46 protein-coding genes (1 of these 46 only partly in view) are annotated in these 50493 nt (G+C 62.8%); 31 read left to right on the forward strand and 15 right to left on the reverse strand.

The window, feature by feature from the left end; genetic code table 11:
• From KAJ83_RS17375 to KAJ83_RS17395, 5 genes are all read left to right on the forward strand, one after another.
• Positions 1 to 3133 carry the 3' portion of a 2-oxoglutarate dehydrogenase E1 component gene (locus tag KAJ83_RS17375; protein ID WP_210683381.1) on the forward strand. It extends 110 nt beyond the left edge of the window, so only the last 3133 of its 3243 coding nucleotides appear in the window; its start codon lies off the left edge, out of view; its stop codon occupies positions 3131 to 3133.
• 66 nt (positions 3134 to 3199) lie between these two features.
• Positions 3200 to 4549 (forward strand): 2-oxoglutarate dehydrogenase complex dihydrolipoyllysine-residue succinyltransferase, encoded by a 1350-nt coding sequence (gene odhB, locus KAJ83_RS17380; protein ID WP_210683382.1) that lies wholly within the window; start codon positions 3200 to 3202, stop codon positions 4547 to 4549.
• Positions 4550 to 4835: 286 nt separating this feature from the next.
• Positions 4836 to 5609 (forward strand): AzlC family ABC transporter permease, encoded by a 774-nt coding sequence (locus KAJ83_RS17385; RefSeq protein WP_210683383.1) that lies wholly within the window; start codon positions 4836 to 4838, stop codon positions 5607 to 5609.
• Positions 5602 to 5934, forward strand: a complete 333-nt coding sequence (locus KAJ83_RS17390; protein ID WP_210683384.1) for an AzlD domain-containing protein — start codon at positions 5602 to 5604, stop codon at positions 5932 to 5934. The genes KAJ83_RS17385 and KAJ83_RS17390 overlap by 8 nt, the downstream gene beginning before the upstream one ends.
• A gap of 271 nt (positions 5935 to 6205) precedes the next feature.
• On the forward strand, positions 6206 to 6646 hold the full coding sequence (locus tag KAJ83_RS17395) for an SRPBCC family protein (protein WP_210683385.1): 441 nt from the start codon (positions 6206 to 6208) through the stop codon (positions 6644 to 6646).
• Positions 6647 to 6913: 267 nt separating this feature from the next.
• Here KAJ83_RS17395 and KAJ83_RS17400 read toward each other — a convergent pair whose 3' ends face one another.
• Positions 6914 to 7210: a hypothetical protein gene (locus KAJ83_RS17400; protein ID WP_210683386.1), complete on the reverse strand. Its 297-nt coding sequence runs from the start codon at positions 7208 to 7210 to the stop codon at positions 6914 to 6916.
• Between the two features lie 180 nt (positions 7211 to 7390).
• Between KAJ83_RS17400 and lpdA the strand changes: the two genes are divergently transcribed.
• The 4 genes from lpdA (at position 7391) to KAJ83_RS17420 (ending at position 12288) form a co-directional block, all read left to right on the forward strand.
• A complete protein-coding gene (gene lpdA / locus KAJ83_RS17405) occupies positions 7391 to 8794 on the forward strand; it encodes a dihydrolipoyl dehydrogenase (protein ID WP_210683387.1) in 1404 nt (467 codons plus the stop codon).
• Positions 8795 to 8877: 83 nt separating this feature from the next.
• Positions 8878 to 9816, forward strand: coding sequence for a DMT family transporter (locus tag KAJ83_RS17410; RefSeq protein ID WP_210683388.1), 939 nt, complete (start codon positions 8878 to 8880; stop codon positions 9814 to 9816).
• 178 nt (positions 9817 to 9994) lie between these two features.
• Positions 9995 to 10552 (forward strand): hypothetical protein, encoded by a 558-nt coding sequence (locus KAJ83_RS17415; protein ID WP_246484832.1) that lies wholly within the window; start codon positions 9995 to 9997, stop codon positions 10550 to 10552.
• A 32-nt stretch (positions 10553 to 10584) separates the two neighbouring features.
• Positions 10585 to 12288: a methyl-accepting chemotaxis protein gene (locus KAJ83_RS17420; protein WP_210683390.1), complete on the forward strand. Its 1704-nt coding sequence runs from the start codon at positions 10585 to 10587 to the stop codon at positions 12286 to 12288.
• Between the two features lie 29 nt (positions 12289 to 12317).
• On the opposite strand, the gene KAJ83_RS17425 is transcribed toward KAJ83_RS17420, so the two are convergent.
• From KAJ83_RS17425 to KAJ83_RS17445, 5 genes are all read right to left on the reverse strand, one after another.
• Positions 12318 to 12959, reverse strand: coding sequence for a carbonic anhydrase (locus KAJ83_RS17425; RefSeq protein ID WP_343222051.1), 642 nt, complete (start codon positions 12957 to 12959; stop codon positions 12318 to 12320).
• 117 nt (positions 12960 to 13076) lie between these two features.
• Positions 13077 to 13982, reverse strand: coding sequence for a GNAT family N-acetyltransferase (locus tag KAJ83_RS19710; RefSeq protein ID WP_343222052.1), 906 nt, complete (start codon positions 13980 to 13982; stop codon positions 13077 to 13079).
• 11 nt (positions 13983 to 13993) lie between these two features.
• On the reverse strand, positions 13994 to 15100 hold the full coding sequence (locus KAJ83_RS17435; RefSeq protein WP_210683392.1) for a MaoC family dehydratase: 1107 nt from the start codon (positions 15098 to 15100) through the stop codon (positions 13994 to 13996).
• A gap of 92 nt (positions 15101 to 15192) precedes the next feature.
• A complete protein-coding gene (locus tag KAJ83_RS17440) occupies positions 15193 to 16089 on the reverse strand; it encodes an HpcH/HpaI aldolase/citrate lyase family protein (RefSeq protein ID WP_210683393.1) in 897 nt (298 codons plus the stop codon).
• A 164-nt stretch (positions 16090 to 16253) separates the two neighbouring features.
• Positions 16254 to 17177 (reverse strand): DMT family transporter, encoded by a 924-nt coding sequence (locus tag KAJ83_RS17445; RefSeq protein WP_246484837.1) that lies wholly within the window; start codon positions 17175 to 17177, stop codon positions 16254 to 16256.
• A 174-nt stretch (positions 17178 to 17351) separates the two neighbouring features.
• Between KAJ83_RS17445 and pdxY the strand changes: the two genes are divergently transcribed.
• Positions 17352 to 18209 carry a pyridoxal kinase PdxY gene (gene pdxY, locus KAJ83_RS17450; protein ID WP_210683394.1) on the forward strand — a complete coding sequence of 286 codons (858 nt, stop codon included), beginning with the start codon at positions 17352 to 17354 and terminating at the stop codon, positions 18207 to 18209.
• 215 nt (positions 18210 to 18424) lie between these two features.
• Here the strand turns inward: pdxY and KAJ83_RS17455 are convergent, their stop codons facing one another.
• Both KAJ83_RS17455 and KAJ83_RS17460 read right to left on the reverse strand, forming a co-directional pair.
• Positions 18425 to 19012: a PAS domain-containing protein gene (locus tag KAJ83_RS17455; RefSeq protein WP_210683395.1), complete on the reverse strand. Its 588-nt coding sequence runs from the start codon at positions 19010 to 19012 to the stop codon at positions 18425 to 18427.
• Positions 19013 to 19134: 122 nt separating this feature from the next.
• Complete coding sequence (locus KAJ83_RS17460; RefSeq protein WP_210683396.1) at positions 19135 to 20577, reverse strand: tetratricopeptide repeat protein; 1443 nt, start codon at positions 20575 to 20577, stop codon at positions 19135 to 19137.
• A 362-nt stretch (positions 20578 to 20939) separates the two neighbouring features.
• Between KAJ83_RS17460 and KAJ83_RS17465 the strand changes: the two genes are divergently transcribed.
• The 10 genes from KAJ83_RS17465 (at position 20940) to KAJ83_RS17510 (ending at position 30098) form a co-directional block, all read left to right on the forward strand.
• Positions 20940 to 21443 carry a type III secretion system chaperone family protein gene (locus tag KAJ83_RS17465; RefSeq protein WP_210683397.1) on the forward strand — a complete coding sequence of 168 codons (504 nt, stop codon included), beginning with the start codon at positions 20940 to 20942 and terminating at the stop codon, positions 21441 to 21443.
• A 177-nt stretch (positions 21444 to 21620) separates the two neighbouring features.
• Entirely contained in the window at positions 21621 to 22445 is an 825-nt protein-coding gene (proC, locus tag KAJ83_RS17470) for a pyrroline-5-carboxylate reductase (RefSeq protein ID WP_210683398.1), read from the forward strand.
• 67 nt (positions 22446 to 22512) lie between these two features.
• On the forward strand, positions 22513 to 23196 hold the full coding sequence (locus KAJ83_RS17475) for a TetR family transcriptional regulator (protein ID WP_210683399.1): 684 nt from the start codon (positions 22513 to 22515) through the stop codon (positions 23194 to 23196).
• A gap of 347 nt (positions 23197 to 23543) precedes the next feature.
• Complete coding sequence (locus tag KAJ83_RS17480) at positions 23544 to 24038, forward strand: phasin family protein (RefSeq protein ID WP_210683400.1); 495 nt, start codon at positions 23544 to 23546, stop codon at positions 24036 to 24038.
• 137 nt (positions 24039 to 24175) lie between these two features.
• Positions 24176 to 24529, forward strand: a complete 354-nt coding sequence (locus KAJ83_RS17485) for a tRNA-binding protein (protein WP_210683401.1) — start codon at positions 24176 to 24178, stop codon at positions 24527 to 24529.
• Positions 24530 to 24830: 301 nt separating this feature from the next.
• On the forward strand, positions 24831 to 25811 hold the full coding sequence (dctP, locus tag KAJ83_RS17490; RefSeq protein WP_210683402.1) for a TRAP transporter substrate-binding protein DctP: 981 nt from the start codon (positions 24831 to 24833) through the stop codon (positions 25809 to 25811).
• A gap of 35 nt (positions 25812 to 25846) precedes the next feature.
• Complete coding sequence (locus KAJ83_RS17495) at positions 25847 to 26368, forward strand: TRAP transporter small permease (RefSeq protein WP_210683403.1); 522 nt, start codon at positions 25847 to 25849, stop codon at positions 26366 to 26368.
• 13 nt (positions 26369 to 26381) lie between these two features.
• On the forward strand, positions 26382 to 27686 hold the full coding sequence (locus KAJ83_RS17500; protein WP_210683404.1) for a TRAP transporter large permease: 1305 nt from the start codon (positions 26382 to 26384) through the stop codon (positions 27684 to 27686).
• A gap of 63 nt (positions 27687 to 27749) precedes the next feature.
• The gene (locus KAJ83_RS17505; protein WP_210683405.1) at positions 27750 to 28529 is read left to right on the forward strand and encodes an SDR family oxidoreductase; all 780 of its coding nucleotides are present in this window, start codon (positions 27750 to 27752) and stop codon (positions 28527 to 28529) included.
• A 66-nt stretch (positions 28530 to 28595) separates the two neighbouring features.
• Entirely contained in the window at positions 28596 to 30098 is a 1503-nt protein-coding gene (locus KAJ83_RS17510) for a 3-hydroxyacyl-CoA dehydrogenase (RefSeq protein WP_210683406.1), read from the forward strand.
• A 47-nt stretch (positions 30099 to 30145) separates the two neighbouring features.
• Here the strand turns inward: KAJ83_RS17510 and KAJ83_RS17515 are convergent, their stop codons facing one another.
• On the reverse strand, positions 30146 to 30916 hold the full coding sequence (locus tag KAJ83_RS17515) for an IclR family transcriptional regulator (RefSeq protein ID WP_210683407.1): 771 nt from the start codon (positions 30914 to 30916) through the stop codon (positions 30146 to 30148).
• A 185-nt stretch (positions 30917 to 31101) separates the two neighbouring features.
• Here KAJ83_RS17515 and KAJ83_RS17520 point away from each other — a divergent pair, with 185 nt between their 5' ends.
• The 4 genes from KAJ83_RS17520 to KAJ83_RS17535 are packed head-to-tail and all read left to right on the forward strand — an operon-like array spanning position 31102 to position 35449.
• Positions 31102 to 32631, forward strand: a complete 1530-nt coding sequence (locus tag KAJ83_RS17520) for a long-chain-fatty-acid--CoA ligase (RefSeq protein WP_210683408.1) — start codon at positions 31102 to 31104, stop codon at positions 32629 to 32631.
• The gene (locus KAJ83_RS17525) at positions 32628 to 33437 is read left to right on the forward strand and encodes an enoyl-CoA hydratase/isomerase family protein (protein ID WP_210683409.1); all 810 of its coding nucleotides are present in this window, start codon (positions 32628 to 32630) and stop codon (positions 33435 to 33437) included. Before KAJ83_RS17520 ends, KAJ83_RS17525 begins: the two co-directional genes overlap by 4 nt.
• Before the next feature lie 15 nt (positions 33438 to 33452).
• Entirely contained in the window at positions 33453 to 34655 is a 1203-nt protein-coding gene (gene pcaF / locus KAJ83_RS17530; protein ID WP_210683410.1) for a 3-oxoadipyl-CoA thiolase, read from the forward strand.
• Complete coding sequence (locus KAJ83_RS17535) at positions 34655 to 35449, forward strand: enoyl-CoA hydratase-related protein (protein WP_246484839.1); 795 nt, start codon at positions 34655 to 34657, stop codon at positions 35447 to 35449. Before pcaF ends, KAJ83_RS17535 begins: the two co-directional genes overlap by 1 nt.
• Before the next feature lie 95 nt (positions 35450 to 35544).
• Here the strand turns inward: KAJ83_RS17535 and KAJ83_RS17540 are convergent, their stop codons facing one another.
• From KAJ83_RS17540 to KAJ83_RS17555, 4 genes are all read right to left on the reverse strand, one after another.
• Positions 35545 to 35961, reverse strand: coding sequence for a GFA family protein (locus KAJ83_RS17540; protein WP_210683411.1), 417 nt, complete (start codon positions 35959 to 35961; stop codon positions 35545 to 35547).
• 118 nt (positions 35962 to 36079) lie between these two features.
• Positions 36080 to 36544, reverse strand: a complete 465-nt coding sequence (locus tag KAJ83_RS17545) for an SRPBCC family protein (protein WP_210683412.1) — start codon at positions 36542 to 36544, stop codon at positions 36080 to 36082.
• A complete protein-coding gene (locus KAJ83_RS17550) occupies positions 36544 to 36861 on the reverse strand; it encodes an ArsR/SmtB family transcription factor (protein WP_210683413.1) in 318 nt (105 codons plus the stop codon). Before KAJ83_RS17550 ends, KAJ83_RS17545 begins: the two co-directional genes overlap by 1 nt.
• 204 nt (positions 36862 to 37065) lie before the next feature.
• Positions 37066 to 38877: an ATP-dependent nuclease gene (locus KAJ83_RS17555; RefSeq protein WP_210683414.1), complete on the reverse strand. Its 1812-nt coding sequence runs from the start codon at positions 38875 to 38877 to the stop codon at positions 37066 to 37068.
• A 383-nt stretch (positions 38878 to 39260) separates the two neighbouring features.
• Here KAJ83_RS17555 and KAJ83_RS17560 point away from each other — a divergent pair, with 383 nt between their 5' ends.
• From KAJ83_RS17560 to KAJ83_RS17590, 7 genes are all read left to right on the forward strand, one after another.
• On the forward strand, positions 39261 to 39404 hold the full coding sequence (locus tag KAJ83_RS17560) for a hypothetical protein (protein WP_210683415.1): 144 nt from the start codon (positions 39261 to 39263) through the stop codon (positions 39402 to 39404).
• Positions 39401 to 39808, forward strand: a complete 408-nt coding sequence (locus KAJ83_RS17565; protein WP_210683416.1) for a hypothetical protein — start codon at positions 39401 to 39403, stop codon at positions 39806 to 39808. The genes KAJ83_RS17560 and KAJ83_RS17565 overlap by 4 nt, the downstream gene beginning before the upstream one ends.
• Complete coding sequence (locus KAJ83_RS17570; protein ID WP_210683417.1) at positions 39805 to 41151, forward strand: relaxase/mobilization nuclease domain-containing protein; 1347 nt, start codon at positions 39805 to 39807, stop codon at positions 41149 to 41151. Before KAJ83_RS17565 ends, KAJ83_RS17570 begins: the two co-directional genes overlap by 4 nt.
• A gap of 645 nt (positions 41152 to 41796) precedes the next feature.
• A complete protein-coding gene (locus tag KAJ83_RS17575; RefSeq protein ID WP_210683418.1) occupies positions 41797 to 44136 on the forward strand; it encodes a DGQHR domain-containing protein in 2340 nt (779 codons plus the stop codon).
• Positions 44137 to 44241: 105 nt separating this feature from the next.
• Positions 44242 to 45870 (forward strand): radical SAM protein, encoded by a 1629-nt coding sequence (locus KAJ83_RS17580; protein ID WP_210683419.1) that lies wholly within the window; start codon positions 44242 to 44244, stop codon positions 45868 to 45870.
• A gap of 19 nt (positions 45871 to 45889) precedes the next feature.
• Positions 45890 to 47437 (forward strand): ATP-binding protein, encoded by a 1548-nt coding sequence (locus KAJ83_RS17585; protein ID WP_210683420.1) that lies wholly within the window; start codon positions 45890 to 45892, stop codon positions 47435 to 47437.
• Positions 47438 to 47782: 345 nt separating this feature from the next.
• Positions 47783 to 48841 (forward strand): Fic family protein, encoded by a 1059-nt coding sequence (locus KAJ83_RS17590; protein WP_210683421.1) that lies wholly within the window; start codon positions 47783 to 47785, stop codon positions 48839 to 48841.
• A 144-nt stretch (positions 48842 to 48985) separates the two neighbouring features.
• On the opposite strand, the gene KAJ83_RS17595 is transcribed toward KAJ83_RS17590, so the two are convergent.
• Positions 48986 to 49840, reverse strand: coding sequence for a hypothetical protein (locus KAJ83_RS17595; RefSeq protein WP_210683422.1), 855 nt, complete (start codon positions 49838 to 49840; stop codon positions 48986 to 48988).
• Positions 49837 to 50115 (reverse strand): hypothetical protein, encoded by a 279-nt coding sequence (locus tag KAJ83_RS17600; protein ID WP_210683423.1) that lies wholly within the window; start codon positions 50113 to 50115, stop codon positions 49837 to 49839. The genes KAJ83_RS17595 and KAJ83_RS17600 overlap by 4 nt, the downstream gene beginning before the upstream one ends.
• Between the last annotated feature and the right edge of the window lie 378 nt (positions 50116 to 50493).

Genomic DNA, 50493 nt, shown 5'->3' on the forward strand with positions numbered 1-50493 from the left:
CGCTTTCTTCGAAACCCTCGGCGACGAGGACGATATCCTGCTCGGCAATCACTACGGGCCGAGCTGGGCGCCGCGCGAGACCAAGGTTCTGGGGGGGCGCAACGGCGGGGCGCGCGGACGCGACCTGACGCTCTCCGATGCGTTGAGCGAACCGGTTTCCGGCAACACGCCCTTCCAGCAGTTGCTCGATTATTTGCGCGCCGGCGGCGCCGCGCCGGTGGACGCGGACCAGACGCGCAAGGCGACCCTCGATTCCATCCGCGCGCTGATGATGATCCGCGCCTATCGCATGCGCGGGCACATGGCGGCCAATCTCGATCCGCTCGGCCTCGACGGCCGCGAGGCGACGGAGGAGCTCGACCCGGCCGAATACGGATTCACCGAGGATGACTGGGATCACCCGATCTTCATCAACTATTATCTCGGCCTGGAATCCGCGACGCTGCGCGAGATCGTGAAGATCTGCCGCGACACCTATTGCGGCAGCATCGGCGTCGAATTCCTGCATATCCAGGACGCGGAGGAGAAGAGCTGGATTCAGGAGCGCGTGGAATCCAGCCGCAACCGCAAGGATTTCACCAATCTCGGCCGGCGCACGATCCTGCAGCGCTTGACCCAGGCCGATATCTTCGAGACCTATCTCGACAAGAAATATCGCGGGACCAAGCGCTTCGGCCTCGACGGCGGCGAATCGCTGGTCCCGATGGTGGAGCAGATCTTCAAGCGCGGCGCGCAACTCAATCTCGAGGAGGTCGTGCTCGGCATGGCGCATCGCGGGCGCCTGAATATCCTCGCGAACGTCATGCAGAAGCCCTATCAGCAGATCTTCGCGGAGTTCGAGGGGCTGCCCGCCTCGCCGGATTCGGTGCAGGGCTCGGGCGACGTGAAGTATCATCTGGGCACGTCCGCCGACCGGGAATTCGACGACAAGACGGTGCACCTGTCACTGACCGCCAATCCCAGTCACCTGGAATGCGTCAACACGGTGGTGCTGGGCAAGGTGCGCGCGAAGCAGCGCCAGCGCGGTGACAGCGAGCGCGAGAAGGTCATGGGCCTGTTGCTGCATGGCGACGCCGCCTTCATCGGCCAGGGCGTCGTGGCGGAGACCTTCCTGCTTTCGCAGCTCGACGGCTATCGCACCGGCGGTACGATCCATATCGTCATCAATAACCAGATCGGCTTCACGACCGCGCCGTCGAAATCGCGCTCCTCGCCCTATTGCTCCGACATGGCGAAGACGATCGACGCGCCGGTTTTCCACGTCAACGGCGACGATCCGGAGGCGTGCGTGCATGTCGCGAAGCTGGCGATCGAATATCGCCAGAAGTTCAAGAAGGATGTCGTGATCGATATGTGGTGCTATCGGCGCCACGGTCACAACGAGGGCGACGAGCCCATGTTCACCCAGCCCTTGATGTATAAGCGGATCAAGGACCACCCGCGCACCCGCCAGATTTATGCCGGGCGCCTGGAGAAGGACGGGCTGATCGAGGACGGCGCCGGCGAGAAGCTGGTCAAGGAGTTCGAGAAGAAGCTGGACGACGAGTTCGAGGTCTCGAAGAGCTTCAAGCCCAATCGCGCCGACTGGCTGGAGGGCAAGTGGTCCGGCCTGTCGATCGCCGAATCCGGCGCGCGGCGCGGCGACACGGCGGTCGACATGGACCTTCTGAAGGAGGTCGGCCACGCCATCTCCCAGGTGCCGCAGAACTTCCACCCGAATTCGAAGATTCAGCGCCAGCTCGACGCCAAGCGCAAGATGATCGACACCGGCGAGGGCATCGACTGGGGCACGGCCGAAGCGCTCGCCTTCGGCACGTTGCTGTGCGAGAGCACCTCGATCCGGCTTTCCGGCGAGGACAGCGAACGCGGCACCTTCTCCCAGCGCCATTCCGTGCTGATCGATCAGGAGAACGAGCAGCGCTTCGTCCCCCTCAACTCGATCCGCATGGGTCAGGCGCCGTTCGAGGTGATCGACAGCCCGTTGAGCGAGTTCGGCCTGCTCGGCTTCGAATACGGCTATGCCTCGGCGGAGCCGCACGCGCTGGTGCTTTGGGAGGCGCAGTTCGGCGACTTCGCCAACGGCGCCCAGGTCATCATCGACCAGTTCATCTCCTCCGGCGAGGCGAAGTGGCTGCGCATGTGCGGCCTCGTCATGCTGTTGCCGCACGGCTATGAGGGGCAGGGGCCGGAGCATTCCTCCGCCCGGCTGGAGCGGTACCTGCAGAACTCCGCCGAGGATAATTGGCAGGTCTGCAACATCACCCAGCCGGCGAACTATTTCCACGCGCTGCGCCGGCAGGTGCGCCGAAATTTCCGCAAGCCGCTCATCCTGATGACGCCCAAGTCGCTGCTGCGTCACAAGAAGTGCGTCTCCAAGCTGTCGGAGTTCGGGCCCGGCACCACCTTCCATCGGGTGCTCTGGGACAATGCGCAGTTGGAGGGCGGGCTCGCGCCCGACAACCGGATCAAGCGTGTCGTGCTGTGTTCCGGCAAGGTCTATTTCGACCTGGAGGCGGAGCGGGATCGGCGCGGCATCGAGGATATCTACATCCTGCGCCTCGAACAGCTCTATCCCTTCCCCTTCTACGCGCTGGGGCAGGAGCTCTCCCGCTTTCCGAACGCCGACATCGTCTGGTGCCAGGAGGAACCCGAGAACATGGGCGCCTGGCAGTTCCTGGACCGGAGGATCGAGCGGGTGCTGGACGAGATCGGACATAAGCCCTGCCGCCGCCCGAACTATATCGGGCGCGACGCGGCCGCCTCGCCGGCGACCGGTATCGCCAAGCGTCACCAGCAGCAGCAGGAGCATATCGTCGAGCAGGCGCTGAGCCTGAAGCCGATGCAGGTAAGCGTCGCCAATGTGAAGGTCGGCGGCATGCCGGCGCTTCTGGTGGATTCGGAACTGCCGCCCGACGATTGGGGGGGCGGCAAGGCCGAAAAGGGGGCGGCCGTCCTGAAGAGCGCGCCCGCGACCAAGAATAACAGCAAGCAGGAAAATGTCGCCAAGGCGGGCGGCAAGAAGGGCACGGCCAAGAAGGCAAGCGCGAAGAAAGCGGCCGCCGGGAAAACGAGCACCAAGAAAGCGGACGGAAAGAAATCGACGGCCAAGAAGGCGGCGGCCAAGACGCGTTGACGCGTGTCGCACGCCGCCGGGCCGGAACCAGGGACTTAATCGGGCATAGAGAATAGGACGGGATCAATGGCCACGGACGTTACGGTGCCGGCGCTGGGCGAATCGGTCAGCGAGGCAACGGTCATCAGCTGGATGAAGGCGGTGGGCGACTCGGTCGAGAAGGACGAGCCGCTTTGCGAGTTGGAGACCGACAAGGTTTCGATCGAGGTGCCGTCCCCCGTCGCCGGGGCGATCACGGAGATCGCCGCCGAGGAGGGATCGGACGTCGAGGTCGGCGCGCTGCTTTGCCGCGTCGAGGAGGGGGCCGAAGGTTCCTCCGGCGGGGGTAAGTCGAACGGCGATGGCGAGGACGCCAAGCAGGAAGCCGCCCCGAAGGAGGAGCCCAAGCAGGAAGAGGCGCCCCGGGAGGCTCCCGAGAAGGAGGAACCGGCGGCCGCCCCGGCGACGAACGAGACGCTCTCGCCCGCTGTCCAGAAGATGGTGAGCGAGAACAATCTCGACCCGTCCAAGATTCCGGCGACCGGCCCCAAGGGCAATATCACCAAGGAGGATGTCCAGAACTACCTCCAGGGTGGCGGGCAGAGTGGCGGGCAGGCGAAGTCCGCGCCCCCGGTGGAGGCCGGCAAGGCGGCGCCTCCGGGCAAGGAATCGGTCGGCGGCGGCAAGCCGGCCGCGCCCAGCTTCGAGCCGAAGGGCGACCGCCCGATGGACCCGCGCGGCGAGGAACGGGTCAAGCTGTCCAAGCTGCGCAAGGTCATCGCCACCCGCCTCAAGGAAGCGCAGAACACGGCGGCCATGCTGACGACCTTCAACGAGGTCGACATGGGGCCGATGATGGAGTTGCGCTCGGAGTACAAGGACCGCTTCGAGAAGAAGCACGGCGTGAAGCTCGGCTTCATGAGCTTCTTCGTGAAGGCCGCGACGGTGGCGCTCAAGGAATTGCCGGCGGTCAACGCGGAGATCTACGGCGACGAGATCATCTACAAGAACTACTACGATATCGGCATCGCCGTCGGCACGCCGCAGGGGCTGGTCGTTCCGGTTCTGCGCGATGCCGACCAGAAGAGCTTCGCCGAGATCGAGGGAGCCATCGCCGATTTCGGCAAGCGCGCCCGCGACGGCAAGCTGACCATGGCGGAGATGCAGGGCGGCACCTTCACCATCACCAATGGCGGTGTCTTCGGCTCGCTGCTCTCCACGCCGATCATCAACCCACCGCAATCGGGCATCCTGGGCATGCATAAGATCCAGAAGCGCCCGATCGTCGATTCCAATGGCGATATCGTGGTCGGCAACATGATGTATGTCGCCCATTCCTACGATCACCGCATCATCGACGGCCGCGAGGCCGTGACCTTCCTGGTCCGCCTCAAGGAGGTGCTGGAAGATCCGGCACGCTTGTTGATCGACGTCTGATCGTCCCGATCGGCCGGGAATGGCGGAGTTGCGGAGTTGGGCCGGGTGGCGCGTCGTCGAGGCGCGCCACCCGGCCATTTCATGGCTTCGCCGGTGGATTGCGTGCCGCTGATGCTTGACTTCCGCCGTCCCCGGGAGGATCACGGACGGGTCATGTCCCATCCGTTCCCCGCCGTCAGTTCCCCACCCGCGGTCGAGAACCGCCTTTCCACCATCCGTTCCGCCCGGCCCATCCGTTCCGTCCGGTCATCGTCCCGCCCGCTTTCCTGTCCTGGGGGGCGCCGCGATGGATAGCATGCCCGACCGGACGGAAGTGGAGGCGGAGCCGTCGCTCTCGACCCGCGCGGCCGTGCTCCATGGCGCGCGGCGCTGCCTCGGGGTGCCGGCCCTCGGCATCGGGCTTTCCATGATGGGCTTCGGGGCCGTCGCCCACGATCTCGGCTTCACGGCGCCGCAGACGATCGCGACGACGGCGTTGGTTTGGGGGCTTCCTGGGCAACTCGCCTATATGGAATTGGCGACGGCGGGCGCGCCGGTCCTGGTCGTCATGGCGGCCGTCGCCTTCGCCAATATGCGCATGCTGCCGATGGTGGTGACGGGCCTGCCCCTGATCCTGGGCGGGCGGCGGCTCGGGTTCCTGGCGCGGGTCGCGCTGGTGCAGTTCGTGGCCGTGACGGTCTGGACGCAGATGAACAACGACGCGCCCGCCCTGCCGCGGCGCGCGCGCCTGCCCTTCTATCTCGGCTTCGTCACGGTGCTTTACACCGCCGGCCTCTCCGGCACGGTTATCGGCTATAGCGGCGGCACCCTGCTGCCCGATCCGGCGCTGCGGGTCGCGGTCTTCATGACGCCGCTCTATCTCCTGCTGCTGGTCTCGGCGGCGCGTCATCCGACCAACAAGCTGGCCGTGGCGCTGGGCGCGGCGTTGGGGCTCGGGCTCTATCCCGTGATCGGGGACGTGGCGGTCCTGGCGGCGGGGCTGGCCGGGGGAACGGTCGCCTGCGCGGCCGGCGGTCTGCTCGACCGGCGGCGCGGTCAAGGGGAACCCGGCGATGGTTGAGCCGCTGCATGGCTGGGGTCTGATGCTGTTGGCCGTGCTGGCCACTTTCGTCTGGCGTTTCGCCGGGGTCCTGGTGGCCGGCCGCATCACCGAGGATGGGCGTCTTTTCGCTTGGATCGCGGCGGTCGCCTACGCCATGGTGGCGGCGCTGATGGCACGGGTCGTCCTGATGCCGCGCGGGGATACCGCGTGGGAAACCATGTGGCCGCGCGCGCTTGCGCTCGCCGTCGGCTTCGTGCTGTGGCGGCTGGCGGGCAAGCGCCTCGTCATCGGGTTGGCCGGCGGGGTCGCGGCCTTCGCCGTGCTGGTCGCGCTTGGTTATTAGAGCATGATGATATCATATGGCCCCACAAGCGGCCTCGACGCTGTCCGGGGGGGCGGAAAATCGACCGAAGGCGCCGCTTGCGGCTCCCCAGGGGCGTGGGGGTCGTCGTCGCGCCGCGCTTCTTCCGATGCCCCGCATCGCCGCGCGCGGCGCTCCTGGCCCAAGAAGGCGCTACTGGCCCAAGAAACCGAAAGCGGCGTCTCGGATGGGTCCATATGATATCATCAGGCTCTAGGGCCCGGATCCGCAGGACCGAGGGGATGGAACGTTCATGCATGCCTTCACCGTGACCCGTTTGATCCATGCGCCGTTGGCCGACGTTTGGGCCGTCGCCGGTGATCCGACCCGTTTTCCGGAATGGATGCGTGGCTTGGATGCGGTGGAGCCGCCGGAGGAAGGCGGGCTGGAGCCCGGCGCTGAATTGACGGTGACGGTCAGCGATCGGGGACAGCAGCGCCGGGCAAGCCTGACCCTGGCGCGGTGGGAGCCGCCGCGCACCTTCGCGATCCGCGCCGGCGGGGCGAGCGCGGGCACCATATATCGCTATGATTTCGAGCCCGCGCGCGACGGCGCGGCCACCCGCGCGCGGCTGGAGGCGGAGGTGACCGTCGCCGGCAAGTGGGTGCTGCTGGCCTGGTTGCTGAAGCGCGGGATGAAACGCGCGGACGGCGGCCAGTTGAAGGCGCTGGGCCGTTTGGTCACCGGCAGATAACGCTTATACCAAATCTTGTTGATCACGCCCCATGAGGACGTCCCTCCCGGGTTCTCGGCCAGGAGCGCGTGCCGTGGCGATGCGGGGCATCGCGAGGCGCGGGCGACGCCGTCCGAGGGCCCGGGAGGGGCGTCCTTCGGGTCGCGTTCGGCTTCCGTCGGAGGGCGCCGGCGCGGCTTGACGATGCCCTGCATCGCCCGCGCCACCCTTCCTGCCCGACCAAAGCCGAACGCGATCCGCATGGGTCGTGATCAACAAGATTTGGTATTAGATCGGCTTTGGCGCGCCGTCGTCCTCATCGTTCTTTCCGGCGCTGTCGTTCCCCGAACCGTCCGATCCGCGGCGGCGGATGATGATATCGCCGTTCGGCAGGACTTCCGGCATCTCATAGGTCGGAATGGTGGCGATCAGCATCTCCAGCGCGGAGACGATCTTGCCCAACCCCTCGCGCGCGAGGTCGTCGGCCGATTTGTCCTCGGCGCGCGCCAGCCCCGGCAGGGCGAGCGCGGCCGCGAAAGCCAGCGCGGCGGTCGGCATGAGCAAGGGTGTCCTGAATCTCCCCATCGGTGGTCTCCTTCGTGCGCGCTGCATCTGTTTCCGTCATGCATAGGTCGCGAATATGGCCCCGGCAAGGCGTGCCTCGGCCCCCACCCCGGAGCCTTGCCGCGAGCGGGGCTTTGGGGCATGGTTCGGGCGCTATCGACCCAGATGCTGACCGTATTTCGTTGAGAGGGGAAGAGCGCGATGAGCGATGCCTATGACGTCGTTGTGATCGGGGCGGGGCCTGGCGGCTATGTCGCCGCGATCCGGGCGGCACAGCTCGGCATGAAGACGGCCTGCGTGGAAGCGCGCGAGACCCTCGGCGGCACCTGCCTCAATGTCGGCTGCATCCCGTCGAAGGCGATGCTGCACGCCTCCCACATGTTCGCGGAAGCGGGCGGGGAGATGGCGCATCTCGGCATCAAGGTGTCGCCCAAGCTCGACCTCAAGCAGATGATGGCGCACAAGTCCGAAACGGTCGAAGCCAACGTCAAGGGCATCGAGTTCCTGTTCAAGAAGAACAAGATCGACTGGATCAAGGGCAAGGCGAAGCTCGCCGGCAAGGGCAAGCTCGACATCACCGAGGGCAAGGACAAGGGCAGGGCGGTCGAGGCCAAGCACATCATCATCGCGACCGGGTCCGAATCCACGCCGATCCCGAATGTCGAGGTGGACGAGAAGCAGATCGTCACCTCCACCGGCGCGCTGGAGCTTTCCAAGGTGCCGAAGCACATGGTCGTGATCGGCGGCGGCGTGATCGGGCTGGAAATGGGGTCGGTCTGGCAGCGCCTGGGCGCGGAGGTGACGGTCGTGGAATATCTCGACCGTATCCTGCCGACCATGGACGGCGAGGTCTCCAAGCAGTTCCTGCGCATCCTCAAGAAGCAGGGAATGGAGTTCAAGCTGAAGACCAAGGTGACGGGCGCGGAGAAGACCAAGTCCGGCGTCAAGCTGTCGGTCGAACCCGCCTCGGGCGGCGATGCGGAGACGATCGAGGCCGATATCGTGCTGCTCTCCGTCGGTCGCCGTCCCTATACCCAGGGGCTGGGGCTGGAGGATGTCGGGGTCGAGACCGACGAGCGCGGCTTCATCAAGGTCGACGGCCAGTACAAGACCAATGTGGACGGGATCTATGCCATCGGCGATTGCGCGCCGGGGCCGATGCTGGCCCACAAGGCGGAGGATGAGGGCGGCCTCTGCGCCGAGATGATCGCGGGCCAGAAGCCGCACCTCAACTACGACGCCATTCCCTCGATTGTCTATACCGAGCCGGAGGTGGCCTCCATCGGCAAGACGGAGGAGCAGTTGAAGGAGGCCGGGGTCGACTATGTGGCGGGCAAGTTCCCCTTCTCCGCCAACGGCCGCGCGCGCGCGATGCTGGCGACCGAGGGCTTCGTGAAGATCCTGGCCGACAAGAAGACCGACCGGGTGCTCGGCGCGCATATCATCGGCAAGGATGCCGGCGGCATGATCCACGAGATCGCGCTGGCGATCGAATTCGGCGCCTCCTCGGAGGATATCGCGCGCACCTGCCATGGTCACCCGACGCTGAACGAGGCCGTGCGCGAGGCCGCGCTGGCTGTCGACGGCCGTCCGATTCACATCTAGCGGAGACACGGCGACGGGCGGGCCACGGGCATCGCCCGGGGCCGCGTCCGAGGTTGGTCGCCCATGTTTTCGGACTTCCTGCAATGAGCCCCCCGACTGGCCCCTCCCACCCCGGTGGAGGCGATCGGCGCACGGCGCTGGTCCTGCTCGTCGCGGCTTCGGGTTTCCTGATGCTTCCCATGGGGGATACCTTCGGGAAGATCCTGGGGGAGGCCGGCATGGCCCCGGTTCAGGTGGCCTGGGGCCGCTGGGCCGCGCAGACGATCCTCCTCACTCCCGTCATCCTGATGCTCTATCGGCGGGAGGCCTTGAGGCCGGCGCGCATGTCGCTCCTGATCCTGCGTGCCCTGCTGATCGGCGGGGCGACGATCTGTTACTTCACCGCCATTCGGGAGGTACCGCTGGCGGACGCGGCCGGTGTCCTCTTCGTGGCGCCCTTGATGGTGACCGCGATGTCCGCCCTGTTCCTGGGCGAGAAGGTGGGGCTGCCGCGCTGGTCGGCGGTGCTGATCGGCTTCTCCGGCATGGTGTTGATCGTAAAGCCGGGTACCGGCGCGATGCAGTTGGGGGCCCTCTGGGCGTTGGGGGCGGCCGCGCTCTTCGCGCTTTTCCTGGTGCTGAGCCGTCATATGGCGGGCGCCAACAAGCCGCTGGTGACACTCTGGTGGGCGGGCGTCGTCGGGACCGTCCTGATGGGGGGGATGGTGGTGCCGGTCTGGACCATGCCGGGGCCGATGGAGGCCGCCATGCTGCTCGCCATGGGGGTCATCATGGCGCTGGGGCATCTGCTGATCCTGTGGGCGGCGGACCGGGCCGAGGCCTCGGCGATGGCGCCGATGCCGTATCTTGAAATGGTGATGGCCACCATTCTCGGCTATTTCGTCTTCGGCGATTTTCCGGATGCCCTGACTTGGGCGGGGTGCGCCATCGTCGTCGGTGCCGGGCTATTCGTCGCGCTTCGCGAGGGGCGCCGGACCCCGGCGGGCCAAGCCGCCGCGGCCATCGCGGAGCGACCGGAATAGCCCCTCCCCATTCTCTTGAATATTTGACCCCAAGGGGCCGATTTCGGTCGAGAGGGGTTAAGCAAGTTTCAATACTTTAGGTCTATCTCCCGTGTTACCTTGGGAATCGGGAGTAGTTCTGATGCGAAAAATCATGAGGGTGCTTTGCCTTCTCGCGGGCGCGGTGAGCGGGCCCGCGATGGCCGATCAGACCGTGGGTGGATTCACGGTCGATGCGTTGATCAACGACCGTTTCATCGAGACCTGCCGGGAATGGCTGGAAGTGCCGGTCCTGCGGATGACGGTCGAGAACCAGAACCGCCGTCGGGGCGAGCTTACGGCGGCGGAGATCGAGGAACTCGATCAGGCGTGGCGCAAGGAGCGGGAATCCGATCATCAGCCCTTCGTCGCGGCCGTTCTGTCCAATCCGCTCTCGACCTATCTGACCCGGATTCAGGCCCGGTCGCTCGGCCTCTATTCCGAGATCATCGTGGTCGACGATGTCGGCCTCAACGCCGGTCAGAGCAGCGTGACCGGCGACTACTGGCAGGGTGACGAGGACAAGTTCACCCGAACCTTCGGAGAAGGCGCCGGCGCCATCTTCATCGACGAGCCGGAATTGCATGAGGAAACCGCGACCTGGCGCGCGCAGCTCAACATGACGCTGCATGACGCGGCGGGCGCGCCGATCGGCGCGGCGACGGTGGAAGTCAATCTGACGGAACTGGCGCGTCGGCGTCTGACGGTCGGCAACTGAGCCGCCGGGCGATCCTAGATAAGGACAAGGTGATGAACTTCTTTCTGAACATCCGGATCGCGCGGAAGCTGCTCGGCGTTTTCGCGTCGATCTGTCTGGTGCTCGTCCTCGGTGGCGCCATCACGATCTACGAAATCCGATCCGCGGGCGATGCCGTCGAGGACACGCGGCAGGCCGCCAAGCTTCAGCATGATCTCGGCATTCTCGATGCGGCGGGGAACAACCAACTGCTCGCGATACGCGGTCTATTGATGACCGGCGACCGAAACCATATCGACGCCTACGAGAAATCGGCGAAACGTTTCGACGCGACGTTGGCGCGTATGGCGGAGAAGGCATCGTCCGACGAGGTCGTGCGTCATGTCGAGGCATTGCGCGCGATCACCGACACTTGGCGATCCGATGTCGTGGGCCCTCAGATCGAGGCCATGAACCATCCGCTGACCGTGGACGCCGCCAGGACGATGGAAGCGAATGGCCTGGGGGACGATTATCTCGCCGCGCATTCCAAGGAAATCGCCGCGCTTGCCGAGATCGCGAGCGCGCGGGCCGAGAAGGCTGAAAACACTGCACGCGAGGCTTTCTCCATCACGGTCATCGTGGCGATCATCGGCAGTACCCTCGCCATCCTCATCGCGGCCGTCTCCTACCTCGCCCTGGTCGGTGCCATCTCGCGTCCGATCGCCCGGATGACGGAGGTGATGGGGATTCTGGCCGAGGGGCGGCACGATGTGGAGGTGCCTAGCGTCGGCCGCGGCGACGAGGTCGGCGCCATGGCGGAGGCCGTCGAGGTCTTCAAGCGTAACGGCATCGAGCGCGAGGCGGCGCTCGCCCGCGAGGAGGAGGCCCGTCGGAAGGAGAAGGAGGCGCTCGCCGCGCGCGAACGCCGGACCCAGCGGATGGAGGAACTGATCGCCAATTTCGACAGCCGCTCCGCCGACTTGGTTTCGGCCCTGGAAACTTCCGCCCATTCGTTGGAGGAAACGGCTCAGGTAATGGGCAGCTCCGCCGATGAGACCGACAAGCAGGCGACGGCCGTGGCCGCCGCCTCGGAGGAGGCCTCGACAAACGTGCAGACCGTCGCGGCGGCGGCGGAGGAGCTTCGCAGCTCCATCGCGGAGATCGCCAAGCAGGTGAGCGGCGCCAGCGAGATCGCCGGGGAGGCGGCGACGACCGCCGAACAGGCGCAGAGCCGCGTCGCCAAGCTGGAGGAAGCCGCGAACGCCATCGGCGAGGTCGTCTCCATGATCAACGACATCGCGGATCAGACCAACTTGCTGGCGCTCAACGCGACCATCGAGGCGGCGCGCGCCGGGGAGGCCGGCAAGGGCTTCGCCGTGGTGGCCGAGGAGGTGAAATCGCTGGCCAGCCAGACATCCGGCGCGACCGAGAAGATCCGCGAACAGATCGAAGCCATGCAGACCGAGACGGCGCAATCCGTCGACGCGATCGAGGGCATCGCCGCGATCATCGCCCGGGTGAACGAGTATACCTATTCGATTTCCTCGGCCGTGGAGCAACAGTCCGCCGCCACCGACGAGATCGCGATGAATGTCAGCCAGGCATCCAGCGCGACCGGGGAGGTGGCGAGCAATATCCAGTCGGTCCATCAGGCCTCGACGGAGAGCGGCCGCATCGCCGGCACGCTCAAGACCGCTTCGGATGACATTGGCGACCGGGCACGCGCCATGAAGGCGGGTGTCGAGGGCTTCGTGCGGGAGATCCGCGCCCTTTAAGGGCGCGAGGGAGAATCAGGGGGCGCCGATCAGGCCGGCACCATCTCGAATCGTTCGGTGGCGGGGTCCAGGACCCACAATTCGCCCTCGGCGATATCGAACCAGGCGCCGTGCAGGGAAAGGCGCCCCTTGTCCTCCAGGATCTTGACGCAAGGGAAGGTCCGCAGGTTCTGGATCGACCGCTTGACCGAGATTCGCTCCAGCTTGGTATGCGGGTCGTCGGCGCCGGTGGTCTCGTCGCTGTCGATTTCCGCGATCGCCGGCTTCAGCATATCCATCCAACTGCCGATGAAGTCGCCCGGCGACAAAGGTTCCTCCCCCGGGTCGAGCGCCGCCTGGATGCCGCCGCAACGGCCATGACCCATCACCAGGATGTGGCGCACCTTCAAGGCCTGCACCGCGAACTCAAGCGCCGCCGACGTGCCGTGTAACTCGCCGTCCGGCCGATAGGGCGGCACCATGTTGGCGACATTGCGCACGACGAAGATTTCGCCCGGCGCGGCGTCGAAGATGGTCTCCGGGATGGCGCGTGAATCGCAGCACGCGATCACCAGGCATTCGGGCTGCTGCCCCTTCTCCGCCAGGGCGCGGTACCTGTCGCTTTGTTCGGTGAACCGGCCAGCCTTGAAGCTGCGATAGCCGGAGAGCAGGGAGTCGGGAAAATGGTCCACGGGCGGTTCCTGTCCGTTCCTGTTCATATCTGTCCACTGCTGGACGGTGGCGTGGCGCCACCGACCGCTTGCCTGTTATAGCGAGGCATCGGGGCCGTTCTCAAGGCCGCCCGCCCCTTATCCGAGCTCGAAGCTTGTAATGCCGAAAATCCGCTCGATCGGCAGGCGGGGATCGGGGCCGCGATACATCCGGGCGGTTTCGAAGACCGGGGTCAATCCCATCCGTTCCGCAAGCGCGACGGCCGCCGGGTTGTCGGACGGCGTGTCGAGATAGACCGGGCGTCCCGTCGTCCGACCGCGCGTCAGGGTCGAGAACAAGGCCCGGGCCACCGCCTCGTCCTCCGCGAAAAGAGGGCCGATCTTATAGCCCGTCACGCAGCGTCGAATGGTGCCGTACCCGGCGATGGCCCCGCCGCGCCGGGCGATCAGGCTCGATCGTGTGGGCGGTTCCGCCGTCGCGGCGGGGCGGGGCAAAACCCAGCTTTCCAGAAAGGCCGGGCGCGGCGTGGGGAAATGCACGCTGTCGAAGGCGGTCAATTCGTTCAAGTCGGACGGGGAGGCCGGTAGGATCGCGCACCTGTCGCCCGCTTCCACGGCGTCGATCCGCGCGGAGGGGAGGGAGCCGCCATATCGGATGTTGCGCCCGGCGAGCTCGAATCCGCTCGTCATGTAATTCGCCTGTTGCGCGACCACGCCGTCCAGCCCGACGGTACGGCCGGACAGGCGCGCCATGCCCGCCCGCCATGTCGCCCAGCCCAGGCCGGCGCCACGCCGGTCGGCGCGCACGATATAGAAGCCGAGGAAGCCGAAATCCGCGCCGTAGCGCACGACCGAGATCGAGGAGACGGGCTCCCCCTCCTCGAACCCCATCAGGAAGCCGTCGGGGTCGGTGGCGTGGAAGGCCGCCAGATCATCGAGCCCCGGGTTCCATCCCTCCCGTTCCGCCCAGCCGACGGCGGTCTCGAAATCGCGCGAACTCGCCGTTCGGATCGTGAACTTCGGCGCCGTCCGGTCCGATCGCACATCCTTCCCTTTCACCGTCGCGGCAGAATCACCGTGTAGTCGAGTTCCAGGACGATATTCTCCGTCTCGCCGTCGGGCTGTCCGGCGCCCTTCTGATCCGGCAGGCGCGGGAAGCGCGCGCAGGGCATGTTCTTCGTCGCGGTGGTGCGCAGCCGCAGCGCCCCGATATCGGTGCGCCGGTCCAATTCCTGCTTTTCCAGCACCGACGTCCAGGCATAGAGGGTGTCGCCCGCGAAGGTCGGATTGGCATGGCGCGCACCGTGGATCGCGCTGACGATGCAGGCATTCGCCAGACCGTTATGGGTCAGGGCCCGGGCGATCGAGATGATGTGGCCGCCCTGGACGATGCGACGGCCGAAGGGCGTCGACTTCATCGCATGCCCGTCGAAATGGGTGCGGGAGTCGTTTTGATAGAGGCGGGAGGCCATCATGTGTTCCGCCTCCTCGATCGTGACGCCGTCGATGTGATCGATCGCCTCGCCCTGATGATAATCCTCCCAGCGGTGGGGGGAGCCGGTATCGCGGTCGGTCCAGAACTTATTGAGGCGGTGGCGGGGGATCGTCAGCGGCTCGACCCGCGCGGCGAGGTCGGGCACGCGGTCTTCCCCCGTGCCGCTCTTGCCCGACGCGGCGGTGCCCGCGCGCGTCGGAACCATGACCCAACGCACGAAGCGCAGGATCGGGACGCCGCGATTGTCCAAGCCCTCGGTCCGGACATAGACGACCCCGCTCTCGCCGGAGGAATTCTCCTTGAGGCCGATCACCTGGCTGCGCGCCCGGATCGTCTCTCCGACATAGAGCTGGCTGAGGAAGTCGACCTCTGCATAGCCCAGATTGGCGATCGCGTTGTGGGAGATTTCCGGCACCGACTGGCCGAAGACGATGTTGAAGATCAACAGATCGTCGATCGGCGCGGAGTGATAGCCGACATCGCGCGCGAACGGATCGGAGACCTGCAGCGTGAAGCGGTTGCCGGTCAGCGCGTGATAGAGGGAGACGTCGCCCTCCCCGATGGTTCGGGGGTTGGCGTGCTCGATCACCTCGCCCAGGCGGAAATCCTCGAAGACGCGCCCATGGCTGGATTTCGGGGAAAGCTGGATATCGGTCGTCTCGCTCATCCGTCGCGGCCTTTCCGGGGATCGGGACACTTCCTCGCCTCCGCCGAGTCATACGCCAGACGGCGGCCAAAGTCAGCAATGCAGGATTCGGGTCATGCCTCCGCTTCCGCGGCCTCCATCTCCATCGCGCGGATCATCTCGGCCAGGTCGAGGAGGCGCCGCGCGTTCTCGACATGCAGGGCCTCGATCAGCTTGCCGTTCAGGACCGCGACGCCGGTTCCCTCCCTGCGGGCGCTCTCGTGCGCCTCGATGACGGCGTGGGCTTCGGCGATCTCCGCTTCGCCGGGGCCGAAGACCGCGTTCGCGGTCTCGATCGTCTTGGGGTGGATCAGCGTCTTGCCGTCGAAACCGAAGGCGAGACCCTGGCGGCATTGGGCGGCGAACCCCTCCGCGTCGTCGAGATCGAGATGCACGCCGTCGAGCGCGGCGAGCCCATAGGCCCGCGCGACCAGCACGACCTTGCCCAGGCTGGTGACGAAGGGCATGCGGTCCGGCGTGTGCAGGCAATGCAGGTCCTTCGCCAGATCGGACGTACCCATGACGAAACCGCCGAGGCGGCGGTGCGCGGTGGCGATCTCCTCCGCCTTCAGCACGCCGCGCGGCGTCTCGATCATGCACCAGAGCGCCATCCGCTCCGCCGCGCCGGCCTCCTCCATCAGGTCGGCGGCCTTGCGGACATGGTCCGCCCCTTCGGCCTTCGGCAGCAGCAGGCCGTCGGCGCCGGTCCGCGCGACGGCTTCCAGATCGGCGGCGCCCCAGGGCGTCTCCAACCCGTTGATGCGCACCAGCACTTCGCGATGGCCGTAGCCATCCCCGGCCAGCGCGTCGAGCACCCGGGCGCGCGCGTCCTCCTTCGCGTCCGGGGCGACCGCGTCCTCCAGGTCGAGGATAAGGACGTCGGCGGGCAGCGCGCGCGCCTTCTCCAGCGCCCGGGCGTTGGAGCCGGGCATGTAGAGGGCGGAGCGGCGCGGACGGACGGCGACGGACATCGGATTATACTCCCTGAAGGTCACTCGGGCCGGCGGCCTTTTGAGACCGGCTTGGAACGGCGGGAAGGCCATTCGGAATCCGGAATATCGAGGCTTTCGGGGAAAATCAAACGATTGGTCCTCATCCTCGCGCCCTTGGCATCCGCGCCGCTATCGCCGTGCCGCTATGCCCTGGCGGCGGCGCGCCGTTCCCGCCAGCCGAGGATCAGGGCTCCGGCGATGATGCAGGCCGCGCCCAAGGCCGTGGTCGCCGCGGGAACCTCGGCGAAGAACAACCAGTCATAGAGCGCGGCATAGAGCAGCGTGGCGTAGAAGAAGGGGGCAATGAAGCTCGCCTCCGCGATCGCCATGCCGCGTAGATTGAGGCTCTGCGCCGTCACCATGAAGGCGCCGGTCCCGGCCAGCAGCAACCATTGCGTCGGGCTCGGCGCCTGCCAGACGAAGACCGTCGCGACGCCCGCGATCACGGCGGCGAACGCGTTGTTGATCAGCAGGATACGCAGGATCGGCTCCCGGTCCGCCAGACGCTTGATGAAGATGAGTTCCGCGCCGATCGACAGCGCCGCGCCCAAGGCCAGCAGCGCCGCCGGATCGAATGCCGCCGTCCCCGGCCGGGTGACGATCGCCGCGCCGGCGAAGGCGATGGCCGCCGCCGCCCAGCGCCAGGGTCCCACCCCTTCCTTCAGGAAGATCAACGCCAGGATCATGGCGAACAGCGGGTTCAGGAAGCTGATCGCGGTCGCGTCGGCCAGGGGCATGAAGCTGACGGCGGCGAACATCAGGCTGACACCCAGCCATCCCGATACCACCCGCGCGCCGTGAAGCCGCCAGGGCACATGGTCGAAACGCGGGCGCTTCCACATCGCGAACGGCAGCAAAGCCAGCGTTCCGAACAGGAACCGCCCGAAGGTGATCTGTAGCGGATGCAGCCGCGCGGCCTGCTCCAGCAGCCCCTCGACCTCGATCTCCCGCGCCGCGCCGAGCGCCTTGGCGCAGAGTGTCGAGCCCGCGATGAAGGCGCAGCATAGCGTCACATAGGCCGCCCCCTTCAGGTTCGCCGGGTCGCGGAGCGCGGGGGGAGCGGGCATCGTGATTGTCTTCCCGGGCAGGAAAAAGAAGGGCGTGGGGACGGTGTCGCATGGGCTGGCGGGATCGGGACGCGCCCATTAAAGTCCGTTCGCGCATGCCCTGTCGAGCATGCGTGTCATTCCCTTGTCCCGACCCGATAGGCCGTGCCGCCGACCCGGGGTTCCGGAGCGCCGATGCCCATCCTCTCGATCCAGAGCCACGTCGCCTATGGCCATGTGGGGAACGCCGCGGCGGTCTTTCCCCTGCAGCGGCTCGGCTGGGATGTCTGGCCGGTGCACACGGTGCTGTTCTCGAACCATCCCGGTTATGGTGATTTCGGCGGCGCGGTCACGCCGCTTACGACGGTGGAGGCCGTGCTGGATGGCATCGCCGCGCGCGGCGCGCTGTCCGATTGCGAGGCGGTGCTGTCCGGCTATGTCGGGCAGGCGGCGCTCGGCCGGGCGATCCTGGACAGTGTCGCGCGGACGCGGGCGGCCAATCCGGGGGCGCTTTATGTTTGCGATCCGGTGATGGGCGATCGCGATGGCGGGGTCTATGTCTCGGACGATATTCCGGATTTCATGCGGGCAAGCGCCGTTCCGGCCGCCGATATCGTGCTGCCCAACCATTTCGAGCTGGAACTGCTGACCGGCGGCCGGGCGGATACGCTGGAGGCGGCGGTGAAGGCCGCCCGGGCCCTGCGCGCGACCGGCCCCCGGATCGTCGTCGTCACCAGCTTCGAGCGCGCGGACGCGCCACCGGCGGTGGTCGAGATGCTGTTGGCGACGGAGCAGGGCACCTGGCTGATCGAGACGCCGCGCCTTGCCTTCCCGATCGCGCCGAACGGCGCGGGGGATCTGATCGCGGCGCTCTTCACGGGGCATTATCTCCGTCTTCGCGACCCCGTCGCCGCGTTGGCGGAGGCCGTGGCGGCGGTCTATGCGGTGCTCGACGAAACCAGCCGCCTGGGTCGGCGAGAGCTTGCCCTGGTCGCCGCGCAGGCGGCGCTGGCCGACCCGCCGGCCCGCTTCATCCCCCGGCGGATCGCTTAATACGGGGCATCGGAAGCACGGCGCGACGCAGATCAGGGAGCCGAAAGCGGCGCCTTCGATCGCTTTTCGGGCCTCCGGACCGCGTCGAGGCCGCTTGACGATGCATCACATCGTCCACGCGCCCTCTCCCCATGGGGCCGTGGGCCGGAAAGCCGGAAAAACGATCTCGGGCGGGGCCATATCATATCATCATGCTCTAAGCGTCCGTGTTCCGGTCAATGGAGGGCGAGACCGCAAAGATAGGTGTCCACCCGCTCTCCGTCCGAGGCGAGCGGCAGCAGTAGGAAGTCCGCGCGGTCCTGGTCGATGTCCGCGCGCGTGAGCGGGCCGGACACCAAGCCCACGGCGCGGCGGGTCGTCAGCGCGTCCAGATAGCCATCGGTGAAGGCGGGCAGACCCAACCCCAGCGCCGCCATCGGACTCGGGTCCGGACCGGTCCCCTCTTGGGGCGTGCCGTGGGTGGTGTGGTGGGATGTGTCGTGGGGCGCGTCGTGCCGGGGCGGCTCCGGATCGGGCAGAACCCTTCCGGTCCACTCGACCCCGGAAATGGCCGCGACCCTCGTTCCCCAAAGCCGGAAGCGGATGCACCCCTCCGGCGTGTCGAGCAACTCGCCGACGGCGATCCAGCCCCACCATCCCCGGAAATCCTCGAAGGCGAACGCGCTCCACCCCGGCAGCGCCCGACCGCCGCAGCGATCGCGCCAGAGGGTGATCAGCGATTCATGGCGCGGAAAGACACCCTCGAGGGCATCGCGCGCATGCAATTCGTAACGGATGTCGCCGATCTGTCGCCAAATCTCCATGACACGCCATATCGGTTGCCAGACACCGGACCGTGATCCCGGTGATACCAATCGTCGGGTCGCATGGAAGGATGCACGTTCATCTTTAACGAGAGGTTAACGGGAAGCATGCCTTAAAAGCTTCATTCGTCTGGACCGTCGTCGTCGCTTTCTTCGGGGTCTTCCTCCGAATCGCCGCCACCGCGCAGGGTTTCCGCGATTCGCCGGGCAAGCGCGCCGCGCACCCGCGCGAAGACTTCCTCCCAATCACCGGGGCTGGATTGGCGGAACAGCGTCATGCTGGGGTACCAGGGACTGTCGTCGCGATGCAGCATCCAGCGCCAGTCCGGGGCGTAGGGCAAGAGGACCCAGACCGTCTTGCCCATCGCGCCCGCCAGATGGGCGATCGAGGTGTCGACCGTGATCACCATGTCGAGCGCGTCGATCGCGGCGGCCGTCTCCGCGAAATCCTTGAGGCCGCCGCCCAGGTCGGTGACCAGCGCGCGCAGTCCTTCGTCCGCGATCTGCCGCGCGCCGGGGCCCTTCTGCAGCGAGTGGAAGGCGGCGCCCGGAAGGTCGAGAAGCGCGATGAAACCGGCCGCGCCGGCGGAACGGTTGCGGTCGTTGCGGTGGGTCGGCTTGCCGGCCCAGCACAGGCCGACATTGACGACGCCGCGCGGCAGGGCGGGACGCTCTATTCCGGCGGGGCGGTGGATATAGGGCAATCCCGCCGGAACGGCGTCCAGGCGCGTACGCAGGATGTGGGGCAGGCTGAGCAGAGGCGCCTGCGCCGCGGGTTCCGGCCGGGGCGCGCCGCGCGCGACGACGGTGATGCCCTCGAAATCGCGGGTTTTCTGGAACAGCCGGGCCAGCGGCCCCTGCACCTCGAAGATCAGGGAATCGAAACCGCGCGCCTTGAGAATCGGCAGGTAACGCGCGAATTGCAGCGTGTCGCCGAAGCCCTGTTCGGTCCAGATCAGGATCGATCCGCGTTCGGGGACGGTGCGACCATCGAAGGTGGGGGCCGAGGTAACCTTGCGGCCCGCCTCGCTCAGCCGCCAGCGCGATTCGTAGTTCCGGAACCCCTCGTCGAAATCGCCCTGGAGCAACTGGGTCAGCGCCCGGTCCCAGGTCAGCTCCGGTTTGTCGTAGCCGAGCAGTTCCGCCCGCCGGAAGGCCGAGAGCGCCTCCCCCAGGTAACCGAGATCACGCTGCGCCAGCCCCATATTGTAGTGCAATTGCGCCGATCCGGGCGTCAGTTCGATCGCCCGGCCATGGGCGCGCACCGATTCCTCGTACCGGCCGCATGCGCGCAACGCATTGCCGAGATTGGACCAGGCCGAGCCGTCATGGGGTTTCAGCGCCACCCCGCGCTTCAGGCAGGCCACCGCCGGCGCGGCATGGCTCATTCGCCGCAACAACACGCCCATATTGATCCAGGCCGCGGGAACATAGGGGTCCGCGTCCAGGACGGCGCGGTATAGCGCGAGCGCATCCTCGGCCCGGCCGCCGCCTTGCAGGCGGACGGCGCGCTCCAACATCCGGCGCGGCCCGTCCGGCTGGCGGGGGCGGGCGGTCGCCGTCACGCGCCTCGGGGCCGGCTCGTCTCCAGCGGAGCGCTCGGACGTAGTCGGGGCGGTCGCCCCCTCCTCTCGATCGACCATGGGCGCAGTCTATACCGCGTCGCTTCGCACGGTCGAGGGCGCATATCCGTACATTCCCGGGCTTTTTCGTGGGAAGGCGCAGCGTGACATGAAACTTTCCCGAAAAATCGCATTGCCGCCGGAATGGGGCTATGGCAGGCTAGATATCGTGTTGCAGGCGATTTTGTCCACAAGATATCGCTACAGCCCCAAAATAGCTTAAAGCGATAGGATGAAGGCGTCGGCATCTTATCGCGGACGTGTCGCCGTTCCCCGGCCCTGTCCCTTGGCCAAGGAGGAAATCCATGACCGCATTGATGGTCGCAACCGCCGCCTCCGCCCCCAACCCTCTCGACGTGCTGGAAGCCATGTTCACGTCCAACGAATGGCCGTTCGAACGGTCGGACGAGGACGAGATGGTGGTCGAGACGACGGGCGGCTGGTGCGATTACCGGATGTTCTTCGCCTGGCGCGAGGATCTCCACGCGCTTTACTTCACCTGCACCTTCGACATCAAGATCCCACGGGAGAAACGCCGGGGCGTCAGCGAACTGGTGGTTTCCATCAACGAGAAGATGTGGCTCGGCCATTTCGATCTCTGCTCGGACGAAGGCGTGCCGACCTTCCGGCACACCCTGCCGACGCGCGGGGTGAAGAATTTCAGCGTCGAGCAACTCGAGGATCTGATGGACATCGCGCTGGCGGAGTGCGAGCGCTTCTATCCGGCCTTCCAGTTCCTGCTCTGGGGCGGCTATAGCCCGGAGGAGGCGGTCGCCGCCGCCTTGATCGACTGCCGGGGCGAGGCCTGAGGCCGCGCGTCCTCTTCTTGCCGGAACCCCGGAAATCGATCTCGGATGGGTCCATATCATATCATCATGCTCTAGGCTTGCGGCGTGACTGGCGCGTGGCGTTGCCCCGCGCAACGACCGAACAACCGGCCAAGAACAATCGGGCAGGGACCTATCGGGCAAGGGATGAGGCATATCATGACGAGGAAACTGGAACGGCCGTTGCTGCTGATCGGCTGCGGCAAGATGGGCGGCGCGATGCTCGACGGCTGGTTGGGAAGCGGTATCGCGGCATCCGGCGTTCATATCGTCGACCCCGCGGGCGCCCGGCCCTTCCGCGACCGTGACGGGGTCACCGTCCATGACGGCATGGAGACGCTGCCCGCCGATTTGGCGCCGGAAGTCGTGGTGTTGTCCGTCAAGCCGCAGCAGATGGATGCGGTGATGGACGGCGTGAAGCGGTTCGCCGGGCCGGATTGTCTCTTCGTCTCGGTCGCCGCGGGCAAGACGATCGGCTATTTCCAGGACAGGCTGGGCGCGGACGCGGCTATCGTGCGCGCCATGCCCAACACGCCCGCCGCCATCGGGCAGGGCATCACCGTGTGCTGTCCGAACCCGGTTTGCTCCCCGGCGCAGAGCGCCTTGGCCGAGGATCTGCTGAAAGCCGTCGGCGAGGCCGCGACGGTCGAGGACGAAAGCCTGATCGACGCGGTCACCGCGCTGTCCGGCGGGGGGCCGGCCTATACCTTCTGGTTGATCGAATGCATGGGCGAGGCGGGTGTCGCGGCCGGGCTGCCGCGCGAGTTGGCGGAGCGGCTGGCCCTGGTGACGGTGGCGGGCGCCGGGCAATTGGCCCTGCGGAGTGGCGAGGCGCCGGCGACCCTGCGCCGGAACGTGACCTCGCCCGGCGGCACGACGCAGGAGGCGCTATCCGTCCTGATGCGGGAGGAGGGTGGCCTGGACTCCCTGATGCGGGAGGCGATCGCCGCCGCCGCCGCGCGCTCGCGCGAGCTGGCGGGCTGAGACGGCGGCCCGCTCTCTTGCCTTCGGACCCTTGCCGTCCGCCGCCCGCGCCGCCATCTCATAGGGCATGAGGACGGATTCGATCGAGGACAGGGCCGGCGTGGCCGCCGTCGAATTGGCGGGGCGCCTGGGCTGGCGCCATGTCCGTCTGGCCGATGTGGCGGAGGAGGCGGACACCGACCTCGGCGGGTTGCGGGCGGTCGCACGCGACAAGACGGATTTGCTGCGCCACTTCCTGGCGGGCATGGACCGGGACGTCCTGTCGGAGGACAGCGGCTTCACCGCCGAGGATAGCGTCCGCGACCGCCTGTTCGATTTGCTGATGCGGCGTTTCGACGCGCTCGCCCCCTACAAGGACGGGGTTCGGGCGGTCATGGCCGATGTGGTCCGCGACCCCTTCACCGTCGTGCGTTTGGCGCCGGACGGCCCGGCGAGCCTCGCCTGGTATCTGGAGGCGGCCGGCGTCGGAACCGATGGGCCCGCCGGAATGGTGCGCGCTCACGGGCTGGCCGCGGTCTGGCTCGCGGCGCTGCGGGTTTGGGTACGTGACGAGAGCCCGGATCTCGCCCCGACGATGAAAGCCCTGGATCAGGCGCTTGCCCGCGCGGAACAGGCCGCCGGATGGCTCTCGGGCGTCCGAGGGGGGCGTCGGCGCGGCGACCCGAATGACCGGCAGGCTCCAGCCGATTGGACCGACCAGCCGGACCCGGCCGCCCCACCGCCCGGGGAAGGCGTTTCAGCGGAAGGATGACGGGCTGGGAATCCACCGGCGGGGGCGTGCCGATGCGGGATCATGTTTTGTGCGGTGCAGCAATTCCCCTTGACGGTTTCGCGTGCCGCGCCATATAAGATGCAACTGATGCTGCAATGCAGCATTGAGTGATATAGGGTGCGTGCCGGGCTTCGAGTCAGGTTTTGGTCGGAAGGCACGCGACCGGGTCGGCAGGGATGGCCGGTTGAATATTCGGTGGCGGCACGCGCCGGCCGAAGCGAGCGATCCACCTGGCCCGATGGGACGTCGATACAGGACGTGAGTGCAGCGATTCCACCGCGCGGGCGATGTCCGCCGGACCACCACCTGTTGGAGGGAGAGAAACCATGGCCCAGCAGAAATCGACCAATTATTTCGATCCGAAGAACAACCCCTTCCTGGACCCGAAGAACAACCCGTTCCTCGATCCCGAGAAGAACCCCTTCCTGAGCGCGGATGTCAGCAAGATGTTCGGCGGCTACGGTGCGCCGGAATTGAAGGAACTGATGGATTCCCAGCGCAAGAATTTCGAGGCGCTGGCGGCGGCGAACAAGACCGCCGTCGAGGGGTTTCAGGCCGTCTTCACCCGCCAGGGGGAAATCCTGAAGCAGGTGATGGACGAGGCCAATGCCACGATCCAGGAGGCCCAGGCGAAGGGCGGTAAGCTCGACCCCGACGCGGCGAAGAATATCGACCAGATCAAGGACGCGCTCGAGCAGGCGGTGACCAATATGCGCGAGTTGTCGGAGATGGTCTCGAAGTCGCAGCAGGAGGCCTTCAACATCCTGAATCAGCGCGTCGGAGAGCAACTCGACGAGTTGAAGAAGTCGGTCAACAAGTGACCTAGACAACGCGCCCCGCAGGGGGCGGTGTTGGAATCGCGGGGCCGCGTCCGGGGTGAACCGGGCGCGGCCCCGTTGCTTTTCGGGCGATCCGACGCGATTGTCGGCGGAATGTGAAAACAAGACAGGCGCGGACGATGGCGGACGACCGGACCCTTTCCTTCGAGGACTTTCTTAAAGTCGAGATACGTGTCGGGACCGTGATCCGGGCCGAACCCTATCCGGAGGCGCGCAAGCCCGCGATCAAGCTCTGGATCGATTTCGGTCCCGAGATCGGGGAGCGCAAGACCAGTGCCCAGATCACCAAGCATTACGACCCGCGGGAGCTGCCGGGCCGGCAGGTTTGCGCCGTGGTCAATTTCCCGCCCAAGCAGATCGGCAAGTTCATGTCCGAATGCCTCGTCCTCGGTTTCGACGATGGGGCGGGGGATAACGGGATCGTCCTGATGACGCCCGACCGTCCCGTTCCGAATGGCGGGCGGATGCACTGAGCGCGGCTGCGGTATAGTTTTCGCATTGCGGAATATCCTGGTGCAGGCCTTTGCCAGACGGGCGTGGATTTCCGCTGTCGTTCCGTAATTTATTATTAAAAATCAACAAGTTGAATAATGTGTTTGGCAAAAGAACGTTTCAATATTTCCGCAGAGCGGAATTAAAACCCGTATGTTCGCTTGACTTGGCTTCCGCGTGATTGCTTTGCTCTGCGGCATGGTCGCCGTCCCCCATCGCGGGCGCGCGATTGGCGACACCCGATAATAGACGGTTCGACAAGTCACTGGGAGGAAACGGAGAATGAAACGTAAACTGTTCGTGCCCGCTATCGCCGCGGCGGCCGCCTTGTTCACCATCCCGGCGAAGGCCGATAGTCTGACGCTGCTGAGCAGTTGGGACGAGAGCTATAATGCCGTGCCGGTATTCGCGCAGGCCTTCGCCGAGCGTCTGACGGAGGAATCCGGCGGCGACCTCGCCGTGGAATTGCGTGGTCCGGAGACGGTACCGCCCTTCGAGCAGCTTCAGCCGGTCTCGACCGGGCTGTTCGACATGCTGTTCACGCACGGTGCCTATCACCTGGGCGAGACGCCGATGGCCTTCGGCATGGACGCGGTCGCGGACGACCCGCAGGCGCGCCGGGAAAGCGGCGTGTTCGATGTCATCGACGCGCATTACAATAAGCGGAACCTGAAGTTGATCGGCGTGTTCTCCGCCGCGTCGGGCTATCATATCCTGCTGAACGAGCCGATCGGCGAGGACGGCGCGCTCGAAGGACGGAAGATCCGGGCCTCCGGCACCTATCACGATCTGGTTCAGGAGCTGGGCGGCTCCGTCGTCACCCTGCCGGCGAGCGAGATCTATTCCGCGCTGGAGCGTGGTGTCGTCGACGGCGCGGCCTGGCCGGTCTTCGGCGCGATGGACTATAAGTGGTTCGAGGTCGCCGACTACATGACCCGCCCGACCTTCGGCGTGACGAACCTGTCGCTGTTCATGAACCTCGATACCTGGAACGACCTTTCCGACGATCAGCGGACGATGGTGGTCGATATCGCCAAGGACCTGGAGGTCGAGGGGCGTCTGCACTTCGAGGAGCTTTGGGCCAAGGAGGATCGGGCGATGCAGGATGCCGGCCTGGCCCCGACCCAGTTCGGCCCGGAAGTGGCCGAGCAGATCGACGGCATCTTCGCCGCCGGCATCTGGAAGAAGGTGGAAGGCGGCGCCGGCGAGGACGGCAAGGCGTTCCACGCGCTGGCTCTTGAGAAAGGCCTCACGGCCGAATAAGGGAACGATCTTTCGTTCTCTTGCGAGGAGTCGGAATGCGCACGCTCTTGCGCTTGCATGACGGGTTGACCGGCGTCGGTTTCTGGGGGGCCGCCCTGGCGGTGGCCTACCTGACGCTGGTGACGGCGTGGGAGGTCTTCGGTCGCTACGCGCTGAACGCGCCGAGCGACTGGGCCCCGGACACCGCGGCGGTCAGCTTCGCCATGATCACCTTCCTTGCGGTCCCGATGGTGACGCGCAACGCGCAACATGCGCGGATGGGCTTCATCGTTGATGGTCTGGACCCGGCGAAGGCGGTTTGGGCCAATCGCGCGACATTGCTCGTCGGGATCGGCTGTTGCGGTCTGTGTGCCTGGTATGCCGGGGTCGAGACGCTCCGCCAGGTGCAGCAGGGCGTCACCATCATCTCCGTCACCGAGATCCCGAAATGGATCGTCACCGGGACCATCGCCTACGGCCTGACCAGCACCACGCTTTATTTCCTCCGCCATTTCGCGGCCACGTTCCGGTCCGCGCCCGAATCCTCCCCCGAACCCGCCGAAAGCGGCGACGTCTGAAGGAGTCCGTCCCGTGGAATGGTGGCTGCTGCTTCTCGTCGCGTTCTTTCTCCTATTGGGGTTGTTCGCGACCGGCCTGCCGATCTTCCTGGCGTTCCTGGCGCTCAATCTATGCGCGCTGCTTTATCTGACCGGCGGGTTCGGGTCCGTCCTGCTGATCATCAATTCGATGTTCGATACGGGGACCAGCATCTCGTTGGCGGCGATCCCGCTCTTTATCCTGCTGGGTGAGATCCTGTTTCGCTCCGGCTCTGTCCACATCCTGTTCAACGCGGTGGATTCGCTGATCGGCAATATCCGCGCGCGGCTCTATGCGGTCGCGATCGCGCTTTCGACGATCTTCGGCGCGTTGTCGGGATCGGCCATGGCGGTGGCCGCGATGATGGGGTCCTCCCTGCTGCCGGAGATGCGCAGCCGCGGCTATGACCGCAACCTGTCGGTCGGCGCGCTGCTGGCCGGGGCCAGCCTGGCGCCGATCATCCCGCCCAGCGTCATGGCGGTCGTCCTCGGCATTCTGTCGAAGGTCTCGATCGCTTCTCTGCTGATCGCGGGCATCCTGCCGGGCATCCTGCTGGCGCTCGCCTTCTTCATCTATGTCTGGATACGCGGGCGGATCGATCCGACGCTCGCCCCGCTCAGCCCACGGGCCAACATGCCGGCGCGCGAGCGTGTCGCCGCCGTCCTGCGCGCCGCGCCGTTCCTGCTCATCATCGCCTCGATCCTCGGCTTCATCCTGGCCGGGATCGCCACCCCGACGGAGGCCGCTGCGGTCGGTTGCGTCACGGCGGTCGTGATCTGCACGCTTCTCGCCGAGCTGACCTGGGAAAAGCTGGTCGCCTGCGTGCGGTCGACGGCCTCCATCACGACCGTCGTGACGACGATCATGGTGTCCTCCGTCTCCTTCAGTCAGGTGCTGAACATGACCGGCGCGACCTTCAAGCTGGTCGAGGCCGTCACCTCCCTGGATCTGCCGACGGTGGTGATGTTCATCCTGCTGCAGATCCTGCCCTTCGTCCTGTGCATGTTCATCGACCAGATCGCGCTGATGATCATGCTGGTTCCGCTCTACGCGCCGATCGTCCTGGCGCTGGGCTTCGATCCGGTGTGGTTCTGGACGATCTTCCTGATCAACATGTCGATCGGCGGGATCACGCCGCCCTTCGGCTATACCCTTTTCGCGCTGCATGGGGTGACGCACGACGTGCCGCTGCAGTCGGTCTTCCGCGCGGTGCTGCCCTTTATCGGCATCTTCGTGCTGGTGATCGCGCTGCTGGCGATCTTCCCCGATATCGTGCTGTTCCTGCCGTCCTTCCTCTAGAGCGCCTCGCATCGATAGGGCGCCTCGCATCGACCGCTTAATCAATACCAAGGGAAACGAACCATGGATCTCGGCATCTCCGGTCTGAACGCGCTGCTCCTCGGCAGTTCCCAGGGGCTCGGCCTGTCCTGCGCCCAGTCGTTGGTGGAAGCCGGCGCGCGGGTCGTCGTCAACGGCCGCGACGCGGACAAGGTGGCGGGCGTCGCGGCACGGATCGGCGCCGTGGGATCGGTTGCAGGCGATGTTTCCGACCCGGACGGCCGCCGCGCCATTATCGAGCGCGCGCGCGAGGTCCTCGGCGGTCCGATCGCGATCCTGGTGACCAATTCCGGCGGTCCGCCGCCGGGGCCGCTGGAGACGCACGACCACGCGGTCTGGCTGAAGGCGTTGGAGGGCAACATGCTGGCGGCGATCGATTTCGCCGGTCTGGCGCTGCCCGACATGCGCGCGGCCGGGTTCGGGCGGATCGTCAATGTCACCTCCTTCACGGTGCGGGAACCCTATCCGAACATGGGGCTCGCCACCGGCGTGCGCGCGGGCCTGACCGGTGCCATGGCCAGCCTCGCCCGCGAGGTCGCGGCCGAGGGGATCACCGTCAACAATCTGCTGCCGGGCCTGATGGACACGCCCGCCCTGAAGCGCGTCTACGACGCCCAGGCGGAGCGTGAGAGCATCGCGCCGGAAGCCGCCAAGGCCCGGATGGCGGAAAGCGTGCCGATGCGCCGGCTTGGCACGGGCGAGGATTTCGGCCCCGTCTGCGCGTTCCTGTGCTCGCGCCTGGCGGGCTACATGACGGGGCAGAACATCACCGTCGACGGCGGGATCGTGCGCGGTCTGCTCTGACGGCGGCCCCCGCGCCGCGCGGCGGCGATCCAATCATTGCGGGACGAGGAGAGGAGGCATTCCCAGATGCGGGACATGAAGGCGGACGGCGTGACGCTGGGTATCATCGGGGCGGGCGCGATGGGATCGGGCATCGCCCAGGTCGCCGCGACCGGCGGAATCCGGGTTCTGATCCACGATGCGCGCGCCGGCGCGGCGGAAAAGGCGTGCGCGGCCATCGCGGCACGCCTGACCAAGCGCGCGGAAGCCGGCAAGATGGATCGCGCGGAGGCGGAGGCCGCCATCGCGCGGCTCGGCGCAGCCGAGGGCATGGCCGACATGGCGCCCTGCGACGTGGTGATCGAGGCGGTGATCGAGGATCTGGCGGTCAAGCGCGCCGTCTTCGCGGAGCTGGAGGGCGTTGTCGCCCCGGATGCGATCCTGGCCTCCAACACCTCCTCCCTGCCGATCGGGGCGATCGCCGCTTCCTCGACGCACCGCGGGCGGATCGCGGGCATGCATTTCTTCAACCCCGTGCCGGTCATGAAGCTGGTCGAGGTGATCCGCGCGCCGGAGACGACGGACGATGTCCACGCGGCGCTGATGATCCTGGCCGAGCGGATGGGGCGCACCCCGGTGGCGGTCCGGGACACGCCCGGCTTTCTCGTCAATTTCGGCGGCCGCGCCTATCCGACGGAGGCGCTGGCGATCCTGCATGAGCGGGTGGCCGAGCCGGCCGCCATCGACGCGGTCATGCGCGACGGCTTCGGCTTCCGCATGGGACCGTTCGAATTGATGGATCTGACCGGAATCGACGTGAACTATCCGGTGACCCGATTCGTGCATGAAAGCGCCTTCGGCGATCCGCGCCTGCGGTCCACGCCCGCGCATCGCTATCTGTTCGAGACCGGGAGCCTGGGGCGGAAGAGTGGGCGCGGCTTCTTCGCCTATGATGCGGACGGAAAGGCCCTGGCCCACCCCGACAGCGGAAGCACGGCCGAACCCGCCGCCGCCGTGGTGCTGGACGGGGACGATCCGGTGTTGCGGGATCTCGTGCTGGCCAGCGGCGCGACGATCCTCGACGCGGACGACGGCGTCGCGCCGGTCCTGGCCGCGCCGCTGGGGGAGGACGCGACGGCCCATGCCGTGCGGCGGGGGCTCGACGCGCGGCGGCTCGTCTGTCTCGACACGGTGCCCGATACCTCGGTCCGCGTCACGCTGATGACCGCGCCCGGCGCCGATCCGGCCATCCGGGATTCGGTGATCGCGCGCTTCGCCATGGCGCGGAAGGTAACCGCCATTCAGGATTCCCCCGGCTTCATCGCCCAGCGCATCGTCGCGATGGTCGCCAATCTGGGTTGCGAGATGGCGCAGACCGGCCTCGCCGCGCCGGAAGATATCGACCTCGCCATGCGCCTCGGCCTGAATTATCCGAAGGGGCCGCTGGAACTGGCCGACGCGCTCGGCCCCGACCGGGTGCTGGAAATCCTGACGCGCCTGCAGGCGCTGACCGGCGACGACCGGTACCGCCCCAGCCAATGGCTGCGCCGCCGCGCCGCGCTGGGCCGGTCCGCGCGAATGGCCGCCTAGCGCCTGATGATATCATCAGGCGCTAGCGCGCGATGCCGTTCCGGCGGTCAGGGTGCTTCCGGAGGTGGCAGGACGGGGCCGAGAATCCCGGCAACCTCCTTCAGCGCGTCGGCCAGCGTCGTGCGCATGGTCTCCTCCGAGACCGACCCGGTGGCGACCGGGATGGTCAGTGCCGCATATTCCCCGTTATGCAGGACCGGCACGGAAATGCCGCCGATGCCCGTGCGCCATTTGTTGCGCACGACGGCCGCGCCGTCCCGGCGGCAGGCCGCCACGGTATCCAGGAAGGACTTCGCGTCCTGCCCGTTGCGGGTCATGTCGGCGCGCACGCGGGCCAGCAGCATGCGCCGCTCGTCCTCCGGCAGGGCGGCGACCAGCGCGGCGCCCGCCGCCGACACCGGGATGCGCAGCCGCCCGCCCGTCGCCAGCCGCACGGCGACGAGATTCTCCCCCTCGATCACCGCGACGAAGATGATATGCAATTTGTCCCGCACGGCCAGCGCCGTGGTCTCGCCGGTGGCGTGGCTGAGGCGTTCGAGATGCGGGCGCGCCTGCTCCAGCAACCGCATCTCCGCCAGCACCGGATAGCCCAGCGTCAGGTTCTTCGGCGTCAGCTCATAGCCGCGATAGGCCCGGTTCAGCCGGATATAGCCCAGCACGGTCAGGGTGTGCGTCAAGCGGCTGATGGTCGAGGCGGCGAGGCCCGTCATCTTGGCCAGATCGCCGTTTCCGAGAGGCTTTTGCGAGCGTGACAAGGATTCCAGGATCGACAGGCCGCGCGCCAGCGACTCCACATATTGTCGGTCTCGATCGGCCATTTGCGCGCCCCTTCTTTTCCGCAGAGCGAAACCACTTTCCGCGATTCGACGTTGCAGCATTCTGATTTTTTCGGAAAGGTCACGCAAATAAAGAGGCATGCCATGGTCCGGTTCCGCCATGCGGAAAGCAACCCCCCGCGTGGGGTGACCGGCACCGGCGTTGGTTAGGGAAGGAGGCACCCGCGATGTTGACCGGTGACATGCTGCGCCGATCGGCCGACCGTTTTCCGGAGAAGCCGGCGATCCTTTGGGAGGGCTCTTCGCTCAGCTATCGCGATCTGGACGCATCGGCCAACCGGCTCGCCAACGCGCTGATCGCCGACGGCATGCCGAAGGGCGGCAAGGTCGGCATCATCTGCCGCAACCGCACCGAATACGCGATCGCCTTCTTCGGCTGCGCGCGTTCCGGCGCGGTGATCGTGAATGTCTCCGTGCTCTACGCGCCGGAGGAATTGCAGTATGTGCTGAACAAGGCGGATATCGAGCTTCTGTTCTACGAGGACGTGTTCGAGGAGAAGGTCGCCGCCGTCCGCGATCACCTGCCGAAGCTTCGCGCGACCGTGCGCATCGGCGGCGACGGGGGTGAGGATGCCTTCCGCGCCTATTTCGCCGATGCGCCCGACACCCCGCCGAATGTCGCGATCGACGAGGACGACGCCTTCTGCATGACCTATACCGGCGGCACGACCGGCCGTCCGAAAGGCGTGTTGTGCAGCCACCGCAACCGCGTCATCACCGCCCATACCGTGATGGTCGAGGAAGCGATCGACGAGCGCGACGTGGTCGGCATCGTCACGCCGATGTTCCATGTCGCGGCGCTGAACATCATGTTCCAGCCCGCGATCCTGGCGGGCGCGACCTGCACGCTGCTCAGCAAATGGAGCGTCGAGGGCTTCACCGCCATGGCGAAGGCGACCGGCATGACCGCCGCCTTCATGGTGCCGACGCAGGTCTCGATGACGGTCAGCGACCCGGCCTTCGATCCGGCCGATTTCGCGCCCTGGCGCAAGCTGTCCTTCGCCGGCGCGCCGATGCCCGATTGGGTCCAGGCGGAAATGATGAAGCGGCTGCCGGATGTGCGGATGACCCAGATATACGGCCAGTCGGAAATGGGGGTGCTGACCGCGCTGCGCCCCTGGTACCTGCCGGAGAAGCTCGGCTCCGTCGGCCGTCAGGCCTATAACGTCGATGTCGCGGTGATCGACGGCGCGGGCCGCCCCGTCAAGGCGGGAGAGATCGGCGAGATCGTCTCGCGCGGCGAGAATGTGATGATCGAATATTACGACGAGCCGGAGCAGACCGCCGCCTTCTGGAAGCACGGCTGGGCGCATACCGGCGACCTCGGCACGATCGACGCGGACGGCTTCATCACGCTGGTCGACCGCTCGAAGGACATGATCATCTCCGGCGGGGAGAACATCTATCCCAAGGAGATCGAGAACGCGATCTACGAGCATGACGGGGTGGCCGAATGCGCCGTCTTCGGCATCCCCGACGATAAGTGGGGCGAGGTGCCGGCGGCCTATGTGCTGCTGCATGCCGAGGCCGTGGTGAGCGAGGAGGAGTTGGTCGCCCATTGCGCCGAGCGTCTGGCGCGCTTCAAGCGGCCGCGCCTCGTCAAATTCGTGACGGACTTCCCGAAAACGCCGATCGGGAAGATCCAGAAGAACATCCTGAAGGAAGAGTACTGGAAGGGCCGGGAGAAGCAGATATGACCGATCGTTATTCGAAATATGAACGCCTGAAGTTCGACTGGCCCGCCGAGCGCGTGCTGCGCGTCACCATGGACAATCCGGGCCGCCTCAATTCCGCCGACCGGGTCATGCATGGCGAACTGGTCGAGGTCTGGCGCGACATCGATGCCGACCCGAATGTCGGCGCGGCGATCATTCGGGGCGCGGGCGATGCCTTCTCCGCCGGCGGGGACCTCGACCTGGTTCAGGAGATGACGGAGGATTTCGACACCCTGACCCGGGTTTGGAAGGAGGCGCGCGACCTCGTCTACAATCTGGTCAATTGCTCGAAGCCGCTGGTCTCGGCGATGGAGGGGCCGGCCGTCGGCGCCGGGCTGGTGGCCGGGCTGCTGGCGGATATCTCCATCGCCTCGCGCAGCGCCAGGATCATCGACGGGCACACGCGCCTGGGCGTCGCGGCGGGCGATCACGCCGCCATCGTGTGGCCGCTGCTCTGCGGGCTCGCCAAGTCGAAATACTATCTGATGCTCTGCGAGCCGGTCAGCGGCGAGGAGGCGGAGCGCATCGGCCTCGTTTCCCTCGTCACCGAGCCGGAGGATCTGCACGACAAGGCGCTGGAGGTCGCGACCAAGCTCTCCAAGGGCTCGCCCACGGCGCTGCGCTGGACGAAATACGCGCTCAACAACTGGCTGCGCATGGCCGGGCCGACCTTCGACACCTCGCTCGCGCTCGAATTCATGGGCTTCAAGGGGCCGGACGTGAAGGAGGGGCTTTCCTCCCTGCGCGAGAAGCGCCGTCCGAACTTCACCTCCGACTGTCCGCTCTGACCCGGGGGAATCCAGATGGCCGAGGCATTCATCTGTTCCGGTGTCCGGACCCCGATCGGGCGCTATGGCGGCGCGCTATCCGGGGTGCGGCCGGACGATCTGGCGGCGGTGACGCTGCGCGCGCTGATGGCGCGTCATCCCGACATGGATTGGGAGCGGGTCGACGATCTCTTCCTTGGTTGCGCCAATCAGGCGGGGGAGGACAATCGCAACGTGGCCCGCATGGCCGGGCTGCTTGCCGGCCTGCCGGTGGCGGTGCCGGGGGCGACGGTGAACCGGCTGTGCGGCTCCGGTCTTGATGCCGTCGGCATGGCGGCGCGCGCCATCCGTGCCGGCGAGGCCGATCTGATGATCGCGGGCGGCGTTGAATCCATGTCGCGCGCGCCCTTCGTCATGGGCAAGGCGGACAGCGCATTTTCCCGCAAGGCGGAAATCCACGACACCACGATCGGCTGGCGTTTCGTCAACCGCCTGATCGAGCGCGCGCACGGTATCGAGTCCATGCCCGAGACGGCGGAGAACGTGGCGGCGGAATTCGATATCGCCCGCGCGGATCAGGATGCCTTCGCCCTGCGCAGCCAGCAGCGCACGCTGGCCGCGCAAGCGTCGGGGCGGCTGGCGCGGGAAATCGTTCCGGTCGAGATTCCCCAGCGCAAGGGCGACCCGGTCGTCGTCGCGCGTGACGAGCATCCGCGCGAGACGAGCCTGGAGAAGCTGGCCAAGCTGCCCACCCCCTTCCGGGAGGGCGGCTGCGTCACCGCCGGCAATGCCTCGGGCGTGAATGACGGGGCGGCCGCCCTGATCGTGGCCTCGGAAGCGGCGGCCGCGCGCCACGGCCTGACGCCGCTGGCGCGCGTGGCGGGCTTCGCCACCGCCGGGGTGCCGCCGCGCATCATGGGGATCGGGCCGGCGCCGGCCAGCCTGAAGCTGTTGGAGCGGCTCGGCCTCGCAATCGAGGCGATGGATGTGATCGAGTTGAACGAGGCTTTCGCGGCCCAGGCCCTCGCGGTGTTGCGCCAATTGGGGCTGCCGGACGACGCGGCGCATGTGAATCCCAATGGCGGGGCCATCGCGCTCGGCCATCCGCTCGGCATGTCGGGGGCGCGGCTCGCGCTTACCGCTGCCTTGGAGATGTCGGATCGCAAGGCGGCCCGCGCGCTCTGCACCATGTGCATCGGGGTCGGCCAGGGCGCCGCGATGGTTCTGGAGGCGCCGTGATGGGACGCATGGAGGCGGAGGACGCGAAGACCGTCCTGCTGGAGCGGCCGGAGCCGGGCATCGCCGTCGTGCGCATCAACCGGCCGGAGGTGCGCAATGCCCTGGACCTCGCCGTGCGGCGCGAGATGGCGGCGATCTTCCGGGATTTCGTCGAGGTCGAGGCGCTGCGCTGTGTCGTGCTGACCGGCAATGAGGAAAGCTTCGCCGCGGGGGCCGATATCGCCGACATGGCGGAGCTTTCGGCCGTGGATATGTATCTGCGTCACACCGAACGGCTCTGGGGCGCGATCGGCGATTGCCCGGTGCCGGTCATCGCGGCGGTCAATGGCTTCGCGCTCGGCGGGGGCATGGAACTGGCGATGCATGCGGATATCATCCTCGCCGGACGCTCGGCCCGCTTCGGCCAGCCGGAGGTGAAGGTCGGCATCATGCCGGGGGCCGGGGGCACGCAGCGCCTGACCCGCGCGGTGGGGAAGTTCCACGCCATGCGGCTGTGCCTGACCGGCGAGATGATCGATGCGGAGGAGGCCTATGGCATGGGCCTCGTCAGCCGCGTGGTGGAGGATGCGGAGGTCATGACCGCCGCGCTCGACATGGCGCGCCGTATCGCCGCCATGCCGCCCATCGCCGTCGCCCAGATCAAGGAAGTGATCCTGCAGGGGCCGGACGCCTCGCTCGACGCGGCGCTCGCGCTCGAACGCAAGGCGGTGCAACTGCTCTTCGCCACCCGCGACAAACGGGAGGGGATGAGCGCCTTCCTGGAGAAGCGCAAGCCGGACTATCTCGGCCGGTGATCATATCCGTCCCCCCTTGCCGCCATCCGGACGGCGTGCCGATCGCGGAAAGGGGGAGGCAGAGATCTCGGTGCCCTCATTGCTTCCGGTGGGATTCATCCGGACGGCGTGCGCGCGAATAGCTGTAGCGCGGGGTCCATTGGATCCCAGGCATGGCCGCACGCGCCATATGTGACTACTTTCGGATCGAACAGGGCCGGCTCGTCGAGGCTGGCGGCGTGAACCGCGATCACCTCCGGCATCGCGTCCAAGGTCAGATAGACCGGGGTGCCGCAGGTCGGACAGAAGCCGTGACCTTTTTCGAATCCGCTGTCGCCGACGATCCGCCACGTCTTCGTTTCGCCCATGATGGTCACCGCCGCGCGATTCGGAAAGGTCAGATAGGAGCCATGTCCCGTACCGCTTCGCCTTTGGCAATCGCGGCATTGGCAGTGGTTCTCGAAGATGGGGGCATCCTGTGTTTCGTAACGGATCGCGCCGCATGCGCACCCGCCGGTATAGGGCTTGGTCATCGGGATATTTCCTGTCGGTGGACATTACTTGGCCCCGCGAGGGGCGGGGCGCCCAGAGCCACGCTGTAGGCCACGCTGTAGGCCACGCTGTAGGCCACGCTGTAGGCCATGCCGTGGGTCATGCCGCCTTCGGCTTGGCGAAGATGTCGAGCCCATGGCCGGTTTCCAGGAGGGATTTCATGCTGGAGAGAACCACCGGCCACCCCCTGCCGATGCCGTTCGCCATCGCGCTGCCGGCTTCCAACTCGTCATGGGTGACGGTCAGCCGGACCATGCCCTCATAGTCCACGATCTCGAACGTCACCCGGCTGTAGGCGGCCGGATCGTCGGCTTGCGAGGCATTCGCCCAGGTGATGACGAGCCGTCGCGGCGGCAGGGTCTCGACGACCGTGCCGACGAGTTCGACGGTTCGCGCGTCATCGGCGCGGATATGTTCCCATCTCGATCCGGCCTCCCAGTCGGAGACGTTCTCATGGCCCCAGTAGCGGCGCGCCACGTCCGGTTTCGTTATGGCCTCGAACACTTTTTCCGGCGTCGAGAGGATATAGGTGACGTAAACGAAGCTGGTTGTTTCCCTGGTCATTATTCTTCTCCTTCGATTTCCTTCTTAAGATCGTGCAGCAGGCCGAGCCGCCGCCGTTCGAATTTCCGGACCCATCGCTCATAAACCTCGTGAAGCGGGACGGGGTTGATGAAATGCCGCTTCTCCCGTCCCCGCTTGACCGTGCTCACCAGATTGGCCGCCTCCAATATGCCGAGATGCTGGCTGGCGGATTGCCGGGCCATATCGAGATTCTCGCAAAGCTGGCCAAGCGTCTGGCCGTTCTCCTCGCATAGAAGGTCGAGCAACCTGCGCCGCGTCGGATCGCCCAGCGCCTTGAAAACCTTGTCCGCGTCCATCGGTCCTACTTACTCATGCTTCGGAAGAAATATGCAGGTAATTGCCTGCATGTCAAGATAACATGATGCGCGCCGGCGTAACGGGATGCTATGTTATAGTGTTCAAGAATAAAGGGAATATAGGATGTAGAAAATTGATCATTATGAAATTATATTGTGTAAAAATCATTTATTATTTATATTTATATTACAAGATATAGTATATTATAATAGTTTTCCAATAACCCTTTTAGAAATACTATCTAGGTGGGTAATATCGAAATTACGATCCAATGTGCTTTCCGCGAACTGTTTCTTTAAAGAATCGGGAACTCCGCGCGCATAAAACCAATCCGCAGTTCCCGGTTCTGCCGAAATCAACTCACCGCAAATCTTTTGACCAACAGAGGGCCAATAATCGCCGTTAATTTGCTTCTTCCAGTTTTCAACGTCAGATGTCTTCGCTGCAGATACCAATTCGAGACAAAGCGCCGCTGCGGGCTCCACAGGATATAAAAATTCTGCCGTGAAGAAGGCTTGGTCAGTCGCGATAGAACGACGGTGCATAAATTGTTTGAAATCCGCAGTTCGCTCTAAAACACAGACAAACGTGTTATCACTATGAGCTACTGGCTCCGAACTCGGTGCGGATCTAGCAAGCTTCTTAGCCGCGCCTCGTCCGGCCTTGTCGTCATCAAACAAGAAAAGTACCCTAGCCGAAGATGGAAAGCCGCCTTTCTCCAGTACCGCAGCAAGAAGTGCATCGGTAGTTTTTGGCGTTCCGCCCAGCGACTTAACCCCAATCTGGCCAGCAACCCCCAACCTTTCGAGAGATCGTTCGAATAGCGTTACGTCATGCGCTCCTTCGACGAAAAGGGTTGGCATGCGAAGTTGCTGGAGTTCGACGCGCAAGGCTTCGGCTTCCTGCTCCTTCGCCTTTAGTAATTCTCGTTGATCACCCAGTTGCCGAATAATAAACGGAAGTTGAAGTAACCCCGCTTGCTCCATTTTACGTTCGGCTTCGGATAGGTCATCAATCATCGTAGCCGCGTTTGCTGGTTGCATCGCACCCGTAACATCTGGAGTTTGCTTTGTAATAAAGTAGCGACTCACGGTACCTACTCCGATATCAACATTTGCGAGATAGAAGGCAGGTGAATGGCTGGTAACAAACACCTGTGTATCTGATCTTCCCGCAAAATCTGCAAACCTCTTAGCCTCAATCTCTGCCGCGCCGAGATCGAGGGAGTTCTCTGGTTCTTCAAATCCCCAAAGAAAGAGCTTTTTCCGGGGCTCGTTCTCATTGATAAATCGAATAAGTTCGGGAAGATGCCTAGCTTTTACACCATCTCCCTTCTGTCTCAGCATCGAATGACCATCTAAGCCATGTGCGAAGTCAAGATTTCGAAACAACCTGCTCATCTCAGAGGGGGGGGCAAGAGCAGCGGGTGCACCAAATAAATCCGTCAGTTGCTTTGAAAGGCTTTCAGTCTGACCGGCGATTGCCTGCACAAACTGATTGGTGGCATTCCGAAGCACCTCGGTCTCCGAAGCCGCACCATACATGCGTTCAATTAGGTCTGCATAAACATTAAGATCTTTAACTGCAGGAATATATGTAAAATCAATGTCGTTTAGGAACCGAGTCAATCTTGCTTGTTTCCCCGACGTGTCGAGTACAGGAAAGACGGTTTCTGACATGCCGCCATCACGGTTCCACTGCCTCTTTATTGTTATTTCTGAGCCAAGCACAGATCTATAATTTGATGGGACTTCAAAAGTAATTTTTATCCAAATAAACTGTCTCCCCTTCGCCTCCCTTGCTTCTTGCTTCCGCGTGTCCGATAAGTCTATGTCAAAAGCCAGATTTTGACCTGGATCAATTTGACCATTGAAAAACAAATTCAAGGCGCGCAGGAGATTGGACTTTCCACTGTCATTTCTCCCAAAAACTACATTTAAGTCCCCAACTTTATTAAGCACGGAGCTGTACAGAGAACGCAGGTAATTTATTTCTATTTTCTTTATAAGGTTCATGGTTCCCAAGATCTCCCGCCACAGCTTAGTTTTTTGCTTTGCATAGAACGGCCAGAAAGCAAATTTCACATACTAAAAGACACATGTGAAATGCCCATAGCTTACAGTACATTACTATCGAACCAAACGTCGGACAACGCATTACACGAAGCGAATATTATCCCCAAATCGTTAGTGATAATGGGGCTAGGCTTCGATCCTGTAGGCATTTTAGCTACGGGGAACACGCAATAGAAATTCGAACGTCCGCAAGAGGTGCTTGCTGCAATTGGTGATCTTCGAAACATACCAGGCGTAGCCTAGAAACGACGGTTCTTGTGCCTGTCTTGATGTGGGTGAGGTGATCGGCGGCGCATCTCACCATGGAGTGTAACCGGTGGGTAATGGCGGAGACGGACAGCGAAAGTTTAAACGCGCTGTTCGAAGCCATGGCCGATTGCGAAGATCAGCTAAAGCCTTTCAGTTCCGAGCTTTTCCCGGAGGGCGAACCGGAAGAGGGGGCAGAGATCGGAGGGCTGGAACCATGAGCGCGTCCAAGCCCTTCAAGTCCGCCGCCTCCGGTAGGCCCGGACGGCCCGCGCCGTTCTCAATCCGCCTGAGCGCCGATGAACGAGCCTATCTGGAGCGCAAGGCCGGGAACCGTCTGCTGGGTCGCTATATCCGCGCCAAGCTGCTGGGTGACGCGGAAACGCGCCGGAAGGCCGCCCGCGTTCCTGCCATCGACTACGCCATGCTGGGCCAGGTGCTCGCCGCTCTCGGCAAGTCGGAACTGGCAACGCATCTGTGCCTGCTGGCGGCCGCTGCCGAAGCTGGGCGGTTGGAACTGGCGGAACAGGATCGCGCCGCCCTCAAGGATGCCTGCGAAGACGTACGCGAAGTGCGGGCGCTGCTGGTGAGTGCCCTCGGCCTCAAGTCAGGCGGCCGCTCGTGATCCTTGTCGGCAATCCCAGAGGCGGTGCCCGCGATCTCGCCCGGCATTTGATGAAGGCCGAGAATGAGCGTGTCGAGGTGGCGGAGCTTCGCGGCTTCGTGGCGGATGATCTGGATGGCGCGTTTCAGGAAAGCTATGCGATCAGCCGGGGTACCAAGTGCAGGCAGTTTCTTTTTTCCCTCAGCCTCAACCCGCCCAAAGAGGCGCAGGTGAGCGCGGAAGACTTCTCACAAGCCATCGACCGGGTGGAAACCAAACTCGGCCTCACAGGCCAGCCCCGCGCCATCGTCTACCATGAAAAACGCGGTGATGATGGGGAAGTGCGCCGCCACGCCCATGCGGTGTGGAGCCGGATCGATGTGCAGGAGATGAAGGCGATCCCGCTGCCGCACTCCAAGCGCAAGATGCAGGACATTGCCCGCGATCTCTATCTTGAACATGGCTGGACAATGCCGCGCGGTCTGGCGGTCAGTGGCGCGCGCGATCCGCGCAACTTCACGCTCGCCGAATGGCAGCAGGCCCGGCGTATCAAGGAAGACCCGCGCGAAATCAAAGCGGCCTTTCAGGACGCATGGGCGATCTCCGATTCCAAAGCCGCTTTTACCCATGCCCTGCAAGAGCGCGGCTATTGGCTCGCGCGCGGAGACCAGCGCGGCCATGTCGCGGTAGACCGGCACGGCGAAGTCCACAACATCGCCAAGCGTGTGGGGGTGAAGACGAAGGACGTGCGAAGCCGCCTCGACGATGAAACAGCATTGCCCTCCGTAGCCGATACCAAGCGTGAGATCGCCAAGGTCATGCAGGAGAAGATGAAGGAATTCCAGCGCGAGGTCGGGAATCGGGAAGAGCGCGAGCGCAAGGAGGCCGAAGCCAAACGGAAGGCCCTCAAAGAACGCCAAGACAAACAGCGGCAGGTGCACCGGGACGCCGCCCGGCGCCGCCAGAAAGCCGAAGAGGAAGAGCGGCAGGCCCGCCTGCGCGGTGGTCTGCTCGGCCTATGGGACAGGATCAGGGGCGAGCGCAAGCGCACACTGGAGCGCAACGCACAGGAAGCCGAAGCCGCCCGCAGCCGTGACAAGGCCCAGCGCGACACCCTCACTGCCGTTCAACTCGCCCAGCGCCGTGAGGCGGTGAAGGAACGAACGCAGCAGCGCGAGAGAAACAAGGCCGTAACGCGCGATCTCACCGAAGACGCGAAGGTCTTCCAGAAGATGGAAACGGAGACCGATCAGGAGCGCGAAGCCCGCCGCGAAGCCTTCAAGGAAAAGCGCCGCAGACAAGAACGGGAACGCCCCCGCCGCCGCTCAAAATCGCGCGGCGGGCCGAGTCTGGATCGCCGATAGTTGCTAGAACGTGATTGCAAAATATGCGATCATACTGCCGCTAATTGAATACTGGAGGGGAAACGATGGCACGCTACTACGTCAACAAGAACGCCCAATCCAATGGCGATCACGAAGTCCACAAGGACGGATGCTCTTATATGCCTGCTGCCGAAAATCGGCTGTATCTCGGTGATTTCACCTCTTGCCGACCTGCTGTGACAGAGGCCAAAAAGCACTACGCACAGAGTAACGGATGTTACTTCTGTGCCAATGAGTGCCACACTAGCTAATAGATCAGGTTGCAGCCCTGCAACCCTGACCCTCTGGCGAAGAGTGGGGGTAGCAAAGGCAAGGAGGCTCCGAACGAGGCCCCGCGCCGCAAGGCGTGGATACGTTGGGATGCCTTGTCCGCGAGAGGGGCAAAGCCCCTTAGGAATTGACGCGAGTAATCGAAACCGAATGGCCAATCCCGTGCTTGCAAGAATCGCTTTATGATTGTCTGTCTATGCTGTCAGACGGGAAGGTTAGGCTCGGTGGAAGCTGTAAATGATGTATTCTGACGACAACCACTAAGAATACACCATAAACTGTCACGAATCTCTTACGTAAGGACGGTGTGGGGATGCGTAATACTGGAAATAGCTTAAACTGGCAGTTTGCGGCATGAGCGAACATTACCTAGGTCCTCTCTCGACCAGTGATGAAATCACTTCGGAGCTTCGGCGGCGAAAAAGCAAGGACCAACACAAGACGGTATCGGCCGCGAATAAGAAGCTCATCGCCGAAAAGGTTGAGATAGAGAAAAAAGATGGCTGGCGCATTGTTCGAAAGAACGCAAAGTCTACGCGGATGGCAAAGCCAAAGCCGGTAGACGAACAGCTGGAAGACGAGGTTTGGAGCATCCTCGCCCAGATGGGCTTCAAAGAGATGAGCAAGGGCCGTAATTTCACCATCGCAGTGGAGGACGGATTAGACCCTCGGCAGATCGACGTATTCGCCAAAGATGATGAGACAGTCATCATTGTCGAGTGCACCCAGCGTGAAACACCCGGCAAGAAGAACATGGCAAACCTGATCGAAAAGATCAGAGCTATCCGCGAACCGGCCTTCAAATCGATACGGAAGTTCTACGGGCAGCAAGCCAAGCTCAAGGTCAAGCATATCATCGCTACGAGAAATGTTGCTTGGAGTGAAGCCGACCTGAACAAATGCAAGGAAGCACAGATCACTGTCATCACGGACGGGGAGATCGATTACTACGCCTCGCTCGTCCAACACCTTAAGCAAGCTGCACGGTACCAGTTTTTGGCGCACATATTTGGGGGACAGAAGATCGACGGCCTCACGCGTAGGGTTCTGGCCACCCGCGGTAAAATGGGCGGAGATCCTTTCTATACTTTTCTAATCCCGCCAGACGAACTCTTGAAAATTGCTTATGTTGGGCACAAGGCTAGCCGAGATACCGAGAACCTTGAAACTTACCAAAGGCTGCTTCAGCCAAATCGTCTGAAAAAGATTGCTAAATTTATTAATGATGGAGGGAAGTTCCCAACGAACATTGTTATTAACCTGAAAACTGGCAAGAAGAGTGGCCTTAAGTTTGAGGAGATTGAGAAGTTCGATAATGAGACTCTGGGAAAGTTGCACTTACCCCCAAACTACGCATCAGCCTGGGTCATTGACGGTCAACATCGCCTCTATGGCTATGCATATGCAAGAAACATGGAGGGTTTTAATCAAGACACGTCCATGATTCCTGTTCTAGCCTACGAAAATCTGCCGGCTGATAAAGAGATGAATCTTTTCATCGACATTAACAGCAAGCAGGTCAAAGTTAGTCCGGGACTTTTAGTCGAGCTTTATGCCGATCTTCATTGGAAATCGACTGACGCTGAGAAAGCCTTCCAAGCTCTACTCTCGCGTATTGCTTCACGTCTTAACGCTGACAAAATTTCGCCTCTCAATGACAGGATGGTGGTCACAGGAAAGAAGAAAACGCAGTATCGTTGTCTTACGCAAACCTCGATACGTGATGGTCTCGGTGAGCGCGGCGCAAAGCTCCTAGGAACGCTCAGCAAGGGCTCGGTGGTACCTGGGCCGTTCTCTACAGGACAAGCTGATGCTTATGATGAGAATCTAAAAAAGGGTCTCACCGTTTTGTCTGATTGCCTGCGTATGTTTGCCGACCAGCTTCCGAGCCACTGGGAACTCGGAGACGGCCCTGGCGGCTATCTATGTACAAATAACGGACTGCGGGCACTCTTCCATATTATGAAGGACGTTGCCGATCATGTACGGCACAAGGACGGAATTGAACTATATGGGCTTGATGCCGATGCGACCTTCAATGCAGTAGAGCCCTATCTTCAGGTGCTTGTGGATTTTTTTAAGAATGCGTCAGATCAAGATATTCAGGTTTTCCGCCGAATTGGCTCCTCACTGACAGCCGTGCGCCAGCAGGCCTGGGGGATGGAAGCCCAAATCCAGAAAAAGCATCCAACGTTCAATCCAGCCGGACTGGAAGAGTATCTGGAGTCCCGTGATGAAGCCGGGACAGAAGAAGCGCGAACGAAGGTGCTGCGCATCCAGAGACGATTATTCGACTATGTCATCGAGACGCTGAAAAACCATTTTGGGACACATGACAGAGCGTGGTGGGTTAAGGGCGTCCCGTCGAAAATTCGCATCGATTGCAGCGCACGGTGGGAAGCCAAGGATCAGGAGGGGGAACCTGAAAGTCAACTCTTCCTGCAAAACTATGTCGATATCTGCGCACATAATTGGGACTTGGTGAAGGACGTCATTTCTCTCGATGAAAAGGACAAGATGGCAAAAACCAAAAATACAAAGTGGATTCGGGACTTAAACGACATCCGCAACAAAGTCGCTCATCCCGAACAGGGTGTTCTGGACGCTGACCAAGTAGCGTTTGTCAAAGATATCTATGACAAGGTCGAGAAACACTTCCCTGCTGAGTCCTCGCAAACGCAGCCCGCCGTCTAAGGGGTGACAGTGTCTAGCGAGCGCTCGAGAAACGATATCAAGTTCTGGATCGACAAGCGCTACCTCTGTAGGTAGGGTGACACGAAACACGAGATGAGGCAGACCATGGCCAACAAGAACATCCTTCTTGTCGAACCAGGGTACCGCAACAAGTACCCGCCACTTGGGCTCATGAAGATTGCCCAATACCACGGGCCGCAGGGTAAGAAAGATCATGTTCGGTTTGTAAAAGGTGAAGACCCTTCCGCTTACCAAACTGCCTGGGACCGTATCTACATCACCACTCTCTTCTCTTTCGAGTGGGAGCGGACTGCCCGTAGCATCGACTACGCCCTTGATCTCACGGGCGGCCAAGCACATCGCGTTTTCGTAGGCGGCATTGCCGCCTCTCTCATGCACGACAAGTATATCTCTGAGCCACGATGGCGAGGTGTGCGATTTATTAAGGGATTGCTTGGGCAGGCTCCAGCCACCTCATTGCAACTCGACCCGTTTGAGGAAGAACTCTATGCCGATGATGTACATGGGAAGCCCATCGAAGATTTGGTGCCTGACTACAGCATCCTCGATCACATCTCCTATGAATACCCCGTATCGGACGCATACTTTACCTATGCGTCTCGCGGCTGTGTTCGTAAATGTGCCTTTTGCGGGGTACCAACACTTGAGGGGATGCAGCGCGATACGAACTCGCTCACTGAAGTCGTAGAAGGCGTCAGCAAGCTCTACGGAGAAAAGCGCGACCTCATTCTAATGGACAATAATGTCGTAGCGTCCGCGAACTTCAAAGATATCATTGCCGAGATAATCGATTTGGGTTTCGAGCGTGGGGCAAAGCTCAAGCGCGGGCGTTACGAACTCCAACGCCGCGTGGACTTCAATCAGGGTGTAGATGCTCGCATCCTTTGCAAAGACCCCATGTATTTGCAGCAACTTGCGCGGATTGCCTTGAAGCCACTTCGTATTGCGTTCGACCATCTAGGCGTCAAAAAACCCTATGCCCAAGCCATTCGCTATTCAGCTGACGCGGGCATCACCGAGTTGTCCAACTACATGCTGTATAATTTCAAAGACAGTCCGCAGGATTTGTTCGAGCGGATGCGTCTAAACGTTGAGTTGAATGAAGAATTGGGAATCCGTATCTTCTCTTTTCCCATGCGATATCAGCCTGTGGATCGCCAGGATAGGGGGCATATAGGATCGAAATGGAACTCCTACTATTTGCGCTCCATGCAAGTTATCCTGCAAGCGACACATGGAATTGTAAGTGGCGCCCCCGAGTTCTTTCGCAAGGCGTTCGGCGACACCTATGAAGAGTTTGAGGGCATTTTGCTCCGCCCTCACCACTACATTTTTAATCGCTATTGGTATGAGCAGTTCGACGGGCGGGCAGAGTTTGACTCATTTCTGTCAGTAATGGCGTCACTCTCGTACGGTGAGAAATCTGAGCTTATCGAGTATCTGTGCAGCCGTGAAAAAGGCGACTACGAGCGTGACTTGAACGCGCTTGCCGTAGGCAAGCTGCGTGATGCGGCACGTTTCTTCGTTCCCATGACCAAAGCAGATGAAGCGCGGATTTGGCAGGCTCAAAAGCAGCGTCGCAACGAAGACCTAGGTGCCTATCTGGTGCCAGAGGACGAGCGAGTTGAGGATGCTGCGCTGACAGACCAAGATGTGCAACCAGGTACGAGGGTCGATCGAGAAGTCAAAAACATCACAGAGATTTACGCGTGATCAAAGGGAGCATCGCGCCATGATCGAAGCAGAGAAGATCGCCGACGATGGCTTCGACGAAACAGATGTGTTCGTCGGGAAGGATGTGTTGGACCTGCTGAGCAGTTCGATGTACGTCAATCCACTTTCGATCTTCCGCGAATACGTGCAGAATGCAACCGATGCCATTGACGACGCCGTGAAGGTAGGCTTGCTGCCGTCTATTGATCATGGACGGATCGAAGTCAATCTTGATCATATCGACCGTCGCGTTGTGATCCGTGACAACGGCATCGGTCTCGCCAATAATGAATTCTCCAAGCGTATGCTGTCCTTCGGTGCAAGCGTGAAGCGTGGCACAGATGCACGCGGCTTCCGTGGCGTTGGTCGACTCTCAGCCCTGGGCTACGTGCAGCAGCTTGTATTCCGCTCTCGTACAAAGGGCGATACTAAAGTGCTTGAAGCATCTTGGGATGGTCGTGCGGTCAAGCGTACGCTGGCATCTGCTGACGCTGACAGCAATCTGCAAACCATTGTCAGCGAGGCCGTAACTCTCAAGCGGCTCGAACCGGAGGATTACCCCGCGCATTTCTTCGAAGTGGAACTTGTCAAACCACGCCGAATTTCTAATGACAAGCTGTTGAACGAGGTGGAAATCGAGACCTTTATCAGCCAAGTCTGCCCATGCCCATTCTCTCCCGATTTTGCCTTCGGTGAAGAGATAAATGAGCTTCTCGCACCTCATGGCCGTGCCGGGAGATCCTATAACATCCACATAAATGGGATGGAGACGCCAGTATATCGTCCCTACAGCAACAAAGTCGCGTATTCAGATACTAAAACCTCGGCGCTGCGCTCTCTAAGGTGCTTCGAAATAGAAAGCATAGACGGGGGCACTGGCGCTATTGGGTGGCTGATACATCATGACTATCAAGGTGCTATTCCCGTCTCGCAGGGAGTGCGTGGTTTGCGCGCCCGAGTCGGGAATATCCAGGTCGGTCATGATCGCCTCTTCCTGGAAGTTTTCCCAGAAGATCGCTTTTGCTCATGGACGATTGGCGAAGTTCATGTGCTTGATGCACGGGTTGTTCCAAATGGCCGCCGTGACGAGTTCGAAGGCAACGCCCATCTCGACAACATTATCGCGCATCTTCGGCCAATCGGCGCTGAGGTCGCGCGAGAGTGCCGTTTGTCATCGCAAAAGCGCAATCGGCTCAAAACATTCGAACTCGCTGCCGACAAGGTCTATGAAAAACTGGAGATTCTTAAACAAGGTGCAATATCCGATCACTTAGCCAAATCTATCAAAGCTGAGATTGGCACGCTTCTCTCTGAGATGCGCAAGGTGGCCGAATTTGACCTTTTCGAGGATGAAGGACGCAGGGCGCTTAAAGGCCAACTTAGAGAGGCCGAGAAGGCTGTGGATGCGCACACGACCAAGTCAGATAGCGATGTTTTGGAAAGCGTACCCGCCCGTAAACGACCAACTTACAAGGAAGTCTTCGACCTCATTTATGATTGCTCCGTAAACCAGGTTGCGGCCAAGAGCCTGATCGACCGAATGCTCAATCGCTTATCGCGATCTTAGTTCGATAAGGCTGCTATCTATACCGGCACAGAACTCTCCCGCATAGTTGAACTGCGATGCGGCCGATGCGGCTCACCAAAGCCAGTTAGCAGGGGATTGCACAAGGGGCGGCACGCCCCTTTGCCGAGGATCGCGGAGCGACCGCAGCCAAGAGGCGCGGTATTACCGCGCACATCTTGCGTTTCACGTTTCACGAAGTGGGACGGTTTTGCGCGCAGCGCAGATGCGTTTCTCTCTGACCCTAATTTTCGCTTCAAATGAACCAACATCATTTAATTGGATGGAAACGGATGGACAAACGGAGGTGATTGTGAGACACTAAATTGGATAAAAACGGATGTATTAATGGATATCAGCTTTAAGACGGATACGCTTCGGATTACCGATGAGATATTAGCTCTCATCGCGGAGATCGACGAATTCAAAGGCGCGTGGCGGGCAATCGGGCGGATCGCCCCGGAGCGCCTGTCCTCGCTGCGCCGCGTGGCCACAATCGAGAGCATCGGCTCATCGACCCGCATCGAGGGCGCGAGACTGAGTGACCGCGAGGTCGAGGCTCTTTTGCGAAATATCGAGATCAAGGCATTTGAGACTCGCGACGAACAGGAAGTCGCGGGGTATGCCGAAGCAATGGATACGGTCTTCCAGAATGCCGAAGCCATCGCCCTCACCGAAAACCATATCAAGCAGCTCCACCGCGACCTGTTGCAATTTTCGGATAAGGACGAGCGTCATCGCGGCGAATACAAGCCCCTGTCCAACAATGTCGAAGCCTTCGGCCCGGATGGCGAGAATCTGGGCGTCATCTTCGAAACGGCTGCGCCTTTCGATACGCCGCGCCTGATGGGCGAACTGGTCACATGGGCGGCGGCGGAACTGGAAAGGGGTAAGCGCCACCGGCTATTGACGATTGCGATTTTCATCGTGGTTTTTCTCGCCATCCACCCTTTTCAGGACGGGAATGGACGGCTCTCACGTATTTTGACCACGCTGCTGCTTTTGCGGGCGGGATACGTATATGTACCCTATGGCTCGCTCGAAAGCATCATCGAGCAGAGCAAGGAAGGATACTATTTGGCCCTACGCCAGACGCAGGGCGAGATTTGGTCCGAAACTCCGGATTGGCACCCTTGGGTGACGTATTTCCTTGGGGCGCTAAAGCAACAAAAGGACCGGCTTGCGAAAAAAATCGAGCGCGAGCGTCTGATCCTGGGCGATCTGCCGGAACTCTCCCAGAAGATCCTCGAAATGGCGCGCGAACATGGGCGGCTGACCGTCGCCGATGCGGTCAAGCTGACCGGGGCCAACCGCAACACGATCAAGGATCATCTAAAGACGCTCACCCAGAAAGGGTTTCTGGAACGTCACGGGGCCGGGCGCGGCACATGGTACGGGATCGCCTGATAAAATGCAGGCTGCGCCTCGCTTGGGGTTGTGGGGCCTTTGTTCGTCCCGACGTGCTATTTTCCGCAGCCTGAGACGCTGTTGCCAAACACAAATGCTTTCGTTTCCGAAGGGGGCGGATACTCGGCTTCATGCGATCCGGCCCTATTTCATCCACTCAATCGTGATCGTCTTGTGACTGTAGACTGTCTTGTAGTTTGTGCACTGACTTCCCATTACACGTTCGCCCGGGGCACAATTGCAGCATGATATACAGTATGAGCCATGGGATGTGCATTGTTGTGATGAAGTTGTTTTTCCTTCGATTTCTGCAAAATCAACATTGCTCGGTAAGATCGATGCGCTTGTATCATTGTCACCTGTGATCAGTGAATTACCTGAGGATGCTTTTAGATCATACGAGCCTTCGCCAACTGTCTTATAGTAAGTAACCCCAGTGGGGAGATCGCATGTTTTTACACCAGACCCACTCTTAGAACATGACGAAATTGTAACCCCTTCATAAGCAGGGGCACCTCCGGTCGGTGCTGCAACACAGGATAGTGTGCTGCCGTCAGATGTTAGCATTTCTCCACTTTCGCAGATCGGCATAGACACTGTGCAGTCAACAGCGGAGCCATTCGAACGACAAAAGCCCCCGGACATCAGAGTCCCGACCTGAGGGTCGATTTCGCTCTCACCATTCATACTGACCCAGTTATCGCCATCGCAGCCCTCAAAGCGCGTATCCTCTGCATTGAAGCGCATGCTTCCGGCATGATCTGAATCGCAGGCCGAAGCATCATTATCCAGTGTGAACAGAACTTTCCCGGCGGAATCATATTCAAAGACTTCCTGCCATGTACTTCCGTTGCAAACGAGGAAGGCGGGACCGCCCCAAATGCTCGCCCCATCATCCGTGCAGGAGTCGCCTTGCGCGGGCATCGCAGCGTGGACGGGATGAGCAAAAACCAGAACCAAGCCTAATGCCAGCCACGCGGGAAGGGATTTAACGCTCATTTCTCCCCTCCTTTTTCAGCGCTCAGGTCTTTCAATGCGATTTCGCCATCGACATACAGGCCCGCTGCATTGATACGAACACGCTCATGCCCATCAATGATGATGTGCAGGCTTTCGGTCGTCTCATCGACCTTGATTAGCGATGCGTGACCAACGTTCACTGGGGTGTTGTTTTGACGTGTTTGATCGTGGCGGGGACACCATGCCCCCACGGCAAACAAGATAAAGAGAAAAACCAAAACAACTATAATTATTACTTCTTTTTTTATAATCATAAAAGGGTTCCTTTTTGCATTATTAAGTTAATTGTAGCATAAATCGCTCAAATAAATCACGATCATTATTTTTTGATTGCAAAACCAAGCGCTTCTCTACTTGATTGTCTCTCTTTTCCTATCTGAAGCGGCCCTTCTAGCGCCGATGGCAGAAGGGAACCTTTTTGCTTCATCCACAGCTTTGTAAGTCCCTGAATTTCGTATGTTATTCCTTTTCGTGCGGGGGTGCCTATGATCTCGCCATGAAAGTCGGCTACGCCCGTGTCTCCACAGACGACCAGAACCTTGATTTACAGCGCCACGCCTTATACCATTTCGCGCTGATCACCATTCATGGGCCCATTGTCGATATCCGATGGACATGATCTTCCACGGTTG

The organism is Marivibrio halodurans (assembly GCF_017963645.1).
Taxonomy (GTDB): Bacteria; Pseudomonadota; Alphaproteobacteria; order UBA8366; family Aestuariispiraceae; genus Marivibrio; species Marivibrio halodurans.

Bases quoted from the DNA above. Each gene is read 5' to 3' on its own strand.
- KAJ83_RS17540 (WP_210683411.1), bottom strand. From the start codon at position 35,961: ATGACCAAGCCCTATACCGGCGGGTGCGCATGCGGCGCGATCCGTTAC.
- KAJ83_RS17485 (WP_210683401.1), top strand. From the start codon at position 24,176: ATGGCGGACGACCGGACCCTTTCCTTCGAGGACTTTCTTAAAGTCGAG.
- KAJ83_RS17420 (WP_210683390.1), top strand. From the start codon at position 10,585: ATGAACTTCTTTCTGAACATCCGGATCGCGCGGAAGCTGCTCGGCGTT.
- KAJ83_RS17545 (WP_210683412.1), bottom strand. From the start codon at position 36,544: ATGACCAGGGAAACAACCAGCTTCGTTTACGTCACCTATATCCTCTCG.
- KAJ83_RS17505 (WP_210683405.1), top strand. From the start codon at position 27,750: ATGGATCTCGGCATCTCCGGTCTGAACGCGCTGCTCCTCGGCAGTTCC.
- KAJ83_RS17385 (WP_210683383.1), top strand. From the start codon at position 4,836: ATGGATAGCATGCCCGACCGGACGGAAGTGGAGGCGGAGCCGTCGCTC.
- KAJ83_RS17585 (WP_210683420.1), top strand. From the start codon at position 45,890: ATGATCGAAGCAGAGAAGATCGCCGACGATGGCTTCGACGAAACAGAT.
- lpdA (WP_210683387.1), top strand. From the start codon at position 7,391: ATGAGCGATGCCTATGACGTCGTTGTGATCGGGGCGGGGCCTGGCGGC.
- KAJ83_RS17475 (WP_210683399.1), top strand. From the start codon at position 22,513: ATGAGGACGGATTCGATCGAGGACAGGGCCGGCGTGGCCGCCGTCGAA.
- proC (WP_210683398.1), top strand. From the start codon at position 21,621: ATGACGAGGAAACTGGAACGGCCGTTGCTGCTGATCGGCTGCGGCAAG.
- KAJ83_RS17395 (WP_210683385.1), top strand. From the start codon at position 6,206: ATGCATGCCTTCACCGTGACCCGTTTGATCCATGCGCCGTTGGCCGAC.
- KAJ83_RS17600 (WP_210683423.1), bottom strand. From the start codon at position 50,115: ATGATTATAAAAAAAGAAGTAATAATTATAGTTGTTTTGGTTTTTCTC.
- KAJ83_RS17390 (WP_210683384.1), top strand. From the start codon at position 5,602: ATGGTTGAGCCGCTGCATGGCTGGGGTCTGATGCTGTTGGCCGTGCTG.
- KAJ83_RS17535 (WP_246484839.1), top strand. From the start codon at position 34,655: ATGGGACGCATGGAGGCGGAGGACGCGAAGACCGTCCTGCTGGAGCGG.
- dctP (WP_210683402.1), top strand. From the start codon at position 24,831: ATGAAACGTAAACTGTTCGTGCCCGCTATCGCCGCGGCGGCCGCCTTG.
- KAJ83_RS17520 (WP_210683408.1), top strand. From the start codon at position 31,102: ATGTTGACCGGTGACATGCTGCGCCGATCGGCCGACCGTTTTCCGGAG.
- KAJ83_RS17590 (WP_210683421.1), top strand. From the start codon at position 47,783: ATGGATATCAGCTTTAAGACGGATACGCTTCGGATTACCGATGAGATA.
- KAJ83_RS17510 (WP_210683406.1), top strand. From the start codon at position 28,596: ATGCGGGACATGAAGGCGGACGGCGTGACGCTGGGTATCATCGGGGCG.
- KAJ83_RS17565 (WP_210683416.1), top strand. From the start codon at position 39,401: ATGAGCGCGTCCAAGCCCTTCAAGTCCGCCGCCTCCGGTAGGCCCGGA.
- KAJ83_RS17515 (WP_210683407.1), bottom strand. From the start codon at position 30,916: ATGGCCGATCGAGACCGACAATATGTGGAGTCGCTGGCGCGCGGCCTG.
- KAJ83_RS17445 (WP_246484837.1), bottom strand. From the start codon at position 17,177: ATGCCCGCTCCCCCCGCGCTCCGCGACCCGGCGAACCTGAAGGGGGCG.
- KAJ83_RS17415 (WP_246484832.1), top strand. From the start codon at position 9,995: ATGGCCGATCAGACCGTGGGTGGATTCACGGTCGATGCGTTGATCAAC.
- KAJ83_RS17560 (WP_210683415.1), top strand. From the start codon at position 39,261: ATGGCGGAGACGGACAGCGAAAGTTTAAACGCGCTGTTCGAAGCCATG.
- KAJ83_RS17455 (WP_210683395.1), bottom strand. From the start codon at position 19,012: ATGGAGATTTGGCGACAGATCGGCGACATCCGTTACGAATTGCATGCG.
- KAJ83_RS17580 (WP_210683419.1), top strand. From the start codon at position 44,242: ATGGCCAACAAGAACATCCTTCTTGTCGAACCAGGGTACCGCAACAAG.
- KAJ83_RS17555 (WP_210683414.1), bottom strand. From the start codon at position 38,877: ATGAACCTTATAAAGAAAATAGAAATAAATTACCTGCGTTCTCTGTAC.
- KAJ83_RS17595 (WP_210683422.1), bottom strand. From the start codon at position 49,840: ATGAGCGTTAAATCCCTTCCCGCGTGGCTGGCATTAGGCTTGGTTCTG.
- KAJ83_RS17525 (WP_210683409.1), top strand. From the start codon at position 32,628: ATGACCGATCGTTATTCGAAATATGAACGCCTGAAGTTCGACTGGCCC.
- KAJ83_RS17550 (WP_210683413.1), bottom strand. From the start codon at position 36,861: ATGGACGCGGACAAGGTTTTCAAGGCGCTGGGCGATCCGACGCGGCGC.
- KAJ83_RS17465 (WP_210683397.1), top strand. From the start codon at position 20,940: ATGACCGCATTGATGGTCGCAACCGCCGCCTCCGCCCCCAACCCTCTC.
- KAJ83_RS17410 (WP_210683388.1), top strand. From the start codon at position 8,878: ATGAGCCCCCCGACTGGCCCCTCCCACCCCGGTGGAGGCGATCGGCGC.
- KAJ83_RS17495 (WP_210683403.1), top strand. From the start codon at position 25,847: ATGCGCACGCTCTTGCGCTTGCATGACGGGTTGACCGGCGTCGGTTTC.
- KAJ83_RS17575 (WP_210683418.1), top strand. From the start codon at position 41,797: ATGAGCGAACATTACCTAGGTCCTCTCTCGACCAGTGATGAAATCACT.
- KAJ83_RS17440 (WP_210683393.1), bottom strand. From the start codon at position 16,089: ATGTCCGTCGCCGTCCGTCCGCGCCGCTCCGCCCTCTACATGCCCGGC.
- pdxY (WP_210683394.1), top strand. From the start codon at position 17,352: ATGCCCATCCTCTCGATCCAGAGCCACGTCGCCTATGGCCATGTGGGG.
- pcaF (WP_210683410.1), top strand. From the start codon at position 33,453: ATGGCCGAGGCATTCATCTGTTCCGGTGTCCGGACCCCGATCGGGCGC.
- KAJ83_RS17400 (WP_210683386.1), bottom strand. From the start codon at position 7,210: ATGGGGAGATTCAGGACACCCTTGCTCATGCCGACCGCCGCGCTGGCT.
- KAJ83_RS17435 (WP_210683392.1), bottom strand. From the start codon at position 15,100: ATGAGCGAGACGACCGATATCCAGCTTTCCCCGAAATCCAGCCATGGG.
- KAJ83_RS17480 (WP_210683400.1), top strand. From the start codon at position 23,544: ATGGCCCAGCAGAAATCGACCAATTATTTCGATCCGAAGAACAACCCC.
- odhB (WP_210683382.1), top strand. From the start codon at position 3,200: ATGGCCACGGACGTTACGGTGCCGGCGCTGGGCGAATCGGTCAGCGAG.